The sequence below is a fragment of the Chromatocurvus halotolerans genome, assembly GCF_004340525.1.
Taxonomy (GTDB): Bacteria; Pseudomonadota; Gammaproteobacteria; order Pseudomonadales; family Halieaceae; genus Chromatocurvus; species Chromatocurvus halotolerans.
Genome location: NZ_SLWX01000002.1, coordinates 228,323 through 285,414 on the forward strand (window position 1 = coordinate 228,323; position 57,092 = coordinate 285,414).

Genomic DNA, 57,092 nt, shown 5'->3' on the forward strand with positions numbered 1-57,092 from the left:
GTGATAGAGCTTGGCCAACTGCTGGCTGGTCCTTTCACGACAACCATTCTCGGCTATTTCGGCGCCGAGGTGATCAAGGTGGAGCCACCGGGGGGCGATCCGATTCGCGGCTGGCGAGAGGTTCGCGACGGCACCTCGCTGTGGTACCGCAGTCTTGGGCGCAACAAGAAAAGTGTGACCCTGGATCTGAAATCCCCCCGTGGCCGCGAACTCGCCCTGCGTCTGCTCGATGATGCCGATGTGCTGGTCGAGAACTTTCGTCCGGGCGCCATGGAGGCCTGGGGCATGGGACCGGATGTCGTCAGGCAGCGCAACCCGCGGCTTATCTATACCCGGATTTCCGGTTACGGCCAGAACGGCCCCTACTCGGACAAGCCGGGCTATGCATCGGTCACCGAGGGGTTTGGCGGCTTCCGCTATATCAATGGCGAGCCTGGAAAGCCGCCTGTGCGTCCGAATATTTCACTCGGCGACACCCTGTCGGCCATTCATGCAGCGCTCGGCGTTGCACTGGCGGTGATACAGCGCCACCGCGACGACAGTGGCCAGACCATTGACGTGGCGCTGTACGAATCGGTCTTCAACCTGATGGAGGGCATGGTGCCGGAGTTCGACGGTGCCGGCGTGGTACGCGAACCGGCGGGCACGACGATAACCGGTATCGTGCCGACCAATACCTACACCTGTCGCGATGGCAAGCATGTCATCATCGGCGGAAACGGGGACTCTATTTTCCGGCGGCTGATGACCGTCGCCGGCCGGCCGGACATGGCCGAGAACCCGGCCATGGCGCAGAACCCGGGACGCATTGTGCACCAGGCAGAAATCGATGCGGCGCTGTCTGACTGGTGTCAGCGGCATGCCGCCGCCGAAGTGATCGCGCAGCTGGAAGCGGCGAGGGTGCCGGTGGGGCCGATTTACAGCGTGGCGGATATGCTGGCGGACCCCCACTATCAGGCGCGGGGGCTGTTCGAGCGGGTGGAGATAGACGGCAAGCCGCTGAAGATTCCGGCGATTATGCCGCGGCTGGAAAACACCCCCGGGCGCACCGAATGGCCTGGGGGGAGCATCGGCAGTCACAACGAGGAGATCCTGCAGGGCTTGCTGTCACTCTCTGAGGAGGATCTGGCCGGGCTCCGTGCCGAGGGCGTGATCACCTGAATCGCACGAAAGCGCCCCCGGTCGAGGTGCCCGCCCCGCCAGTGGCTCAGCGACCGAGCAGGCTGCGCGCGACCAGTTCGCGCATGATCTCCGATGTCCCCCCGTAGATACGCTGTATGCGCGCATCGGTGTAGAAGCGCGATATCGGGTATTCACTCGTGTAACCGTAGCCGCCGAACAGCTGCAGGCATTCATCGATGGTGCTGCACTGCATCTCACAGGAGGCAAGCTTCAGCATCGCAGCCTTGTCTGCCGTCAGTTCACCGCGGCTGTACTCGGTCGCGCACTGCTCGTAAAGGGCGCGATTGAGGGCGATCTCCGTTTTCACGTCGGCCAGCTTGAAGCGCGTATTCTGGAAGCTGCTGATCGCCTGGCCAAAGGCCTTGCGCTCGCCGACGTAGTCCACCGTCAGGGCCAGCGCGCCCTCGGCCGCGGCGACAGCCTGGGCAGCGATGCCGAGGCGCTCCCGGGGGAGTTCCTGCATCATGATGATAAAGCCGCGGTTGAGCTCGCCGAGCAGCGCATCAGCGGGCAGGCGGACATCCTGGAAAAACAGCTGTGCCGTATCGGAGGCGTGCTGGCCTATCTTGTCGATCTTGCGGCTCTTCTCGAAGCCCGGCAGGTGCGCATCGACCAGGAACAGCGAGGTGCCCTTGGCGCCCTTGCCGGGGTCGGTGATGGCGGCAACGAGCACTAGGTCCGCATGGATGCCGTTGGTGATAAAGATCTTCGAGCCATTGAGCACCCACTCGTCGCCATCCCTGACGGCGTTCGTGCGAATCGCCTGGACGTCGGAGCCGGCGCCGGGCTCGGTCATCGCCAGCGCGCCCACCGCTTCGCCGGTGACCATGCGCGGTAGCCACTGCTGCTTCTGCGCTTCGCTGCCGTGGTGAATAAGGTAGGGGGCGACAATATTGGAATGGATGCCATAACCGCTGGCAAAACCGCCAAAGCCCATGTAGGACAGCTCTTCGATCATCGCCAGCGTTACCTGCGGTGAGGTACCGGCGCCGCCGTAGGCCTCGTCGACGTCCGGGCAGAGAAGTCCCGCCGCCCCCAGCGTGTTCCAGAGGGAACGCGGGACCATGCGGTCCTCTTCCCAGGCGTCGTAGTGCGGTGCAATCTCGTGCTCGAAAGCGCGGCGCGCCATGTCACGAAACAGGGTCATCTCATCGCTGCCGATGTCCATTGTCATAGTGCCCGACTCCCGGATCTGTCATTGCGGTGCTGAAATTGTGTGGCAATCGAGGACCCGGCGCAACCAGCCCCCGACCTGTCCGAAGGTAATGATCGCGTGCAGCCATCGCGCCGCCCGGTCGCGTCGGGGGCAACGGCTGTCCAGCCACGCCTCGGGTGCTACACTCCTGTGCAGCAACCAGCGTCATTACCTCTGGAGATACTCATGCGCGACTACACACAATTCTACATAGACGGTCAGTGGGTCGACCCGGCCACCCCGAACCCATTTGACGTGATCAACCCGGCGACAGAAGCCGTTTGCGCCAGGATTTCCCTCGGCGGCGAGGCCGATGTCAATCGCGCTGTGGCCGCGGCCCGCAAGGCGTTCGATACCTACTCGCAGACCTCACGGCAGGAACGGGTCGAATTACTCGAAGCCTGCGCTGCGGTCTACGAGAAGCGTTACCGGGATATCGCCGCGGCGATCAGCGAAGAGATGGGCGCCCCGATCACCTTCGCCGAGAAAGCACAGGCGCACACCGGGCTCGGCCACCTGCAGGAGGCGGCCCGGGTTCTCAAGGAGTTCTCTTTCGAGGAGAACCTCGGGGCCCACCGCGTATTCAAGGAACCGATCGGTGTCTGCGGGTTGATCACGCCCTGGAACTGGCCGATGAACCAGATCGGCTGCAAGGTCGCTCCGGCATTGGCGGTTGGCTGCACGGTGATTCTGAAGCCCAGCGAAATTGCGCCGCTGTCAGCGCGGCTCTGGGCTGAGGTCATGCACGAGGCCGGTGTCCCTGCCGGTGTGTTCAATCTGGTCAACGGCGATGGCCCCGGTGTCGGCACGCTGCTGTCCCGGCATCCGGATATCGACATGATGTCGTTCACCGGCTCCACCCGGGCGGGTACGCTGGTGGCGCAGAATGCCGCGCCGTCGGTCAAGCGCGTGACGCAGGAACTCGGCGGTAAGTCACCGAATATCATCCTCGAGGACGCGGATCTTGCTTCCGCCGTCAAGCAGGGTGTGCGCAGCATGTTCGCCAACACCGGCCAATCCTGTAACGCACCATCGCGTATGCTGGTGCCGGCGGCCAGGCTTGCCGAGGCCGAGGCGATTGCGCGTGAGGTGGCAGAGAAAGTGGTTCTCGGCGATCCGGCAGACCCCGGCACCCATATGGGTCCCGTGGTATCGCAGCTGCAGTACGATCGCATACAGGCACTGATCGAACAGGGCATCGAAGAGGGTGCGAAGCTCGTGGTCGGCGGTCCCGGCAAGCCCGAAGGCCATGAGACGGGCTACTTTGTCCGGCCGACGGTTTTCTCCGACGTGAACAATGACATGACGATTGCCCGGGAGGAAATTTTCGGGCCGGTGCTGGTCATGATTCCCTACACGGGGGAAGAGGAGGCCATCCGCATCGCCAATGACACGCCCTACGGCCTTGCCGGCTACGTGCAGAGCGGTGATATCGACCATGCGCGCCGGGTGGCGTCACGGATCCGCGCCGGTAATATTCACATCAACGGTGCCTCGGGCGGGTACGACGTTCCTTTCGGTGGCTTCAAGCAGTCCGGTAATGGCCGTGAATGGGGTGCGCACGGTTTCGCGGATTTCCTTGAGATCAAGGCGGTGGAAGGTTACGGGACCTGATATGGCTGGCTATATTCTCGCAATTGACCAGGGCACGACGGGAACAACAGTCGCGCTGATGACAACCGACGGGACTCTGTGCGCCAGCGTCAACAATGAGTTCGAGCAGCTGTACCCTCGACCCGGCTGGGTCAGCCACCGCGTTGACGATATCTGGCGGTCGGTGCTCAAAGGCATTCGCGGCGTGCTGCGCCGTGCCGCTTGCCGGGGTAGCGATATTGTCGCTATTGGCATTACCAATCAGCGCGAGACCTCGCTGCTGTGGGACCGGCAGACCGGCGAGGCGCTGAATGACGCCGTTGTCTGGCAGTGTCGGCGCACCACGGAATTCTGTGAATCCCTGAAAGCGGCTGGCCACGAGAAACTTGTGCAGGGAAAATCCGGACTCGTTCTTGATCCCTATTTTTCGGCCAGCAAGTTCCGCTGGTTGCTGCAGCACACACCGCGTATCGCGGCGAAACTCAAGGCCGGCCGGGTGGCGGCGGGCACGGTGGACAGTTACCTGATCTGGCAGCTCAGTGGTGGCGAGAACCACGTGACCGATGTCTCCAACGCGGCTCGCACATCCCTGATGAATCTCAAGGATCTCTCCTGGGACAGTCGGCTGCTGGACTTGTTCGAGGTGCCCGCCGATATCCTGCCGACGATACGTCCCTGCGCCGGCGATCTGGGTCGCACCCGCAACGTTCCGGGTCTGCCGGACGGTATTCCCATCACCGGTTCGGCCGGAGACCAGCAGGCCGCGCTGTTTGGCCAGGCCTGTTTTGGCGTCGGCGACGCCAAGTGCACCTTCGGTACCGGATCGTTTATCGTCATGAACACCGGATCAGAGCGGCTGCAGTCACACTCGGGCCTGCTCACTACCGTGGCCTGGCAGCTCGGGGAGGGTGGCAAACCCGTGTACGCCCTTGAGGGCGGGGCCTTCATCTGCGGTGCGGCGGTGCAGTTCCTTCGCGACGGTCTGAAGATGATCCGCCATGCCCGGGAGGTTGAGGCGCTGGCGCGTGAGGTGAAGGACCACGGTGGGGTCGAGTTCGTGCCGGCTCTCACGGGTCTGGGTGCACCGCACTGGGCGCCTGACGCGCGCGGCCTGATCTGCGGGCTCACCCGGGGCAGCCAGCGTGGCCATATTGCGCGGGCGACGTTGGACGCCATGGCGCTGCAGAACGCGGATATCCTGCTGGCCATGGAGAAAGACCTGGGCCGCCGCATGCGACCGCTGCGGGTGGATGGCGGGGCCTCCGCTAACAATCTGCTGATGCAGATCCAGGCCGATGTCCTGGGGCGCAAGCTGATTCGTCCGCAGCTGATCGAGACCACGGTGGCGGGAGCCTGCTATCTCGCCGGGGTGGGTGCCGGCATCTGGCGTGGAACGCGGGATATCCGGCGTATCTGGCAGGCAGGGGACGAGTTCCGGGTAACGCTGTCTGCGCAGGCGCGGCGCCGGCGGCAGGATTCCTGGCGGACGGCGCTGGAGCGGACGCTGGCCTGAAGGGGTGGGGGCTTCGTAGTCCGGTCGGCCTCGCGGAATCCCGCTGTCGAGACATGCCGTGAACTCATCCATGAGGGCTCGGCTGCGGCCGTCCTGGCCGCAGACGGTCTCGACAGCGCGGTTCCGCGAGGCCGCCCTTCATCCGGAGTTCGCGGCAGGATATCGGGTTGCGAGGGTCGGCGTGTGGGGCCAGCTTCAGTCCTGAACCGCACCGGGAGTCGCGCTGTCCTTTGTGGGGGCCTGTTCAGGGGTGCCGGGCGGTGGTCTGGTAGCTGGTTCGGTGGAGCCGTCGTCGGCGAGAAGGCCGAGGGCTTTGGCGCGTTTTTCCCAGTTGCGTCTGGCGAGAACCTGCATGTCGGTCACGCTGTCGGATTCGTCGACAATCTCGAGGCCGAGCAGCGTTTCGATCACGTCTTCCATCGTGACGACGCCGGACATGCCACCGTAGCTGTCCATGACCAGGGCAATGTGCTCACGGTTGGTGACAAACCAGTCAAACAGCTCTGGCAGCGCGCTGGTCTCGTCGACGGCTCGCAGGGGGCGTCGTATGTCAATGAGAGGGGTCTCCCCGGCGTCCCGGGTTTTCAGTTCGAGAATCTCATTGCGCAGCACGTAGCCGGTAATGTCCTCGCGGCTGGCGCGCCGGTAGACGGGAATGCGCGAGAATCGCAATTTGTCATCGGCGTTTGCGGCGAGGAATTCATCGACAGTGTCTTCCTGCACGGCGGTTTTCACCACCATGCGCGGGGTCATGACGTCATGCGCGGTAATGTCCCGAAAGCGCAGCAGGTTCTGGATAATGGAGGTCTCACCGGCTTCGAATACCCCATCTTTCTCCCCGATTTCTGCCAGCGTCATGAACTCGGACCGGGTCAGCACGCTGGCGCTGTCGCCGTGATTCATGCGCCGGGTGATGAACTGGCAGGCCCACACCAGAGGATACAGCAGCACGATAATGACGCGCAGCGACATGACCGTGAAGGGCGCCAGTCGCTGCCACTGGTTCGCGCCAATGGTTTTCGGGATGATTTCCGACAGGATCAGGACTGCCAGCGTCATGACCGCCGGGACCACGAGGCCGGTAATCAGCGGGTTGGCGTCGGCCCAGATCAGCGTTGCCTGCTGGCCGACCCCGATGGCACCCACGGTATGCGCGATGGTGTTGAGCGTGAGTATCGCCGCCAGCGGGCGGTCAATGTTTTCCTTGAAGGATTGCAGGTGTCGCCCGGTGGCACGGCCCTCCTCGGCGGCGAGCCGCGCATAGGCGGGAGAAATGCTCAACAGCACGGCCTCCCACAGGGAGCAAAGGAAAGAGGTGACAATCGCGACGAGAAAAAAAAGCAGCAGCAGGCTTGTCATTCGGGGGCTCCGGTGGACGGGTGCTGCCGGGGTCGCGATAACCCCGGCGCCGTGTCCTCAGCGGTCAACGTGACAGGCCGCCCATCAGCATGTACTTGATCTCGACGTAATCATCGATACCGTAGATGGATCCCTCGCGGCCCGAGCCGGATTCCTTGATGCCGCCGAATGGCGCCATGGCATTGGAGATAATGCCTTCGTTGATGCCGACAATGCCGTACTCGAGGGCTTCCCCAACGCGCCAGACGCGACCGATATCCCGGGTGTAGAAATAAGACGCAAGGCCGAACTCGGTATCGTTGGCCAGGGCAATCGCCTCGTCTTCGTCGGCAAACCGCGTGACCGGCGCAACAGGTCCGAAAATTTCGTTGCGGAACACCGGCATGTCGGCGGTGACATCGGTGAGAACCGTGGGTTGATAGAAGTAGCCACCCAGGTCATGCATGCCGCCGCCAAGGGCGACGCTTGCGCCGGCGGCAACGCTGTCATCCACCAGCTTGCTTACGTCAGAGGCCGCCTGCTGGTTGATCAGGGGGCCGATGTTGACGCCGTCCTCCATGCCGTTGCCAACCTTCAGCGCTGCGGTGGCGCGGACCAGTTTTTCCACAAACGCATCGTAAACGCTGTCCTGGACGATCAGTCGGTTGGAGCAGACGCAGGTCTGTCCCGCATTGCGGTATTTCGACACCATTGCGCCTTCTACAGCAGCGTCGAGATCGGCGTCCTCGAAGACGATGAACGGTGCATTGCCGCCGAGCTCCATCGAGGTTTTCTTTACGGTTCCGGCACACTGTTCGATAAGCGTCTTGCCCACGGGCGTGGAGCCGGTAAAGGTCAGCTTACGAACCAGGGGATTGGCGGTGAGTTCGCCGCCGATATCCCGGGCGCTGCCGGCGACCACGTTGATCACGCCGGCGGGTACGCCGGCCCTGGTTGCCAGTTCGCACATGGCGAACGCGGACAGGGGGGTTTCGGTGGCCGGCTTGATAACGATGCTGCAGCCTGCGGCGAGCGCGGGTGCCGCCTTTCGCGCAATCATGGCGTTCGGGAAATTCCACGGTGTGATTGCAGCGACCACGCCCACCGGCTGGCGAATACAGACAATACGCCGGTCTGCCGCCGGTCCCGGAATCACGTCGCCGTTGATGCGTTTCGCCTGCTCTGCAAACCATTCCACATAGGAGGCGCCGTAGGCGATTTCGCCGCGGGACTCCGCCAGGGGCTTGCCCTGCTCGGCGGTCATGATCATGGCCAGGTCTTCCTGATTTGCCATCAGCAGGTCGAACCATGCGCGGAGAATGTCGGACCGCTCCTTGGCCGGCCGTGATCGCCAGGCGCCCATTGCGGCATCTGCGGCCTGTATGGCGCGACGCGTATCCGCGACGCCGCCCTTTGCCACTTCGGCGATCGTGTCACCGTTTACCGGGTTGGTAACGGCAAAGGTCTCGCCGCTGTCGGCATCGGACCAGCTGCCGTCGATGTAGACGCCGGTCTGCAGGAGGGAAGAATCTGTCAGGCTGAGTGCCATGCTGCGTTCCTCGTTGCCAGTGTCGATCAAGCTGTCATCCGCCGTGTGCTCAGGGTCGCCGACGTGGACCCCGGGTCCGCAGGCCGTGCTTGCGGACCAGTCCACGCAGGGCGTCATAGCTGATCCCGAGTGACGCGGCAGCCATCTTCTGATTGTAACTGTTCTCCGCGAGGCTTGCCTCCACCAGGCGACTCTCCTCTTCATGCAGGTAGTGACGCAGGTCAACGGGCAATGTCACAGCGGCGACAGCCCCGGTGTCTTCAGCTGGCGACGACGGCGCGACTCCCAGGGGGTTCGCGGTGGCTGCAGGCGGCGATTCGGCAAAGGGGGAGCGGAAGGGATCGAGCACGACAGCGTCGACCGGTTCGTCCGGTTGTCCCCAGCGATAGACCGACCGCTCCACCGCGTTTTTCAGTTCCCGGATATTGCCCAGCCAGGCGTGCGACAGCAGGGTGGCCAGGGCCCGCTGCGAGAAGCCGGGAAACAGCGGCCAGCCGAGCTCTGCACTCATTTGTACCGCAAAGTGCTGCGCCAGCTCCTCAATGTCCTCCTGGCGCTGGCGCAGCGCGGGAAGATGCAGAACGTCAAAGCTCAGCCGATCCAGCAGGTCGTGACGGAAGCGGTTTTCCGCGGCCAGCCTGGGCAGATCGGCGTGTGTGGCGGCGATGATGCGAACATCCACCTGCAGGGTTTCCTGGCCGCCCAGTCGCTCGAATTCCCCGTACTCCACCAGCCTCAGAAGCTTTTCCTGCAGGCGTGGGGAGGTGGTGGCGAGCTCGTCCAGAAACAGCGTGCCGCCGTCCGCCCGCTCAAAGCGGCCGCGTCGGCGCTGGCTGGCACCGGTGAATGCGCCGGATTCGTGACCAAACAGCTCCGACTCCAGCAGCGACTCTGCCATGGCGGCGCAGTTCACCTTGACGTAGGGGGCCTCCCAGCGCGGTGAAAGAAAGTGCAGTCGTTCTGCGGCGAGCTCCTTGCCCGTGCCGCGCTCGCCAACGATCAGTACCGGCCGGTTGATCGCCGCGAGATCTGAGAGACGATCCAGTGCCGCAGCGAGGGCGGGGGATTGGCCGATGATGCTTTCCTGGGTGCGCATACTGTCAATATAGCGCTAAAAGGTGAAAAATACCTTTAAAGCCGGTAAAAAATACGCTTTTTGATCGTTATACTGAAGAAAGATTCAAGTTATAAGTGGCAAGGTATTGTAAATTAACGATAAACGAGTATTGGCATGTAATCTGCAAAGCTGTGAGAGGAAAGCCAGGGAGCATCGTATGGGCTCCAGCGGCCTAACGCAGCACAGAGAGCCCCACCGCGGGGCAACAGAAGGAGCAGTCTCATGGGTATTTTTTCGCGCATGACCGATATCATCAATTCCAACCTCAACGCCTTGCTCGACAGCGCCGAGGACCCGGAAAAGATGATTCGCCTGATCATTCAGGAAATGGAAGACACGCTGGTCGAGGTGCGCAGTTCCTCGGCCCGGGTGATAGCCGATCGCCGGCAGGCAGCGCGCCGTCTTGAGCAGGTGCGCGAGGAGGCCGCCAACTGGGAGGAGAAAGCACGCCTTGCCATCAGCAAGGGTCGCGACGATCTGGCGCGGGCCGCGCTTCAGGAAAAGCGTGAACTGGAGAGCGATGTCCGGGCCGTGGAGGAGGAGATGGCGGCCACCGACGAGCATGTTGCGCACCTGAATACGGAGATCGCCCAGCTGCAGCAGAAGCTGAGCGACGCCAAGGCCAAGCAGAAAGCTCTGGTAATGCGCACGGCCACCGTCGAGTCGCGCATCAAGGTGAAGAGGCAGGTCAACCGCGAAGCGCTGGATGATGCCTTCGATCGCTTTGCGCAGTTTGAGCGGCGGATGGATAATCTGGAAAGCCAGCTCGAGGTCATGGATATCGGTCGCGATGTATCGCCGGGGCTGGCGGCGGAAATCGACGCGCTGCAGGAAGACGAGCGCATCAACCGCGAACTGGAGCGGCTGCGTGCCGAAGTGACAGGCGGGCAGCCGGAACACGGGAAACAGGATCAGGCCTGATGGCCGAGGGGAGAGGACGCAACCATGGAATTCTGGCAATTCATGAGTATCCCGTCGATCCTGTTCGCCGTTGTCGTGGCGCCGATCTGGATCATCATGCACTACCGTAGCGTGAACCGATCCAGTCGCAGCCTCAACCGGGAGGACCTGGAGCGCATAGAGCAGATGCTGGTGACGGTGGATCGCCTCACCGACCGCATTGAAACGCTGGAATCCATACTCGATGGAGATCACCGGGACTGGCGCGGACAGGCGGGTCGCCAGCGCGGCGAAAAGCCACAGGCCACACAGGAGCCACGCTATGACGCATGACCAATACGATCGAAACCGCCAGGGCGGGCCGCGCGAGACACTGGACACCTTTCGCGCGCGCAAGCGTCGGGGCTGGGATCTGGGGCTATACCGCAACACGCGAAGTGGCAAAATCGCCGGGGTTGCGGCTGGCATCGCCGATTACTGGGATGTCGCGCACTGGGTGGTGCGACTGCTGTGGGTCGCCGCGTTTCTCTTTACCGGCACGCTGTCCCTCTGGGCCTATCTGGCAGGGTGGCTGCTGCTGGCGCCGCGACGCGAACGCATGGCGGAGGCGGAAGATGCTGGTGCAGCATGGGTCGCCGGAGGAGGGGGAAGTGCCGGTGCCGCCATGGAATACGACGAGGATCGGCATGATTTCCGACCGCGCAAGGCGTTCCGCTACAGTGACAGCGCGAGCCAGCGTCTGCGCAAGGCCCAGGAGCGGCTCGATGCGGCCAGCGCGCGGGTGCAGCGTATGGAGACTTACGTCACTTCCCGGCAATATGCGCTTAACAGGGAATTCTCGCGGCTGTAAAGCCGCGCCTGACCGGCGCTGGTCCGCCACTTTCAGCAACTGATGAATCTGCGCTATGCTCCGGTCCGACGATAAGGAAACCGCTGTTCGCAGGAAGCGCAGCGCATTCAGCGCCGGAGGTAAACATTGGATCATTCAGGTCTGGCAGCAGTGGATGAAGGACCGCTGCCGCCGCCGGTGGCCATGTCAGTCGACATGCCGCCACCCCATCCGCTATTGGCTCTGACCGAGGTACACCGGGTCGTGATCGAGGCGGCATCGCTGTCTCTGGCCTCACGCTTTCTCGATCGGGCGCCGCGGGGCGATGGTCATCCGGTGATGGTCCTGCCAGGTTTTCTCGGCTCTGATGGTTACACGGCATCGCTGCGTCGCTACCTCACGCGGCAGGGGTATGCCGTTCATGGCTGGGGCCTGGGCCGTAATCTGGGTCCCCGAGAGGGGGTGCTTGAGGGCTTGCTGGAGCGCATCGAGTTTCTCGGTGACCGCTACCAGTGCGCCGTGTCGCTGATCGGTCACAGTCTCGGCGGTATTTTTGCCAGGGAACTGGCGCGTGAGGCACCGGAGCGGGTCAGACAGGTCATTTCCCTGGGTAGCCCCTTTGGTGAGGGGCGCTGGACAGGGTCCTATCCCTCTAGACTGTTCTCCAGTCTGAACCCTCCCGAGGAGATACCGGTCGCCGAGGATCTCCTCCCAAATGCGCCGCCGGTGCCCACCACCGCGATCTATTCCCGGGGAGATGGCATCGTCAACTGGCGAACCGCACGGCAGCATCCGGAATTCGGCCACGCGCGTGCGCAGAGCATCGAGGTTCGCGGCAGCCACTGCGGCATGACGCTGAACCCGTCGGTGTGGTTCCTGCTCGCCGAGCGGCTGGCGCAGCCTGCCGACGGCTGGCAGCCGTTCGAGCGGCGTCACTGGACTGCGCTAGTTTACCCCGCCGCAGCGGATTGATCCTGCGACTCAGTCTGAACCGCGCAGGTGCGCCGCGTGAAACGCGATGTGTTCGCCAATGAAGGTGGCAATAAAGTAATAGCTGTGGTCATAGCCCGGGTGATAGTGGATTGATGCCTCGTATCCGGTGTCCGCGCAGGCATGTTCGAAAAGCGGGGTTTTCAGCTGCTCTGCGAGAAAGTTGTCGTCCTCACCCTGGTCGATCCGCAGCGGTTTCTGCGCCGCGCCGGCACGCACCAGTTCGGTGGCATCCCAGGCTTTCCAGGCGTCGCGATCGTCGCCGAGATAATGGCCCAGTGCTTTCTCCCCCCAGGGGCACTGACTCGGTGCCACGATCGGCGCAAAGGCGGAAAGGCTCGCCCACTTCTCGGGATTGCGCAGGCCGATGACGAGGGCGCCGTGCCCACCCATGGAGTGCCCCATCAGCCCGGCTCTGAGCGGGTTGATGGGTAGCTCCTCTGCGATCAACGTTGTCAGCTCGTCCTGAATATAGTCGTACATCCGATAATGGGTGGACCAGGGTTCCTGCGTGGCGTTGACATAAAAGCCGGCGCCGAGGCCAAAATCCCAGGCACCGTCCGGATCATCCGGCACGTCCTCACCCCGCGGGCTGGTATCCGGTGCAATCAGTGCGACGCCCTGTTCCGCGGCGTAGCGCTGTGCGCCGGCCTTGGTCATGACGTTTTCATCCGTGCAGGTCAGGCCGGAGAGAAACCATATCGCGGGCACCTTGGCCCGCGATGCCTGCGGCGGCAGGTATACCGAAAACTGCATGTCGCAGCCCAGTGTCCCTGAGCGGTGGCGGAACCTGAGTTGCTGGCCGTCAAAACAGCGGGTTCTGCTGATTTCCTCAAGCGTCATGGAAGCCTCTTTGTGGAGATGTCTCATCGCACAGTATACCTGTCTGTCACTCCCTCGCGAGGGCCAGGCAAGGGGTCGCGGGCATGGGCAGATCGATGCTTTTGCTTTACTCTGCGCAGGGTGTAACCAGAGAAAAAGGACAGCAAATGCAGGAGCGTTGGGAAGCCTTCGGCGGCTCGGGAGATCCGCTGGTTTTCGCACATGCCAACGGTTATCCCCCCGGCAGTTACCGGCAGCTTCTGCAGCCGCTGGGTGAGCGCTACAGTGTTGCTGCCGTTCGGCACCGCCCACTCTGGGGAGAGCCGCATCCCCCGCTTCGCCTGCGCTGGCAGCTCTTTGCCAACGATCTGATTGACACGCTCAAGGCGCATCACGACGCCCCCGTGTGGTTGCTCGGCCACTCTCTCGGTGCTGTGGTGGGAGTGCTGGCGGCGGCTCGTGAGCCGGCGCTTTTCCGGGGGCTGGTCCTGCTGGACCCCGTTTTTCTGCCGACGCGATTCGTCGTCGGCGTGGCGTTGACGCCGCGTTCCCGATTGCAACGGATGCCGATGATCCGCCGCGCGCTGGCCCGCCCCGATCAGTTTCCCGACGCGCAGGCAGCATTCGACTTTTATCGCGGCAAGCGCGCCTTCAGTGGATTCAGTGATGACGCGCTGCGTGATTACGTTGGCGCAAGTACCGCTCCGGCGAATGACGACGGCATCAAGCTGCTATTCCCGCCGGCCTGGGAGGCCGGGATTTATGGCTCTGCGCCATGGATATGGCCGACCCTGAAGCGCGTTTCGCTTCCGGTTCTCGGCCTGCGTGGCAGCGACTCGCAAACGCTGTCGGCGTCTGCATTCCGGCGCTGGGGGCGTGCGCAGCCACAGGCGGAACTGCATACCGTGCCCGGCGGTCATCTGTTTCCGCTGGAGCATCCCCGGTCGACGGCGGCGCATATTCTCGGGTATCTGCAACGGCACGAAGACTGATCTGGGGCCTGCGCAGCCCGCAACAGTGACTGTATGGATACGCCCACGGGGCGTCAGAATGGAGAGAACATGGGCAGGATAATGGTGATTGCGGATCGCAAGGGACCTTGCGTGGCGACGGCGCGCGGTCTTGCGCTGGCAGAGGCTTTGGGTTGCTCGGTAGAAATCGTGGCATTCACGTATGCGTCGCTGCGGCGTCTCGGTATTCCACGCGATGAGCAGGCCGGTGTGAAGCGCGGAATGCTCGACCGCCGCGAGCAGGTGCTGCGCGAGCAGATTGATCGGGAAGCGCCAGCCGGCACACGCGTAGGCCTGCGCGTTGTGTGGATGAAGGATATCGCCCCCTGGGTGATACAGCGAACCGAGTCGAGAGAGTACGACTATGTTGTGAAAACGGCGCACCACAGTGCCTCGGTGTCCTACACGTCCACGGACTGGCAGCTGCTGCGCGAGAGTGCGGCCCCGGTGCTCATCGTGGCGGGAAAGCGCTGGCATCGTCAGCGCCCCTTGCTGGTGGCGCTCGACCTTGCCACGCGGTCAAAGAGCAAGCGGGCGCTCAACAGGGTGGTTCTCGGGCACGCCAACAGGCTGGCCGAAGCACTTGGCGTGTCGCTGTCCTGTATCAGTGCCATGGAAATTCCGCATCTGCTGACGGATCTCGATGTGCTGGACCCGAACGATTTCACCCGTCGGATGAAGCGCGATATGCAGCCTCATATCACTGAGCTCGCCGACGCGTTCTCGCTGCCGACAACGGTGTTTCGTTGCCGGCGGGGGGCGACCGCGGACGTGATTTCCCGTGAAGTGGCAAAGCTGGACGCGCAGCTGGTGGTGATTGGCACAGTCGGTCGCCGCGGTTTACGCGCGAAGCTGCTTGGCAACACGGCGGAATCGGTGCTGCAGAGCCTGTCCACCGATGTGCTTGCCGTGCGTCCACCGGTGGAAAAATGACAGAAATATGACAATTTCCCGCAGGGCTACTCCCCGGCGTCCCGATCACCTAATGTGGTGTGCACACGCAATTGACACATCGCCGGAAAAGGCCCTGCAGCGGATACGACAATGACGACTAACCCCATTCAGCCACGGCTGGCCGATCTTGATGAAAACCTGTTTATGCCGCGGGAGCTGAGCTGGCTGTCCTTCAACGCCCGTGTGCTACAGGAGGCGGCGGACGAAAGCGTGCCGGAAATCCAGCGGCTGCGCTTTCTCGGGATATTCTCCAATAACCTCGATGAGTTTTTCCGGGTGCGCGTGGCCGAGGTGCGCCGTCTTATTTCCGTCTCTTCCGGCAGCACACGGCAGCAGGCGAAGGATCTGCTGGCGGCCATCCAGGCGCGGGTCTTCGAGTCGCAGGAAGAGTTTGAGAAGGTGTACAACGATGTCATGCAGGCGCTCCAGCGACGGCGCATCTACATGATCAATGAGCGTCAGCTGGAGCCCAATCAGGCGGATTATGTGCAGGCCTTTTTCACGGCGACGGTGCTGCCGGAGCTGGATCCGGTGCTGTTCTACGAGGGTCAGCCGATACCGGCGCTCAATGACGAATCCCTGTACCTGGCTGTCGACATGCTGTCCGATGGCAAGCACACCTATGCGCTGGTCGAGGTGCCGACCGACCGCATGAATCGCTTTGTCGAGATCCCGCGGCGCAAGGGCAAGTCCGGACGTGTCTTTATCGCGCTGGACAATGTGATCCGCTTCTGCCTCCCGCAGATGTTCCGCGGCATCCTGCCCATCGAGAAGGCGTCGGCGTTCTGCTTCAAGTTTTCCCGCGATGCCGAGATCGAGCTTGATGCCGGTATTACGGAAAGCCTGATTGAGAAAATGGCGCACAGCCTCAAGCAGCGCCAGCGAGCCGACCCGGTGCGCTTCGTCTACGATGCTGATATGCCAAAGCGACTGCTGGATTTTCTGATCACGCGCTTTGACCTTGGCCGCTACGACAGCCTGATCCCGGGCGGGCGCTATCACAACTCCAAGGATTTCATGGATTTTCCGAGGGTGGGTCCAAAGTACCTCGAGCTACAGCCCATGGAGCCGGTGCGCATTCCCAGTCTGGACGACTCCCGCAGTATTTTCTCGGAGATCCGCGAGCGGGATATCCTGCTCTACTATCCCTATCACCCTTTCGATTACATTATCGACCTGCTGAAAACGGCGGCGCTGGATCCGCAGGTGGAGTCCATCAAGATCTGCCTGTATCGCGTGGCCCGCGAGTCGCGCGTGGTTGACGCCCTGGTGAACGCGGTAGCCAACGGCAAGCGCGTGCGTGCAGTGGTGGAGCTCGCCGCGCGCTTTGATGAATCGGCGAACATCCGCTGGGCGCAAAAGCTGACCGAGGGCGGCATCGAGGTGATTTTCGGCATTCCGGGGCTGAAAGTGCACAGCAAACTGCTGTTGATCGAGCGTCGGGAAACGCAGGGACTGGCTTACTACAGTCACATCGGCACTGGCAACTTCAACGAAAAGACGGCACAGCTGTATACGGATTTCACCTTGCTGACCTACGATCAGGTCATCGGTGAGGACGTTGCCAACGTTTTTGACTTCCTCAAGTTTACCTACAAGCGCCCGGATTACCGGCAACTCCTGGTATCGCCGCACTCCACCCGGCCGGCGCTGATCAGGATGATTGACCGGGAAATAGCGCATGCCCACGCCGGTCGTCGTGCGGCGATGACCCTCAAGTGCAATAATCTGGTCGACAAGCAGCTGTCCCTGAAACTGTATGAGGCCAGCGCCGCCGGGGTGGAAGTCCGTCTTATTGTACGCGGCATGTGCTCCCTGCTGCCGGGGGTGCCCGGAACGTCCGACAACATCAAGGCAATCAGTATTGTTGATCGCTATCTCGAGCATCCGCGTCTGTATGTGTTCTACAACGGTGGCGACCCGAGCTACCTGATCGGTTCCGCCGACCTGATGACCCGCAACCTGGACTACCGGGTTGAAGTCCTGTGTCCGGTACGTGACCCCGACGCAAAAACCCTCCTGCAGGACATACTGGACCAGCAGTGGCATGATAATGAGCGCGCGCGTATTCTGGATCCTGCGCAGCTCAACACCATGGTCAAGCGGCGCAAGAAGGCCGCGAGCATCCGCTCCCAGGAGACGATCCTCCGCTACCTTGAAACCGGCAAACTGCCGCGCTATCCACGCTCGAACATGAAGAAGGCGATTCAGCGTCAGAAGCCGGGCAAGGCCTGATCACAATTAAGTAAGCTCATAGGGGCGCAGGGTATGGCAGGCGGAAGTCTTCTACTGCTGATTGACGACATTGCCGCGTTGCTCGATGACGTCGCGGTAATGTCCAAGGTCGCCGCCAGAAAAACCGCCGGTGTCCTGGGGGATGATCTGGCGGTGAATGCCGAGAAGGTCACTGGCGTCAGGGCGGAGCGTGAGCTGCCGGTAGTCTGGGCGGTAGCGAGGGGGTCGCTGCTGAACAAGTGTATTCTGGTGCCCGTGGCATTGCTGATAGCGGCCTTTGCACCCTGGGTGATCACGCCACTACTGATTCTTGGCGGACTCTACCTGTGTTTCGAGGGCGCCGAGAAAGTCTGGCACGTGCTGTTCCACTCACGGGCGGAACGCGATGCCGAGCGACACAAGAGACTGGCTGCCCTGGCAGAGCCTGATGTAGATCCTCGTGAGCTCGAGAAGGCAAAAATACGCGGCGCCATACGCACCGATTTCATCCTGTCCGGCGAGATTATCGTGATTACGCTGGGAGTTGTGGCGGGTGAGCCTCTCGCCACACGAGCGGGCGTGCTGATCGCGATTGCGCTGCTGATGACGGTCGGTGTTTATGGACTGGTCGCTGCCATCGTCAAGCTGGATGACCTGGGGCTGCACCTGGTGGAGCGGGATGCTGCAGGCATTCTTGCGCGACCCGGGCGCCTTGTCGGTCGTGCGCTGCTGGCATTTGCGCCTTGGCTCATGCATGCGCTTTCCATTGTCGGCACAGCGGCGATGTTTCTGGTGGGTGGCGGCATTCTTGAGCACGGTGTCCCCGTTATTCACAGGGCGTTTCAATGGGTCCTGGGTCCCATGCAGGAGGGCGCGCTTGAAGTCCTGGCGTCTACCGCGCTGGCTGGCGGTGTCGGTCTGGTCAGCGGCCTGCTGGTGCTCGGACTCGTCAATCTGGGTAGCAGGTTGTTCGCTGCCACGAACAAGGCGCGATGACAGCGCTATTTGAGTAGCGACCCCAGAATACCGCGAAACAGTTTGCGACCCAGTGAGCTGCCGGCGGCGCTGCCCAGGCTGCGCGCCATGCTCTTTATGAATACCTCGGTATTTCCCTGTCGCGTGCGACTGCCGGTGCGGGTTGCGCCATTTGCGCGCTCCTCCTGTTTTGCGAGGCGCGCGGCGTCTGCTTCCTTCTGCAGGTTTGCGGTTCGCTCCAGCAATATCTCATGGGCGGAGTGTGGATCGAAGGGCTCCAGGTAACGGCGCTGGTTGGGATCGTTGCGGAGCACTGCCTCTCGCTGCTCCCCGGTGATCGGGCCCATGCGGGACTGCGGCGGACGCACCAGGACGCGCTGTACGGGACTGGGCACGCCCTTGTCCTGCAGCGTGGATACCAGCGCTTCACCGACCCCCAGTTCGCTGATCGCCGTGACCGTATCCAGCGCCGGATTGTCACGGAAAGACTGTGCCGCCACCCGGACCGCCTTCTGCTCTCGCGGCGTATAGGCACGCAGGGCATGCTGTACGCGATTGCCAAGCTGCCCCAGAACGCTGTCCGGAACGTCCGCAGGAGACTGGGTGACAAAGTACACGCCGACACCCTTCGAGCGGATCAGCCGCACTACCTGTTCTACCTTGTCGATCAGCGCCTTTGGCGCGTCCTTGAACAGCAGGTGCGCTTCATCGAAAAAGAACACCAGCTCGGGCTGTGCGGGGTCGCCGAGCTCCGGCAGGTTCTCGAACAGCTCTGACAGCATCCAGAGCAGGAGCGTGGCATAGACCCGCTGACTCCGGATCAGGGTATCTGCGGCGAGGATATTGATCACGCCATGACCCTGGCGGTCACGCTGCATGAAGTCGGCAAGCTGCAGGGCGGGCTCGCCAAAGAAGCGATCACCACCTTCGCGCTCGAGCATCAGCAGGCGCCGCAGAATGGCGTCCACCGACGCGCGTGCGACGCCAATGCCGGCCGGCAGTTCCTTGCTGTGTTCGGCGACGAACAGGAGTGAGGTCCGAAGGTCATTCAGATCCACCAGCAGCATGCCCTCCGCGTCGGCGAACTCGAATACCAGCGTCAGAACCCCCTCCTGGGTGTCGTTGAGGTCTAGCAGTCGCGCGAGTAAGCGAGGTCCCATTTCCGAAATGCTGGTGCGCGCAGGCGTGCCCGACTTCCCGAATACATCCCAGAACGCGACCGGATAGCCGGTCTGTGTATAGTGCGGGATGTTGATCTTCGCAACGCGCTCGTCAATCTTGGGGTGTGGCGCTCCCGGCTGGCTCAGCCCTGCGAGGTCGCCCTTCACGTCGGCCAGGAAGACCGGTACGCCAAGCTCTGAGAAACCCTCTGCGAGGCACTGAAGGGTCACCGTCTTTCCGGTACCGGTAGCGCCGGCCACCAGCCCGTGCCGATTCGCGAAGCGCGGGTGCAGGAACACCTGGCCGCTGTCATTTCCACCGATCAGGATTGGGTCTGACACTGTGTTCTGCTCCCTGTCTGTGCTGCTACCGCTACGGGTTTTCTGTGCCTGCCGCGGACGCCGCGGTTTTTGCCCGGGGTTTCGCCTTGCTCCTGGCTTTGGCTTTGGTTCTGGGGGTGGCACGGGTCTTCGGCGCTGCCTTCGCGCTTCTCTTTGTTCCGGAGGCTCCTGCTGCCTTCGTCGTGGTTTTCGCCGTCGCCGCAGTGCCGGCCCGCCGCGTCGCTCGCTTCTTCGCCGCAGGCTGCGCGAGCCCCGCCACCTCTTCGAGCTCCTGCAGCGATTCCTCCAGGTGATCGATGATGCGCTGAATCTGCGGCAGCGATCGGCGGCAGGCGACAACCCCGAAGTCGAGATGGTCGTGGTAGCTCACCAGCGTAATGTTCATGGCAAAGCCGTCAAAGACAATGGATGCCGGGTAAATGCCGTCCAGGGTGGCGCCGTTCCAGTACAGCTTTTCCCGCGGTCCCGGTACATTCGAGACCACGGTGGAGAAGGCCGGCAGACGCGAGGACAGCCCCAGAAGAAAAGTGACCAGCGCGGGCAGCTGTGTCAGCTGCATGAACAGGTTGGCCTCGGCGGGGCTGAGTTCACTCAACAGGTCCTTGCCGGCCTGCATGGAGCTCTGAATACGGCGCAGGCGCTTCTCCGGGTCGTGCACGTTGGTCGCCATATCCGCAGTGATGAAGCCCACGGCGTTGGTGGACTCGAGGTCGCCCTCTGCACGCAGGGAAACCGGCGCCATGGCTTTCAACGAATGCAGGGGCAGTTCATCCCGGGACAGCAGGTAGCGTCGCAGGGCTCCGGCACACATGGCAAGCACGACGTCATTGACGGTAGCGCCCATCACCTTGCCGACCCCACGCACGCGACTGAACGCGAAGGACTGGGCCACAAAGCGTCGCGCACCGCAGACCTGTGTGTTGATAGAGGTCTTGGGAACATTGTGCCAGGGCACGGCCAGGTTGCCGCTGCGACCGAAAAAGGCGCCGCCAAAGCGTCGCATCGCGGTTACCAGGTTCACACCGGAATCGTACTGATGCTTCAGCGCTTCCAGTACATTTCTCAGCTCTCTCTGACGAGGTGGCGTTTTCGGGCGCTGGCTCTGCCCGAAGCGCAGCTGCTTGTAGCGCTCGTAGGCTTCCAGTGAATAGGGGGCGTAGCCCACGCGTGCCTCGGGGTCTGTTGTGCACATGCTGCGGGTGATGTGCATGGCGCCGACACCATCAATGGCGGCATGGTGAATCTTGTTGTAGACAGCGAACTGGCGGTTCTGCAGGCCTTCGATCAAGTGCAGCTCCCAGAGCGGGCGGGTCCGGTCGAGCAGCGTGGTGTGCAGACGCGAGGCCAGGGCAAAGAGTTCCCGGTAGCGACCGGGGGCGGGGAGTGCGCTGTGCCGGACGTGGTAGTCCATGTCCATGTTTTCGTCTTTTTCCCAGAACAGGCCGGTGCGTCCGGTAACGGGGTACTCGGCAAACGGTCGGCGGAATTCTTTCGTCGCCTGCAGCATCTCGCGCAGGTCCTCCAGAAAGCGGCGCTCATTGACCCCCTCGGGGAGAGTGAACAGGTTCACCCCGCCAACGTGCATGGGTGTTTCACGTTTTTCCAGCATCAGAAAGCCGGCGCTGGTCAGGTCGATTCGACGCATTTGCAGTCTCCAAACAGAGCATTGTTATAACGGGCAGTGTAGCGCAGGCCAGTCACGTATGGTGGCTGTCTGGCAATTTTAACCGCCGGATATTCTGGCCGGCTTCTCCTGTCTGCGTGACGGACTTGGCCACAGGCCGCGGGCGCGGTAATGTACGGAGCTCTACAAGACTTGGAACACCGCGTGCGTTGTGTCATTGCAAGCAAAATCCATCCTCGTGGTGACTCCAGTGCGCACCGTGCCCGGTATTCGGCCACGACGCCACGCATCACCGGTTATCTGATCGCGGTGGTTTTTTTCGTGCTTCACCCGCTTCCTCTCGTCGTGGCCCAGACAGAGGCGTCCGCAGTCACGCAGGGCCCCCTTCAGGCGGCGTGGTCGGGTCTGCTGGCAGAGCACACAGCATTGGTCGCCGTCCTGGCTCTCCTGTTGCTGGCGCTAATTGCAGGCGTGGCCTGGTTCATGACCACCAGCCTTCGTCTGGCGGCGGCGAACGCAAGGCTGCAATCCATTATCGACGCCTCTGACATGGGCACATGGGAATGGCATGTGCCCAGTGGCCGCATTCGCGTGGATGAGCGCTGGGCCTCGATGGTGGGCTATGAAAGCGATGATATCGAACGCGATATCGGTGCCTGGAACCGGCTTCTCCACCCCGATGACGTCAAGCGTTTCGACGAGGCCTTCCAGCGGCACATCAACGGCCACGATGATCGTTACCAGGTTGAAGTGCGTCTGTTGCACAGGGACGGTCACTGGGTCTGGATTCATGATGTGGGTCAGGTTGTGGAGTGGGGTCGCGATGGTCAGCCGCTGTTGATGCGCGGCACTCACACCGATATCACGCGTGAAAAAGCCCGCAGTGATCAGATCAACTTTATCGCCCGGCGCGACAGAGTGTTGCTGCTATTGGCCAATTTAAGGGAAAGCCGGTCCGAGCATGATTTTGCACAGGCGGCACTGCAGCGACTTGAGGACCTTACCGGCAGCTGTGTGTCCTTTTTGCATTTCGTCAATGAAGACATCAGGGAAGTCGAACTCATTGCCTGGTCCCGACGGACGAAAGAGCGCTACTGCAACGTCGTTGACTTTGCCTCCCACTACCGGCTGTCCGAAGCCGGCATCTGGGCTGATGGCGTGCGCACCCGAAGTCCGGTGGTCGTGAATGACTATGCGCAGGCAGAGAAGCGCAAGGGGCTCCCCGAGGGACACTCGGACATGCTGCGCTTTGTCTCGGTTCCGCTGACGGATTTTGGTGCCGTGGTCATGCTGATTGGTGTCGGCAACAAGCCGGAGGACTACGTTGATCGGGATGTCGAGACCGTCCAGCTTTTCGCCAACGAAATCTGGCGCCTGATTCAGCGTGGACGCAACCAGGCGAGCCTGAAGCAGGCGAGCATGGTATTCGACTACGCGCGGGAGGGCATTATTGTCACCGATGCCGAGAATCGGATCATGGATGTGAACCCCGCGTTCGAGCGCATATCCGGCTATACGAAGAGCGAAGTGCTCGGCGCCGATCCGCGTCTGTTCCGCTCAGGTCGGCAGGGACCCTCGTTCTATCGCGAGATGTGGGAGAACATACAGCGTGATGGTGTATGGGAGGGCGAGATCTGGAACCGCCGCAAGAACGGGGATGTGTATCCGCAGCATCTCAACCTCACCGTTATTCGCGACAGCGCCGGAAATATCGTCAATCATATTGCCCTTTTTTCCGATATTTCCCTGCAGAAGAAGCAGCAGGATGAGCTGCAGCGACTGGTCCATTACGATCCTCTGACGGGGTTGCCGAATCGGGTTCTGTGTATTGATCGACTGCAGCAGGCCATGGCGCAGGTTACCCGGCACCGTCGAAAGCTGGCCGTCGCCTTCATGGATCTCGACGGTTTCAAGGAGGTGAATGATGCCCATGGTCATGACATGGGAGATGAGGTGCTGATTGAAATCGCCGGACGCCTCAAGGCGGAGTTGCGTGCCGAGGATACAATAGCGCGCCTCGGCGGTGATGAGTTCGTGGCGATTTTTTCTGACTTCGACCACCTCGCCGTGGTTGAGCCACTTTTCGACCGGCTGCTCATTGCCGCTTCCACCCCGCTGGTCATCAGAGGCGTCACGGTTCAGGTCTCAGTGAGTATCGGTGTTTCCCTGTACCCGCGTGACAGCAATCACGAGCTGCAGCCGGAGCAGCTTGTGCGCGAGGCGGACCAGGCGATGTATCGCGCCAAGAATTCGGGCAAGAACCAGCTCGCATTTTTTGGCGATCCCGAATGAGCGACAAGCATCCCGTCACCGCGCTTCTGCAGGCCTGGCGCGTGGGAGAGGAGAGCGCACTTGAGCAGCTCACGCCTCTGGTTTACGAGGAGCTCCGCAAGCGGGCAGGCTATCTGTTCAGCGGTGAGTCGGCTGGCCACACGCTGCAGCCAACGGCGCTGGTAAATGAGCTGTATGGACGCCTCGTGGATGTTGAGGTCGACTGGCAGGATCGCGCGCACTTCTATGCGCTGTGCTCGAGAATCATGCGTCATATTCTCGTCGATCACGCCAAGGCCGGGAGAGCGACAAAGCGGGGCGGCAACATGCTGATAGTTTCCCTCGATGAGACCGGTATTGTCGAAAATGCCAGCGAAGCGCAGCATCGCCAGACCGAGACGGAAGACCTGATCAGCCTTGACCAGGCCTTGCAGCAGTTGGCAACGCTGGACAAACGCAAGGCAGAGCTGGTGGAAATGCAGGTCTTCGGCGGACTGAGCTTTCGTGAGATGGGGGTGGTGACCGGTCTTTCCGAGAGCACGCTCGATCGGGACCTGCGCTTCGCGCGCGCCTGGCTGAGATCCCGGCTTGCGACGCCGTCAGTCTGATCGATGAGTCACGCCTCTGACAGCAGTAGCTGGGGTGAGGTGGAAGCGCTGTTCCATGCGGCGCTGGAGCTGCCGGCGGATGAGCGCACAGCCTTTGTCGAGCAGTCCTGCAGCACATCGCCGGACATCCGTGATCAGGTGCTGTTACTGCTCCGACACGATGCGCAGGCCTCAGGTTTCACGCGGATTGTCGGCGACGCAGCGTGTCACCTCGCCGTGCCGCCCGCAAGGGACGGCAGCGTGGTCGGCGCCTACCGGCTGCTGACCCGCATCGGAGAGGGTGGCATGGGCGTTGTGTACAGCGCCGAGCGTGCCGACAACCTGTATGTCAAGCGCGTCGCGATAAAGCTGGTCAACACCGCGCTGGTGAGCGACGAATTGCGCCAGCGTTTCATGAGCGAGCGACAGATACTCGCGGCCCTGGAGCATGCCAACATCGCCCGACTCCTCGATGGCGGCTCCACCGATGATGGCAGTCCCTACCTGGTCATGGAGTATGTGCAGGGCTTGCCGCTGGATGAGTACTGCGACAGACGGGCGCTGGGGGTTCGCGAGCGGCTCGAGCTGTTTGTGAAAATCTGCGGCGCGGTCCATTACGCTCATCAGCAGCTGGTTATTCACTGCGATCTTAAAATGTCCAATATCCTGGTGGCGGATGACGGCGAACCGCGACTGGTGGATTTCGGGGTATCGAGGCTGCTGAGCAATGCCGGTGGCGAGGAAGCCGCGTCAGAGGGCAGTCGTCCCCGGCGATTGACGCTGCGCTACGCCAGTCCCGAGCAGGTGCGCGGTGATGTGCCGAGAACCGCGACGGATGGCTATGTCCTGGGCGTGATTCTGTACGAACTTCTGACGGGAATGTGGCCGCACGACGTCGCTGCAGACGACCAGGCGGCGGTCATGCAGGCAATTCTCGAGCAGATACCCCGGCTGCCCAGCCGGGTAGCGACGCCTGTCCGCGCGCGGCAGTTGCGCGGGGATCTGGACAGTATTCTCATGAAGTCTCTGCAGAAGGAAACCACAGATCGCTATGAGTCAGTGGCGCGCTTCTCGGAAGATGTCACCGACTATCTTGCGCTGCGCCCGGTCATGGCGAGGGCGGGCAACTGGCACTATCGCCTGCGGAAGCTGGTTCGCCGCAATCGTGTTGCCAGCATGGCGACCACTGTGCTCCTGTTGTCGGCCTTGGCGTTTACCGCGACGCTGGCGGAGCGCAATCGGCAGGTTGCCGCTCAGCGGGATGTCGCGGCCTTCGAGCGCGACAAGGCCCAGGCGGTGACTGGGTTCCTCGCCGACATGTTCGCGCAGGCAACTCCGGATGTGGCTCAGGGCCGCGACATCACGGTGCGCGCCGTTCTCGATTCGGCCGGCGAGTCGCTGACCGACTCTCTGGATAATTCCTTTGCGGACAACCCGCTGGTAGCGGCGACGATCCGCCGCACCATCGCTGATGTCTATCTGTCTCTGGGCCTGCTCGATACCGCCGAACCGCACATTGAGTTTGCCCTGGCCACACTGCGCCGCGAGGGACAGACTGAGACGGAAGATTACGTGCGGGCGTTGGCGGCCAAAGACATCCTGCTCGGGCTGCGTTTCGAGCACGAGCAGGCGAAAGCCGTGTCCGAGGAATCCTTTGCAATCAGTTCCCGTGTGCTGGGTGACAATCACCCGCTAACCATCGCCGCCCTCAACTCCCTTGGCGTCAAGCACCACATGACGGGCAATCTGACGCTGGCCATGACGATATTCGAGGAAATCTATCGTCGACAGGTCGCCAGGCTGGGTGAACGGCATCCGTTAACCATCCGGGCGCTGCGCTCGGTCGGTATCATCCATCACTGGCTGGGTCACTATACAAGGGCGGAGCAACATTATCGGGATTGTGTGGCGCTGGCTAGGGACGTGATGGGCGAGAGGCATTCCCTGACGCTGGGATGCCTGAGCAACCTGGGGTCTGTTCTGGAGACCACGGGTCGGTATGTGGAAGCGGAGCCGATTATCCGACAGCACCTGGCGCAGGCTCGCGATGTGCTGGGGGATGATCACCCCGAGACACTGCGCTCGATGCATAATCTCGCGGATGTGTACCGCGGTCTGGGTCGCATCGCAGAAGCGGGGGATCTGTTCCAGAAGACGCTGGAACGGCGCCGCGAGGCGCTGGGGGATGCCCATGTTGAAACGCTGCAGACACAGATGAAGCTGGCGCGACTGTTCCGCCAGATCGGTGACCATGATCGTGCCTTGCCGCTGATGAAGGACACACTGACCCGGCAGCGCGATACCCTCGGGGAAACGCATCCGACAACCCTGATAGCGGCGCAGGAAATGGCGGATCTGCTGCTGGCACGTGATGAGCACGAGGCCGCGGGTGCACTCTACCTGTCTATCCTGTCAGCCAGAGAGTCGGCTTTGGACTATGAGCATCCAGACTCTATTGCAACGCTGGCTGGCCTTGCCGAGGTCCGCCTGGTGCAGGGGAACCTCGCTGGCTATGAGCAACTCATGCGCCGGGCGATAACGCTTGCCGATAGCCATCCGCGGGTCAGCGTTCCAGACTTTGCTGAAAGCCGGCAGGCATTCCTGCGGTTCAGTGACGCGGTGAGTGCGTCGATGCCCGACATGAGAGCGTCTGCCGAAACGCATTAGGCTGTCGGTAACGAACTATGGCTGTCACTTGACGCGTGGCGGAAGGCAACCCCGTCCTGTTTGGCCCGGTACATGGCTCGGTCAGCCGCTCGTTGCAGGTCCTCGATCGTCTCACCGTCCTCGGGGAAGCGGGCGGCACCGATACTCGCCGAGATTGCCAGTGCGCAGTCCCGGTAGTAGAGAGGCTGGGTGAGTGCTTCCGATAGCCGGCCCAGCAATGTGTCCAGTCGACCTGGATCAGGTCGATCCGCCAGCAATATGATGAATTCATCGCCGCCTGTTCGCGCGATGATGTCCGAGCCCCGAAGGTGCACTTCCAGCCGCCTCGCGGTTTCGACAAGGGCAAGGTCGCCGGCTTCATGTCCATAATCGTCATTGATTGCCTTGAAGCGGTCGAGATCGATCAGCAGCAGCGCACTCTTCTGCGGTGCTTTCAGCAATCGCTCCGCCGCATGCGCGAGACCGTTGCGGTTGGCGACGCCGGTCAGTGGGTCGGTCGAGGCCGCCAGCGCGAGGTGTGTCGCGCGCAGGTCGAGCGCTGCCTTCTCGGACTGCACCCGATTGATGCGGGCGCTGAGCGCCATGGCAAACACGACCATCTCCGCGGATACGCCTAGCTGCAGCGCGTTGGCGAGCAGGAAGGGCGACACGATGATTCCCCAGTTGATGGATACCACCAGTACAGCCGCGAGAAAAAGCGTGCCCTGTGCGCCCAGGTACCATAGGGCTCCGGGTGAACCTTTGCGCCAGAGCAGGAAAGCGATGGCAGACATGAGCAGCGCACCGCTGAATGCCATTATCTCGGTGAGTGTCTGCGCAAGCTCTCTATAGCCCGAGAGTCCGACTGCCAGTACGGCAATGGCGCAGAACACCACGCCCAGCACGATACGATCGGCAATCCGCATTGTCTCCCTGAGCGACAGGAAGGTGCGGGCAAAAAGTGCCGAGAAAAGCACCCATAGGCCGGGAGCGAAGGTGTAACTGTGCCGTATCAGCCAGGGGTTATCGGGCCAGAGATAGTGCGCTGCGTGGCCATTGTAGGTTGAGAGGGTGAGGAGGGCAGACGCACAGGTGAGGACGTAAAGCAGGTAGGCACGGCTGCGGAACGCGCCCGCGAGGACCAGGTTGTACAGCAGAAGAGTGATGAGAATGCCGTAGCAGATACCGTCAAAGATCGTCTTGTGTTTACGCTCTGCCAGATAGTCCGCAGGTCGCCACAGCTCCGGCTCTATGCTGAGACGAATGCTGGAGTCGAGCCGGAGAAAAACCGTATAGATGCCGGGCTTCACCAGGCTTATGGGAAATATCAGTCGTTCATTACCCAGGGGGCGGCTGGCAAAAGGCTGATCCAGACCGGAGCGAACGGGGGCTGCCTGTGGCCGGCCACCGACATCGAACGGACCGAGGAAAAGTGCACTTTCCACGGCGGTTGTGGGCAAGGTGAGCAGCCAGTCACCGCTCTGATTGTCTGCGAGTCTGAGGCGCAGGCGTAGCCAGACGGGCTGCCCCGCGCCGACTTCCAGAGGGGTAACTCCTCGCTGCCAATCGGCACTCCTGGGTGGAAGCTGCGCCGCCGCTGTGCTTTTCGCAGGGTCTTCCCGCCAGCTGTCAAGGTGAGCCGCGAGGCGTATGGGCGAGGCTGATGTCGCCAGATCGACGGGGCTCGACGTTGCGCCATGGGATAAGTCTGAGGTGCAAAGGAAAGTCACCAGCGCGACGCAGCAGAGCAGCTTGCGGGCGATGGCGCCTGCCGTGAAGCGTCCCCGGACCCGCGGAATGCCGGCTGGCGCGGCGGGACGGCTAGTGACATCGGGGCGGTTCAACATCGGACTGCGGCACGGTAGGAAAGGCGCTACAGTACGATGATGCGTCCCGGGTGGCAATGATTACACAGGCCGACGCCGGGGGTGGCGAGCCGTATCAGTCGCCGGGTGGTGATGCCAGCGTAACGGCACCGCGAATGTCGCCAAGACTGAAACCGGTGGCGCTGTCCTCTGGGTAGTACTCGGCAATAATGGACTGCACTGCAGGATCCAGTGCCTCGCCATGGCAGTTCAGGCAAACGCCTTCAACAATCTGCGCCTGCATGTAGCGATAGCGGCCCTCGACCCATTCACCGTGGTTCAGTTCACTGGCATCTGCACCATCATTACGCTTTTTCTCCAGCTGCCGCAGTGTTGCGGTTTCCCAGGCATCGGGCGTTCCCCGGTCGACGTTGCGCGGCTTCAGGCTGACGCGGCCGACCTCCCAGCCCGTGCTTTCGCTGATGCGGTCCGCAATTGCAGGCGCATCCACGGCGCAGCCTTCCACGGCGCCGACAGGACCGCGAGCCTTCATGTAGCCCTGCAGCATCGGCTTCACTTCGCCGACAAAGCTTGCGACGATGCGCTTCGCCTCGGCCTCCGTCGCTTGCCGATCGGGTGCGGCAAAACACGCTGATGCTCCGAGTATGGCCACCAGGGCCGCGGTGCTGTGTGGTCTTTTCATGGCGTGTCATCCATCTGCTGCATCTTCACTGAACCATGACACATCCGGCGGCTGCGCCTATTGATCTGCCTCACGTTCATGCTGATAACTGCTCGCTGCGCGGTGTGTTGCCGGCAAAGACATAGCGTCGGGGCAGGAAGCTCTCGCTGCTTGCTTCGCGGATGTCGTCCGCGTAAGGCCCCTGTGGCGGGCTGGCCTGGAACGAACCCGTGGCGGGGTAGGGATACATCTGGTCATAGCGGGCCACATGTTGCTGGTCCACCCGGCGGTAAACGTGCGAGCGGGTAATCTCGCAGGGACTGTGCAGGCCGGCGGAGGAGACGATGTCGACCAGTGCGTGAATGGTTTCCCGCTGGTAGCGCGCCACGCGGATACCCTTGTCGCTGACATCGAGACCCCGGGTAAGACGTGGGTCCTGCGTGGTAATGCCGGTCGGGCAGCGGTTGGTATTGCATACCAGTGACTGCACGCAGCCCATGGCGAGCATCATGCCGCGAGCGCTGTTGCACAGGTCGGCGCCAAGCGCGAGGGCCCTGGCAATATGAAAGGCGGTGAACAGCTTGCCGGCGGCGATGACGCGAATATCATCACGCAGATCGAAGCCGATCAGGCAGTCGACCACGAAGGCCAGTCCGTCCCGCAATGGCATGCCCACGGAATTGCTGTACTCGAGAGGGGCTGCGCCGGTGCCGCCTTCGCCGCCGTCAACCGTGATGAAGTCCGGCCGGATGCCCGTTTCGACCATCGCCTTGCAGATGGCGATGAACTCGCTCTCCCGCCCGACGCACAGCTTGAAGCCCACCGGTTTGCCGCCTGACAGCTGCCGCAGGTGGTGAATGAAGTCGAGCAGTTCCCGTGGCGATGAAAACGCGCTGTGGGAAGAAGGTGAGACGACTTCCGTGTGTGGCTCCACCCCGCGAATGGCGGCGATGAGATCATCGTTCTTGCTCGCGGGCAGAATGCCGCCATGGCCGGGCTTGGCCCCCTGGGAGAGCTTGATCTCGATCATGCGCACGCATTCCAGAGTCGCCGTGTCGCGGAACTTCTGTGCGGAAAACGTGCCATCGACGTTGCGACAGCCAAAGTAACCCGTGCCTATCTGCCACACCAGGTCACCCCCGTGCTCGCGGTGGAAGGGCGACAGGCCTCCCTCGCCGGTATTGTGGTAGAAACCGCCAATGGCTGCACCGCGGTTCAGCGCCCGTATGGCGTTGGCGCTGAGCGCTCCAAAACTCATCGCCGACACATTCAGCAAAGAGGCATCGTAGGGATGTTGGCAGTCTGCGCCGCCGATGCGCACGCGTGGGTCACTGTCGATGTCCCTCGCGTTCAGTGCGCCGATGGAGTGGCCGATCCACTCGTAACCGTCGCTCCCGGTATCAATGCGCGTGCCGAAGGGCACGCTGGCCAGGTCGCCCTTGGCGCGCTGGTAGACAATTGAGCGGAACATGCGGTTCACGGGTGCGCCATCGGTATCCGATTCCAGCAGGTATTGACGGATAAACGGCCTCAGGTGCTCCATCGCCCAGCGTGCACGGCCCAGGAGCGGAAAATTGCGTCGCAGGGTGTGCCGTGTCTGCAGCATGTCGTAGAGCCCCAGACCGAGCGTGCCAAGTGCCAGCAGAAAGAGCAGCCATGCCCACAGGGATTCAAGGCCTGCAGAATACAGACCGGCAAATATCAGGCCGTGGAAGAAGAAAAATCCCAGGTGCGCCATGCCTACCTCTGTTTTGCAAAAACCTCGAAGAGTCTACACAAAAAACAGCGGCACAGTGCTGTGACCGGTATCGAGCTCGCGATCAGTGGAAAAAAGGGCGCTACCCAAGAGGGGGGGGGGAGGGGTAGCGCCCTGGGGAGGGTCTTACTCACATCCCGCCGCTGGCTGTCACCACCGGCCGGGCTGCTGAGTTCAAAGCATACGGATAAGGCTGATATTCTACGACATAAATAGTGAGGCTTCGCTATAGATAAAAACTATCGCTGGGTGTCTGCCTGCGATCGTACCGCAATGTCCTGCGGGGACGCGTCAGTTGTCCAGGACGTCGACGACGCTGCCCACGCTTGCCCGCAGCAGATCGCGCATGTCTTCCGCGAGATGTCGATAGAAAACCCGTGCTGGTGATGTGGGGCGCCAGGCTAGCGCATGTATGCGGGCGATGCTCTCATCCTCTATCTGGCGGACAGACAGCGCCGTATCGGCGTTGATCTCGGATTCGATGTACAGTGCCGGCAGGAAGGCCAGCCCCATCCCCATGACCACCATGACGCGGAGCGCGTCGAGGCTGGTGCCCTGGTAGTCACGCAGCACTTCTGCTCCCAGACGCGCACATACCTGCTCGACCTGGCGTGAGAACAGCAGACCTTCTTCCGTGGTCAGAATCTGGGTCCCCGCAAGATCGGCGGCCAGAATCTGCGCTTTGACGGCGAGGGGATGATCTCGCGGCACTACCAGTTTTACGCTCTCACGCATGAGATTTTCCGACACCAACTGCGAGGAGTTGATGGGCAGCGCAGTCAGAATGAGATCGTAGTCTCCTCGCTCAAGCCCGTATTCCAGCTGTCGCGGTGAGTCCTCCCGGATATACAGCTTGAGGTCTGCGTAGATGGCGTGCAGGCCGGGGAGAATCTGTGGCAGCACAAAGGGGCCAAGCGTGGCAGCAACGCCGAGACGGTATACGCCTCTGCCGCCGGCGCGCGCGTTGTCAGCGTTTTCAACGAGGTTCTCCAGCGCATCGATAATGTGGCGGATGTTGCCTTCCAGTTTGCGTCCCGCAGGCGTCAGTGCGGCGCCGGAGCGCGTGCGCTCGAACAGCGTGACGTTGAGCGCCTTTTCCGCTCTCGCGATCTGTGCCGTGAGTGTTGGCTGGCTGATGGCGAGCTTGTCCGCCGCGCGGCGGAAACTGCCATACCGCGCCACGGCGAGAATGTACTCCAGCTGTTTGAGTGAGGGGCGGGTCATAAGAGTCCGGCTGTACGCGCCTCAGCGCGGGAACAGCCACTTCGCTACAGTGTCGCGGTGGCAAAGTGCCAGCTGCTGTGATTCCGGTGCCGCCTGGTCACCGTTGACATCGACATTCAGGCGCTGGAGTACATAGGGCACCAGCGTTCCCCGCGTCGGGATGGCGAGAACGCCATGGTGCATGCCGTAGTCCTGCATGACCACGTCCTGCTGGGCTGGCGTGAGACGCGGATCGGGAATCAGCTCAAGGGTCACCTGGGCGTGCCAGTCAGCATCGTCAGCGCCGGTCCTGTCGCTGTGACCCAGTAACTCGGGTTCGCCACGGAAGCGGCTCAGGACAAAGTCGCGATAGCCCTGGTTCTTTTCGCACCAGGCCCGCACATGCCAGCGCAGGCCGGTGAATACCAGGGTATGCGGCACGATGATACGGCCCTCGCGATCGGGGTTGCTGATCGAGACGTAGTCTACCTCGAGGCGCTGGGCCGTGCGCGCCGCCTGCAGCAATGGCCTGAGTACGGCGGGGCGCACATCGCGAACGGGGATTGAAAGTACCTCGATATTGCGAAGTTCAATGGACAGCGAGTCGAAGACGTGACTCAGCTCCGCGTTGCGTGCGGCGAGGTGCAGATACTCGTCGGCGATGCCGCTGGTCAGCCGGGGCTCGAAATCCGGCGTCGGGCGGTAACCCTTGAGATACTTGTCGTATCTCAGGTTGCCCTTGCCCACGCCGCGAAGGTAAGCGTTTATGTCTTTGCTCGCCTGTTGTCGTCCAATGCCGAAGGTATCGCAGAGATGGCGCGTGGTGAGTCGACCTTCCCAGAGACTGATAATCTCGATGAAGCGGTAGCGAAGTAGCAGGTCCCAGCGGAAGGGCCAGGGATCGTTGTTGCGGGTTGGTGGCACGCCTCTCTCTCCATGGCGATAGCCTGTCACAGTGAGCATACGTCGACTGTCGTGTAATGCAAGCCCGGTTCAGGTGATTTCGAAACGGCAGGCACGGTCTCCACAGGCGGAGCAGTGGGTTTCAACGCACGCCATGTCCGGGTCTATCAGCGAGCGAAACAGACGCTCGAACACGGCCGCATGCCAGCTGCAAAGCGGATGTGTCGCGATTTCGCCGCGAACAACGGGATTGTTTTCCAGTTCAAAGACCGGCCGGCTGCGATTGGCTACCCGAAACTCGCCCGAACCGGCAAAGGTCCAGGCATGCTTCTCGATGAGTCCACAAAGAACGGGCGCGGCCAGCCATGCCGGCATGCGCGACAGCGTCATGCTGGCCACTGGTGGCATCCGCGTCGCCAGAATCCAGTCGCCGGTGCGGCCACCGGCATGTCGCGTGATCTGTTCTGCCATGTCGGGAAACGCCTGGCGCAGTGCCTGATGAATCGCCGCGGCGGGTGCTTCGTCGCAGAAGACCTCCGCTTCTGGCAACTGCGTCACTCCGGACCGCGCAAGAACGTGACTGCGTGCGTCCTCCCCCAGCACCTCGCCGATGACCGGCAGCAGGTGCAGAATACTCATCGGTCCGATGGCGTTGGCTCCCGGCGTATTCGGAGCAGGGGCAGGTTTGCGGCGGGGGCTCATGCCGTCGGGCCCGAGGGTTCGCGTTCAGGCCGCCGGGGCCCGCAGTGCAGCAGCGGGCACGTCTGCGGCCAATGCGGCGGCATGCTCCGCCGCACTGTGATCACTCCTCCATTTTCTTGCGCATGGCTTCAGCGGCATCCTCGGCTTTTTCCTGGCCATCCCGGGCCATGCTCTCGGCCTGGTCGGCGGCGTCACTGGCCATGTCCTCTGCACCGCGCATGGCCTCACTGGCGGCATCCTCACCGTCTTCCATCATGCGGCGTGCGCGATCACCCATGTCGTCCATGGCACTGGAGGCGCTGTCGACCGCATCGTCCATGGCGTCGGCTGCATCTTCCGCCGTGTCCTCAGCCCAGTCTGCGGCATCTTTCATTGAGCGCTCCGCCGCGCTGCCCGCGCGTTCGACTGAATCCATGGCGTTCTGACCGGCATCTTCAGCGTCGTCCTTGCTGCAGCCGGCCAGCGCGGTAGCCAGTACAGCTACGAGGGCGGCGCCCAGAATGTGTTTCGCTTCCACGTGAAATTCCTCGTTAGGTCGTCTGAGATTCCATTGTCTGCAACAGTGGCCGCTGTCATCAGCGAGAGCCTTGTTGCTTCTCGTTATCATAGGCTATCGCCGTAGGCGGTGCACGTAAACCTGCGAAACCGCGCCTGCCGGGCTTTTGTCCGCGGCAACCCCGGCTGCTGCTGCCTGTCGGTGACACTGCGCATGATCCACCACCACACTCCAACGTATATAGTGGAGTCTTTTCCCAGTTTACTGCTACGGAGTGCCCTGGCATGCGTATGACGTCTTTCCCTTTTGCGATCGCCCTGGCGATTTCCTTCCTGTTCGCGCTGCCGCTGCAGGCGCAGACCTCGCTGTCCGTGGGCGATACCGCGCCGGATTTCGAAATGGCGGCATCAGATGGCAATACCTATCGCCTGTCCGATTTCCGCGGCAAGCAGGCGGTCGTTCTGGCCTGGTTTCCGCGCGCCTTCACCTCTGGCTGCACAGTAGAGTGCAAGTCACTGGCCCAGAACGGCGATCGAATACGTGAGTTCGACGTGAGTTATTTCATGGCCAGCACGGACTCCGTCGAGAAGAATGTCGAGTTTGCCGCCGATACGGAGGCGGACTTCCCCTTGCTGAGCGACCCTGAGGGCGAGGCGGCCAGGGCCTACGGTGTCTACACCAACGGTTTTGCAAAGCGCCACACTTTTTACATCGACGCCGACGGCATCATCACCCGCATTGACCGGTCGGTCCGCCCGAGCACGTCGGCGGAAGACATGATCGCCAACCTGGGCGAACTGGGCGTGTCGCGCCGCTAGTCCGCGCGCCGCCAGTCCGCGCGACACTGATTCACGCGACATGCCCAAGTGCCACCGCCGCGGGCGGCTCCCGTCGTCCGCGGCGGTGGCCAGGGTTTTGGTCGGGCCCGCAAAAAAACCCCGGCATTGATCGTGGTCTGATAGGCCCGAGAGGGTAGAATACGCGCCTTTCCCGTTGGCGCAACAGACTGTGTTCTCCCTGTTTACACTGAAAGAATTGTTTCGCCTGGCACTGCCAATGGTGGTGTCGCAGGGCGCATTCGCCCTGATGATGTTCGCGGACCGCTTCTTTCTGTCTCGAATCGATTCCGTGCACGTCGCGGCATCCCTCGGCGGAGGCGTCACGTTCTTCGTTTCTATCTGCTTTTTTACCGGCATTGTGTCTTACGGCAACGCACTCGTTGCCCAGTACTATGGCAGGCGCACGCTTGAATTCTGTCCCCGGGTAGTCACTCAGGCGGTATTCATTGCGCTGGCCAGCCAGCCCGTGCTGCTGCTGGTGACCCTCCTGGTGGCGCAGTCGTTCTCAGCTATCGGTCACGATCCGTCGCTGGTGGCGCTCGAAAAGCCCTATTTTCAGGTGCTGATGGCCGGCTCCTTTTTCTTCCTGGTCAAGAACGGGCTGGCGTCCTATTTCACGGGCATCGGCCGTACCCGGGTGGTAATGATCAGCGACGTCATCGGTGTCCTGCTGAACATTCCCCTCAGTTACGCGCTGATTTTCGGCAAGCTGGGATTGCCCGCCCTTGGGATTGTCGGGGCGGCGCTCGGGACGGTTATTGCCGGCATACTGACGATTGGTATCTATGCGCTGTTCTACTTCAACCGGATTCATGTAGAACAGTTCAAGGTGCGGGAGTCTTTCCGCTTCGACCGCAGCATCATGCGACGTTACCTCAGGCTGGGTTTCCCGTCCGGGCTTGAATTTTTCATCAGCATGGCAACTTTCAATATTTTCATGCTGCTGTACCAGTCCTATGGCATCAGCGAGGGTGCGGCCATGGCAATTGTCTTCAATTGGGACATGTTGTCATTCGTCCCCATGATGGGTCTCAGCATTGCCATTATGAGTCTTATCGGTAGGCATGTAGGTGCTGGCGACATGTCCCGTGCGACCCAGGTGATCAGCTCAGGCTGTGTGATCGGACTGACCTATTCGGGCGTGCTGGCTATCTGTTTTTTTCTCTTCCGGGTCGATCTTCTCGAGGTGTTCGCCAGCCCCGGCGAGGATTTTTCCGCCATTCGCGACATCGGCTCTAAAATGATGATTGGTATGGCCTGCTATGTCATGGCGGATGCCGTGATTCTTGTCTGCAGCGGGACATTACGCGGCGCCGGTGATACCCGCTGGCTGATGATCGCCTCCATCGCGATCCATGTTGTCATGCTGCTCGTGCAGCTTGTGGTTATCCTGGTTCTCGAGCAGGGTCCCCTTGTCAGCTGGTCGGTGTTTGTGGCCACCCTGGGTCTGAACGCGGTGATATTCGCCGGCAGAGTGTTTTCGGGCCGCTGGCGACAGCCGGAGCGGCTCGCGCGGGTAATGGCACACTAGAGAGTGAGCAGTCGCCGCAGGATGCCCTGACGTCCGCGCTCGTTTTGCCGTAGCCGCAACAGCTGGTCGAGCTGACTGTCGATTTCCCCGGCAATGCGTTCGCGGATAGCGCTGCGTGTTTTCGCGGCAAGCCGGCGCCCGCGGTGTTGCGAGAGATCGACCGCCTCGCCAAAGCCGAGATAACAGGGTTCGGGCCGCGGTAGCAGCGAGCCGAGCATGCCTCTCGCCAGCGGTGGGATAAGGTCGCGACGCATGTCCGGGTCGAGCAGCCCCACCCGGGTGAATCCGCGACCCAGGAGCGTGTCCGGCAGGTCCTCGCCCTCAATCAGATGCTGGTAGAAATCGTCAGGTCCCACCAGGCCAAAAGGGACGATCGTGTAACCCTGCTCCGCCGCAAGACGGACAAAGCCGTCGCGATCCTTCCACTGCAGCCGATAGTTCTCCCGCGCCGCCTTGACCGCCTCGTGGGCGCCGCCCGGGAAAACCAGCAGATCGTGGCCTCTGGACATGAGCGCGCGGCAGACATCCGGGTGGCCCATGGTCGCGCCGTATTTCAGCAGAGCGGATGCGATATGCGGATCGGTGAACAGGAACTTGTCGCCCATCGGCCTCAGGAATCGTGTGTAGTCGTGCAGCATGACCGGCAGCACGATCAGACCATCAACGGCAAACAGGCCGTGGTTGCCGACGAACAGGCAGGGTCGCTCTGGGATTCTGTCCGCTCCGAATACCTGAGGCTTGAACCAGGCCTGCACCAATCGGTACAGCATTTCCAGTTCCCACCCTCCCATCGGCTTCGCGGCCAGCGCACGGCGAATGTGTCGCCGCCGCGCCTCGGGGTCGTCCAGCGGCGCATTGTCACTGCGGAATATGGGATTGTTTGCCATGGAGGTTCACGGACCGGAAACGTGGGGCGAGTATATCCACTTGCCGCTCTCCCTGCAGCGACGGCCATCTTCTACCCGCCCGGTATTTCCGCTAGAGTGGGCGGCTATTCATTGTCGGGACATCAACGCCATGAGCGAAACGAATCTGCAGATCCAGTCACTGCTGAAAGAAGACAACACGCTGGAAATCGCCCTTGTGGAAGTGCCGGTCCCGAGCCCCGGGGCCGACGACGTGGTGGTGCGCGTCGATGCAGCGCCGATCAACCCGTCGGACCTCGGGCTGCTGTTCGGTGCCGCCGACATGAGTACCGCGACCGTTGGTGGCGATGCCGATCGTCCGGTCATCACGGCGACGGTCCCCGAAAACGGGATGCGCATGATGGCCGGCCGGGTCGGGCAGGCTCTCGCCGTGGGCAACGAGGGTGCTGGCGTGGTCGTTGCCGCTGGTGAGTCCGATGCGGCGCAGGCATTGCTCGGAAGGACCGTCGGCATTTTCGGTGGCGAAATGTACAGCCAGTATCGCCGCGCCAATGTGATGCAGTGCCTGCCGCTGCATGAGGGGACGACAGCGGTGCAGGGGGCGTCCTGCTTTGTCAATCCGATGACGGCGCTCGGCATGGTGGAGACCATGCGCATGGAGGAACATACCGCGCTGGTGCATACAGCCGCCGCCTCGAACCTGGGGCAGATGCTCAACCGCATCTGCCTTGCAGACGGCGTGCCTCTGGTAAATATTGTGCGCAAGCCAGAGCAGGAAAAAATTCTGGCGGACCTGGGGGCGGCACATGTGGTGAATTCGTCAGCGGACGATTTCATGGCCGCACTCACCGCCGCCCTGCAGACGACTGGTGCGACCCTCGCTTTTGATGCGATCGGTGGTGGCAGACTGGTGAGTCATATCCTGTCGGCAATGGAAAGCGTGGCCGTGTCAAACATGAGCGAATACAGCCGCTATGGCTCTGCGGTGCACAAGCAGGTGTATATTTACGGAGCTCTGGATGTCGCGCCGACCACGCTGCAGCGAAGTTTCGGCTTTGCCTGGGGTGTGGGTGGCTGGCTGTTGCCGAATTTCCTGCAGCGGGCCGGCACGGAGCGCATGCTGCGTATGCGTCAGCGCGTGGCCGACGAAATCAGCACGACCTTTGCCAGTCACTACAGCCGCGAAGTGTCACTGGCCGAGGCGCTCACCCTCGAGGCCATGGGGGGCTACGGCCGTCAGGCAACCGGCGAGAAGTACCTGATACGCCCGCAACAGTAACCCCGCCCGATCCTCCTGCGCAGTTGCCGATGCCTCGGCCTGCGCATCGCCGGGTTCGTCTGCTAGAGCAGCAGTCTGCTGACTACAGATTGAAGCGCTCGCGTAAAAAGTGGGCGATACCGTCTGCATCGTGGTGTCCGATCACTGCGGTGGCCGCAGACTTGACGTCGGTCTTGGCGTTGTCCGGCGCATAGGCCTCGTCGGCGAGCTGGAACATGCTCAGGTCATTGTCGCTGTCGCCAAAGCAGATAACCCGTTTCAGGCCAAGCTCTTCTTTCAGCGTGGTGACCGCATCACCCTTGCTGCCACCGCGGTGGTGAATATCTACCCAGAACAGATCACTGCCTTCGATGGCGCTTCCCATATAGGCCACCAGACCCTCCTCGTCTGCGATGCTGTCCACCACGCGCCGTATGGCCGGTTCAGGACCGATCGCGCTGACATTGGTGATATCCGCCGTCGCCGGCAGTTTCGACAGGTGCTCCAGCGGCAGAGGCCCGTCCCTGCCCAGCATCCGCGCGAGTCGGGATTCGGCGGCGTTGAGGGTGGGCGGGTGATAAATGGCGTGGCGATCACCGGGCTCCAGCGTGAACAGGAAGGGCGCGACCCCCTCCCGGATAAAACCCTCAAGCACGTGCTGGATTTCTGCCTGCGTCAGCAGAAAACGGTGGCTGTAACCCTGCTGATCAGGGTTCCAGATCACAACCCCGTTCTTGAAGATCTGGGGCAGCGAAAAGCCGTGGCCCTCCAGCAGGTCGCGCGCGCCGTGCAGCGTACGGCCGGTCGCTACCGTGTAGGCGACATCGCGCTCACGCAGAAGCGCCAGAGTGTCGCGCGTGAATGCGCTTATCTGTGAGGACTTGTCGAGCAGGGTCCCGTCGAGGTCGAAAACAATCAGTTCCATGGTAGTGCGATGTCCAGTCGGTTATGGCGCCACCGCTTGCCGGCGCCTCTTCTTGCCCGGTCATTTTACGTGAGGCAGGCCGCTGCGTCTTTCACGGGTTCGAAAACTATTGGTATTATCTATCGGTATTTTCGATGACATCATCTGAACGGAAGAGCGTCATGAGCCGCCAGCCAACCCTCAAGCAGCTGCGCTACCTGATTTCCCTGGCGGAGCATGGGCACTTCGGACACGCGGCGCGCGCCTGCCACGTGTCGCAGTCCACGCTGAGCGCGGGTATTCTGGAGCTCGAGGATGTCCTCGGCGCGCCGCTGGTAGAGCGCAACAACCGGCGGGTCATTCTCACGTTGCTCGGTGAGGAGGTGGTACAGCGTGGCAAGAACGTGATGCTCTCTGTCGAGGATATCGTGGCCTGCTGCCGGGCCGCCGCCGAGCCCTTCAACGGGGCGATGCGCATCGGCGTGATTCCGACGATAGCGCCGTTCATCCTGCCGGGCCTGTTGAAGCGGCTGCGTGACGAACACCCCGATTTTCGCCTGTTTATCCGCGAGGATCTCAGTGAAAACCTGACTGAGGCACTGAGCCGGGGAGAGCTCGACGTGCTCCTCCTGGCGCTGCCGTACCCGGTGCAGGGCGTGGACGAATTTCCGCTGTTTGAGGATGAGTTCCTGCTTGCCTGTCCCAAGGGGCACCCGCTGGTATCGCTGAAGCGCCTGACGACGGAGGACCTGAAGGGGGCCGATCTTCTGTTGCTCGAGGACGGCCACTGTTTGCGGGAACATGCGCTGGAGGCGTGCAAACTGAGGGACTCTGACGTCAGCGTGCCGTATCAGGCAACCAGTCTGAATACCATTGTGCAGATGGTGGCAAACGGTATCGGCGTGACCCTGCTGCCGAAGATGGCACTGGACGCCAACGTGCTTCTCGGGACGGAGGTTCAGGTCTCGCGGTTTTCGGAGACGGGCATTACCCGCACGGTCGGTCTCATGTGGCGTCGCAACACCCCGAGGCAGATGGAATTCCGGCAGCTGGGCGCATTTATTCGGGAGGCACAGCGCCAGGTTGCCTGAACGCTAGTGGGCCACCAGGGCCGCCGGCCAGTCCCGCGGGCTGCCTATTTCGCCCGGCGTGCAGCCCGCCCCGGTGTTCGTGGCAGGCCATTGTGCTGAGTCGCAAAAGGCCGGGTGCCGGGTGGCACCTTGGGGTGCCGCTTCGCCGGCTGTCGTGCCGGCACCAGATGCATCTTGCCGTTGCCGATCAGCCGGGCCTTTCCCATTTTTTTCAGCGCGGTGCGCAGCGCCGGCCAGTTGTCCGGGTCGTGGTAGCGCAGGAAGGCCTTGTGCAGCCGGCGCTGGCTCAGCCCCGCCACGGCGGAGACGCTCTCACTGTCGCGGGTCACGCGCTTGAGCGGATTCTTCTCACTGTGGTACATCGCGGTGGCGGTGGCCATGGGGGATGGGTAGAAGGTCTGTACCTGGTCAGCGCGGAAGTTGTTGCGTTTCAGCCACAGCGCCAGGTTCAGCATGTCCTCATCCCGTGTTCCGGGGTGTGCGGCGATGAAATAGGGAATGAGATACTGTTTCTTGCCCGCCTTTTTCGAGTACTTTTCGAACATCTCCTTGAAGCGGTCATAGCTGCCGATTCCCGGCTTCATCATTTTTGACAGGGGGCCATCTTCGGTGTGCTCCGGCGCAATTTTCAGGTAGCCGCCCACGTGATGGGTAACGAGCTCCTCGACATACGCCGGCGTTTCCACGGCGATGTCGTAGCGAAGACCGGATGCGATAAGCACTTTCTTGATACCGGGAAGCTCCCGTACCCGGCGGTAAAGCTGTATCAGGGGGGTCTGGTCCGTGTTGAGGTTCTTGCAGATACCCGGATACACGCAGCTCAGTTTGCGACAGGCTGCCTCGACCTCGCTGCTCTTGCAGGCGAGCCGCCACATGTTTGCCGTGGGCCCGCCCAGATCGGAAATCACGCCGGTAAAGCCCGGTGAGCTGTCACGGATGGCCTCCACCTCACGTACGATGGAGTCCTCGGAGCGGTTCTGGATGATACGGCCTTCGTGCTCGGTGATGGAGCAGAAGGTGCAGCCGCCAAAGCAGCCGCGCATGATGTTGACCGAATGCCGGATCATGTCGAAGGCGGGGATCACGGCGTCGCCGTAGGCGCTATGTGGCCTGCGCGTATATGGCAGTTCGAACACGCCGTCGAGTTCATCGGTGCTGAGCGGTATCGGCGGCGCATTCAGCCAGACATCGCGATCGCCATGCCGCTGCACCAGGGGACGGGCGTTATGCGGATTGGTTTCCTTGTGCAGGATGCGCGATGCATGGGCATACAGCGCCCGGTCTTCCTTGACCTGCTCGTAGGCGGGAATGCGGATCACCGCCGGGCGCGAATCGTCCTCCCGGTCGAGCAGGCGCACTGTGCTGATCTCAGTCTGCGCGCTGTCCGGCGCGGCGCCCTCGGTGCTGCAGGCCTCCGTGCGCGTATCGATATAGGGATTGATCGGTTCACTCACCGGGCCGATGATGTCGATGTGGGTGGAGTCGATCACCCGGTAGTCGCCCGGAGGCTGCTTGCAGACAAAGGCCGTACCGCGCAGGTCGCGGATATCGCGGATGTTCTCGCCAGCGGCGAGGCGGTGCGCAACGTCGACGATGGCGCGCTCGGCGTTGCCGTAAAGCAGCAGATCGGCGCGGCTGTCCAGAAGAATGGAGCGGCGTACCTTGTCGCTCCAGTAGTCGTAGTGGGCAATGCGGCGCAGGCTCGCCTCGATGCTGCCGATCACCAGCGGCACGTCCCGGAACGCCTCACGCACCCGCTGACTGTAGACCACGACCGCGCGGTCGGGCCGCTTGCCGCCCTCGTTTCCCGGTGTATAGGCATCATCGTTGCGGCGTTTCCGGTCGGCGGTGTAGCGGTTGATCATGGAATCCATGTTGCCGGCGGCAATGCCGAAAAACAGGTTCGGCCTGCCGAGCACCGTGAACGGCTCGGCGCTGGTCCAGTCCGGTTGGGCGATGATGCCGACGCGGAAGCCCTGTGCCTCGAGCAGGCGGCCGATGACCGCCATGCCGAAGCTCGGGTGATCGACGTAGGCATCACCGGTAACAATGATGATGTCGCAGCTGTCCCATCCCAGGGCGTCCATTTCTTCCCGCGACATGGGAAGTTCGGGAGCGGTACCGAAGCATTCGGCCCAGTAGCGGCGATGGCTGAAGATATTGCGGGGCATGACAATCCAGAGGTCGACTTGATAACACGCCAGTATAGCGTAAAGACTGCGACGAATCAGTCGGGGCGTTGTCTTTCCTCTTCTGCCACCTTTCTGTCCTCGTCATCCGTTTCGTCGTGCAGCGCTGCACCGCAGAACTTGCAGTGCCTGGCGTCCGGCTCATGTCCGGCGCGCGCGCATTGCGGGCAGTTCAGCGTCAGCTTGTGCTGCGTATGGGCCATTAGCTTGGACGTGAAGATACCGGTAGGTACGGCAATGATGGCGTAGCCAATCATCATGCCCACCGCTGCGACTGCCCTGCCTGCCGCAGAGATGGGCACGTAGTCGCCGTAGCCCACCGTCGTGATGGTGACGATGGCCCAGTACACGCTCACCGGGATATTGTCGAATCCGTTCTTCGGTCCTTCGATCACGTACATCAGACAACCGAAGATGACCATGGTCGTCATGACCATCAGGAAGAAGATGAAGATCTGGCGCGCGGACTGTCGCAGGGCGCCCGCGAGCAGGTTCGCCTCGTTGAGAAAACTCAGCATGCGCAGTATGCGGAAGACACGGAGCACCCGCAGTAGGCGAATGATCAGTAGCGGCGCCGCCTCGGGCAGGAAAAAGGCGATGTAGGTGGGCAGTATCGACAGCAGATCGATAACGCCGTAAACGCTGAGAATATAGGCGCGACGGTTCTGCGCGATCCAGATGCGCAGCAGATATTCTATGGTGAAGATCAGCGTGAAGCCCCATTCAATACCCTGGAAGAGATCCCCGTAGCGTTCGTGGTAGGTGTCGATGGAGTCGGCAATGATGACCGTCACGCTGAGCAGGATGGCGCCGATAAGGGTCAGATCAAACCACTTTCCCGACGGCGTGCCGGTGCCGAAAATGACCCGGTAGAGACGCTTTTGCAGCGCAGTCTGCTCCCGCCCGCTCATTCCCGCAGCAGGCCCTGGATGTCCGCCAGCAGCCTGTCGACAATCATTGACTGGGCGTCTGGTGTGGGGTGTATCCCATCGTCCTGCATGAGACGCGATTCCGTCGCAATGCCCTCGAGCAAGAATGGGCCGAGGCGGGCCCCGGTTCTTTCCGCCGCTGCCGGAAAGCTGCTGCGAAATTCGGCTGCGTAGCGGCTTCCGTAGTTGGGGGGTATCTCCATGGGCAGGATCAGTACACGGGCGCCGGCTTCCTGCGCTGCCTTGGCCATGCTGATAAGGTTGCTGCGCATCCGGTCCACCGGGTAGCCGCGCAGGCCGTCATTGCCGCCGAGCTCAATGATCACGGCGTCGGGTTCGTGTTGTTCGAGGAGCGCGGGGAGACGTCTGCGTCCGCCATCCGTGGTTTCGCCGCTGATGCTCGCGTTGATCATTTCCACCGGGGTGCCGTCGCTGGCAAGGCGCTGTTCCAGCAGGGCCACCCAGCCTTCCTGCAGCGACATACCGTAGGCAGCGCTGATACTATCGCCGATCACCAGTAATCTGGGTGATGCCGAAACCGCCGTCGCGAACAGGACGAGGAGGGCGCAGGCCAGGAATCCGCTGCGCAGCAGCGCACGTAACGAATACCGTTGGCGTTTCTGCCGCGAGGGAAAAGAGAACATGATCAAGACGCACAATCTCCGTAAAAGCGTCCCCGTTGCGGGCGACGAGCTGGAGATACTGAAAGGGATCGACCTCGAAATCAAGTCGGGGCAGAGCGTTGCGATCATCGGGGCATCTGGTTCGGGCAAGTCCACGCTTCTGGGTCTGCTGGCGGGACTCGATGACGCCAGCGGTGGCACGATCCACATCGGTGAAACGGAGCTCAGTGCGCTTGACGAAGACGGTCGAGCGCAGCTCAGGGCGCGGGAGGTGGGCTTTGTGTTCCAGTCGTTTCAGCTGTTACCGGCGCTGACTGCTCTCGAAAATGTCATGCTGCCTCTGGAATTGAGAGGGCAGGACGACGCCGGGGAGCAGGCCGCCCGTTTCCTCGATCGCGTGGGGCTCTCCGCCCGCACCGGTCACTACCCCCTGCAGCTGTCGGGGGGTGAACAGCAGCGGGTTGCCATTGCCCGCGCCTTCGCCGCGCAGCCGCGCATATTGTTTGCCGATGAGCCGACGGGCAATCTGGATACGGCGACCGGCGAGCGCGTCATCGATCTGTTGTTCGAGCTCAATCGGGAGGAGGGCACGACGCTGGTGCTTGTGACGCACGATGCGGCCCTGGCGTCACGCTGCGATCGCCGGCTCGAAATGTCCGCCGGCGAGTTGACCGAGGCGTGAGTCGCTGGGCGATAACCGCCTCGCGCATGCTGGCGAGAGACTGGCGCGGCGGCGAACTCGGGGTGCTGCTGTCAGCGCTCGTGCTGGCGGTGGCCGTGGTCGCGGGGATCAGTGCCTTCACAACCCGTCTGCAGGTCGCACTGGAACAGGAAAGCAACCGCTTTCTCGCCGCTGATCTGGTGGTGCGCAGCCGCGAACCCATGCCCGAGGACTGGCAGCGGGAAGCCGGCACCCGCGGGCTTGCCACGGCCAGGGTACTGAGTTTCACCTCAATGGTCTACAGCGATACCGATGCGTCGTCACTCGCCTCGATAAAGGCCGTCAGCCCAGAGTATCCGCTGCGCGGCGAGCTGAAGATGAGCGCTGCACCTTTCGGCGACGCTGTCGTTGCCATCAGTGGACCGCCACAGGGTGAGGTGTGGGTCGACTCGCGCCTGTTTGCCCTCCTGGATGTCGAGCCCGGTGCGATGCTGAACGTCGGTGACGCTACGTTGCAGGTTACCGGTGCCGTGCGCTCCGAGCCGGATCGATCCGTGTCGTTCGTGGATGTCGGCCCGCGCGTCCTGATGCACGTGGACGATATCCCGGCAACCCATGTGCTGCAGCCGGGCAGTCGCGTCAGCTATCGTCAGCTGTTCGCCGGAGACCCGCCATCGGTAGAGGCTTTTGCGCAATGGCTGGAGCCGAGACTGGACGTGGGGCATCGCCTGATCGATGTCAGCGAAGGGCAGCCGGGCGTCGGTGCCGCACTGTCTCGCGCGGAAAGTTTTCTGCTCCTCGCCGGCAGTCTCGGCGTGGTGCTGGCGGGGGTCGCCATCGCGCTGGCGGCGCGGCGATTCAGCGAACGCCATGCAAACTACGTGGCGATACTGAAGAGCCTGGGGGCGACCTCGCGGGACATCAATCGGCTCTACGGATCGAGTCTGGTGGCCCTGGGCGTGTTGGCAACGCTCCTTGGATGCCTGCTCGGCGCCTTCCTGCAGTACCTTGCCTTCCGCCTGTTTGCCGACAGCCTGCCGCTGCAGCCCGGGGCGGCGGGCGTGCGTCCTTTTGCCATGGGTGCCGCAACGGCGCTGGTCTGCCTGCTGTCGTTCGCCTGGCCGCCGCTGCGGCGGCTCGGTCTCGCCAGCCCCCTGCGGGTGCTGCGACGCGACATGCCCGAGGAAGGCCGCCGCAGCCTGTGGGATTACGCCATCGGCCTGACAGCCGTCAGCGGCCTGATGTGGTGGTACAGCGGCGATGCACTGTTGACGCTGGCGGTGCTTGCCGGCCTCGCTGCCAGCGTGACGCTGGGCTTCCTGCTGGCGCTGACGCTGCTGCGCGGCGGACGACTTGCCGGCATGCGGGCGGGCAGCATCTGGCGCCTGGCGCTGGCCAGCCTGCAGCGTCGGGGCAGCGCCAATGCGCTGCAGGTCGTGATCTTCTCCATGGCCATATTGTTGCTCCTGGTGCTCACGATCATCCGCACAACGCTGATCGACAGCTGGGAGACGCAGGTGCCCGAGGACGCACCGGATCACTTCGTGGTCAATATCGCCCCGGATGAAGTGCAGGGGGTGGAACAGAAACTGCGGCAGTCGGGTGTGGAAAGTGCACCGCTGTACCCGATGATCCGCGGACGCATCATGCGCGTGAACGGTGAGGAGCTGCCCTCCCGCGATGCGCAGGAGGATGACCGGCGTCAGCGCGAGGCCAATTTCACCTGGTCGCGGGAGATTCCGGCGGGCAACGACCTCGTTGCCGGTAGCTGGTGGCCTCCGGAAACGGATGCTGCCCTGGTGTCACTTGAAGAAGGCTTCGCCGAACGGCTGCAGCTTGCGGTTGGCGATCAGCTGGGCCTGCTGGTCGGTTCCCGCCCGCTGGATGTCACCGTCGCCAGCATCCGGTCCCTCGACTGGCAGTCCATGCAGCCGAATTTCTTCATGGTATTTCCGCCGGCGCTGCTTGCAGACTTCTCGGCCACCTTCATGACCAGCTTTCACCTGGGGGACAAGAAAAAGGCCTTTCTCAATCCCTTTATCCGCGAGTTCCCGACGGTCTCGGTGTTTGAAATGGATGTGGTGATTGCGCAGCTTCGCGGCATTGTCAACCAGGTGTCGGCCGCGGTGGAGCTGGTGCTGGCGATCATCCTGCTTGCGGGCGCGCTGGTGCTGGTGGCGGGCGTGCAGGCCAGCGTGGACAGTCGCCGTCGGGAAAGCGCCCTGCTGCGGGCGCTCGGCGCCCGCCGCGGTCTGGTGCTGGGTGCTCTGGCGATAGAGTTCTCCAGCCTCGGTTTCTTTGCCGGACTGCTGGCCGTGGCAGGCGCCGAGCTGTCCGCCTTTGCGCTTCAGGTCTGGGTCCTGGAGCTGGCCTACCGTCCCAGCCCGTGGCTGTGGCCCATCGGTATTGGCGGCGCGGTGATACTCATCGGTGCGCTCGGTGTCATAAGCTGCCGCTCGTCGGTGAGTACACCGCCGCTGCAGGTGCTGCGGGAACCGGATTAGCCGCCGGGGCTTTCCGGCTAATGGTCGCAGTCCCGGCTGATGCCGCGGATGAAGGTCTGAACGCCCAGCGTCACCTGACGCTCGCTGTCAATATGACGCTGAAACAGGTAGGGGGCGTCCACCCGCAGCATGGCCATGCCGTGAATACTCGCCCAGGCAACGTTGGTGAGGTAGCGCACGTCCTCCGTCTGCATGAACAGACCTTCGTCAATGCCGCGCTGCAGTATCTGCTGTACGGCGGCAGCGGTTTCCCGGCTCGCCGCCCGCAGCTCCGGGTATTTCTCGGCGGGTTGCACAACAGGGCCGAACATCAGCTTGAACAGTGAGGTATTCTGCTCGGCGTAGGCGACGTAGGTACGCGCCAGTGCCGCAAGCTGGTCATCCGGCGAGCCGCCTGCGTCATGCTGAGCTCTCTGCAGCGCCAGAAGAAGTTGTCGATAGCCCTCGGCGGCCATGGCTGCCAGCAGGGATTCCTTGTCGGCAAAGTGGCGATAAGGAGCTGTCTGTGACACGCCAAGACTGCGCGCCAGTGCCCGTAAGCTGAGATTTTCGGTGTCGCTGCTCGCCAGCTGTGCAATGGCGGATGCCAGCAGTTCGGCGCGCAGATTACCGTGATGGTAATTGCGTGCCTTTGCTGACGAGACGGCCACGTCCGGCGTCCGTCAGGGCAACAGGTGCTTGACGGCGTCGCGCTCTTCGCTGAGCTCCTGTTCCGTGGCGCGCATTCTTTCGCGGCTGAAATCGCCGACGTCCAGTCCCTGAACAATTTCCCAGTCCCCATTGGCGCAGCGGCAGGGGAAGGAGTAGATCAGGCCCTCAGCAATGCCGTAGGAGCCGTCCGAGTAAACGCCCATGGACACCCACTCGTCCGCCGGCGTTCCCAGCGCCCAGCTTCGGATGTGATCGATGGCGGCATTGGCCGCGGAAGCGGCGGACGATGCTCCGCGCGCCTTGATGATGGCCGCACCGCGTTGCTGAACCGTGGGTATGAAGATAGTTTCATACCACTCCTGGTCTACCTGATCCATGGCCGGTTTGCCCCCCACATGCGTGTTGAACAGGTCGGGATATTGCGTGGCCGAGTGGTTGCCCCAGACCGTCATGTGGCTGATATCGTTGATGCTGCTGCCGGTTTTCTGGGCGAGCTGGGTCATCGCGCGATTGTGATCGAGTCGCATCATTGCGGTGAAGTTGCGCGGGTCAATATCCGGTGCATTGCGCTGGGCGATCAGGGCATTGGTATTGGCGGGGTTGCCGACAACCAGCACCTTGACGTTGCGGCTGGCATGGTCGTTGATCGCCTTGCCCTGGACGGAGAATATCTGCGCGTTGGCCTCGAGTAGATCCTTGCGCTCCATTCCGGGTCCGCGAGCCCGTGCGCCGACCAGCAGGGCGTAGTCGGCATCCTTGAATCCCGCGTTCGGGTCATCCGTGCAGGTAACGCCTGCGAGGAGCGGGAAGGCGCAATCGTCGAGTTCCATGCGCACTCCCTCGAGCGCCTCCATGGCTGGCGTGATGTCCAGCAGCTGAAGAATCACCGGCTGGTCGTTGCCCAGCATATCCCCCGAGGCGATGCGAAAGAGCAGGGAATACCCGATCTGACCGGCGGCGCCGGTAACGGTGACTCTGACAGGTGATTTCATGGTGCTTCCTTTTTCCATTGCCAAGAATACAGTGTTTTAACCCGCCATTTTCCGGTGAATGCGGGGAAAACACAAGACGCCGCCACAGTGCCCTGCCATCGCCACGGCAGACTCGTGGAGTCGCACGCCGGTGGACGCCCTGCGCCTGCCGGCGGTAGAATCCTGCGCTCAACGCTTACAGGAAACGATGACCGCCGTGCAGGAATTGACCCGCAAGCAGCGCCTCGAATACAACAAGTTGCAGAAGCGGCTGCGTCGCCAGGTGTCACATGCCATTCTCGATTACCGTATGATCGGCGAGGGCGATCGCGTCATGGTGTGTGTGTCCGGCGGCAAGGATTCCTACGCCATGCTGGATATCCTGCTGCGACTGCAGAAGAGCGCACCGGTGAACTTCGAACTGGTCGCTGTGAACATGGATCAGAAGCAGCCCGGGTTTCCCGAAGAGGTACTGCCAGCCTGGCTCCAGGCTCAGGGTGTGCCCTACCATATCCTTGAGAAGGACACGTACAGCGTTGTCAAATCGATTATCCCGGAGGGCAAGACCACCTGTGGTCTATGCTCCCGGCTGCGCCGCGGCAGCCTCTACGGTTTCGCCGAATCCATCGGTGCTACGCGCATTGCGCTTGGCCACCACCGCGATGACATCGTGGAGACCCTGTTCCTGAACATGTTTTTTGGCGGCACGCTGAAGGCCATGCCGCCCAAGCTGCTGTCAGACGATGGCCGCAACGTGGTGATACGCCCCATGGCCTATTGCAAGGAAAAGGACCTCACGGCCTACGCGCGCTACCGGGAATTTCCTATCATTCCCTGCAATCTGTGCGGCTCTCAGGAGAATCTTCAGCGCGTCGAGGTCAAGCGGATGCTGGCGGACTGGGAAAAGCGCTATCCCGGTCGCACGGAGACCCTGTTCCGCAGCATCTGCAATGTCGCGCCCTCCCAGCTGGGCGACCGCGAGCTGTTCGACTTTGCCGGGCTGGAACAGGCAGCGCCGCCCCCCGGCGACATCCGTCTGGTTTCGGTATAAGTGAGCATCACCAGCGGGTGCGACGGCCTGTTGTTGCAGTGCAGCGCGCTGACGCTGGTCCGCGGGGAGCGGGAACTGTTCTCGGGTCTCGATGTGTCGCTGCGGCCGGGCGAAGTCCTGCAGGTAGAGGGCGAGAACGGCGCAGGCAAGACAAGCCTGCTGCGCGTGCTTGCAGGCCTGGCGCGCTATGGTTATGAGGGTGAGATAACCAGGCCCGTTCCACTGCTTTACATCGGCCATCTGAGTGCCGTCAAGGAACTGCTGACTCCGCGGGAAAACCTCGCATGGCATGTCGATGGTCACGCCGATTACCGGGATAGCGACGTCTGCGCTGCACTGGCAAAGGTTGGCCTCGCAGGCTACGAGGATGTGCCATCCCACCAGTTGTCGGCAGGTCAGCACCGGCGTGTCAATCTCGCGCGCCTGCACCTGTCCAGACAGCCGCTGTGGTTGCTGGACGAGCCGTTCACCGCGATCGACCGCGATGGTGTTGCCTCGCTGGAACATCTGTTCGTCAGTCACGCGAAGCGTGGCGGTGCTGTCGTGCTGACGTCGCACCAGCCCCTGCGCATGGAGTATCCGCTGACGCGATTGATGCTGCGAGCGGGGGGCGATCTGTGACCGAAACGACCGCGCCGGGCGCGGTTTCCTTCTGCCTGCGCTTGCTGCGCCGACAGCTGACGCTGGCCATCCGGCGACCGGTGGCCGTGGGCAATCCGCTGCTGTTCTTTGCCATGGTGGTCGCGCTCTTTCCACTGGGTATCGGACCAGCACCGGAGACCCTCGCGGGCTTCGCGCCTGGCATTCTCTGGATTGTGGCACTGCTGTCGAATCTGCTGTCCGCGGATGGGATTTTCCGGAGTGACTTTGATGACGGCAGCCTGGAGCAGCTGCTGCTGGCCCCACAGCCGCTGTATCTGTCGGTCCTTGCCTACGTGGCGGCACACTGGCTGGTAACCGGGGTGCTGCTGGCGCTGGTATCCCCGCTGTTTGCGGCCATGCTCGATTTGCCGGTGGTGGCATGGCCGTCACTTGCTGCCGGTCTCTTTCTCGGATCGGGTGTCATGAGTCTGGTGGGCGGTATCGGCGCCGCACTGACGGTGGGTCTGCGGCGCGGTGGCATGCTGATTTCGCTGCTGATTCTGCCTTTCTACATGCCGGTGCTGATCTTCGGTACAGCGACTGTGCAGGCTGCGCTGGACGGTGCCCCGGTGCAGCCGTTTCTGGCGTTGCTGGGGTCGATGCTGTGCCTGTCTATTGCGCTCGCGCCGCTGGCAATCAGTGCGGGGCTCAGGATCAGCGTCGATGCCTGATATTTTGACGATTTTGGCGCGAGGTCAATTTTTTCGCAGGCACCCACGTAGTATAATCCCGGCCTGATGTGGACTCTCTTTCACAAGTTCGGCTCGCCCCCCTGGCTGTACAGGCTCTCCGGGAGCATTCTGCGTTGGCTGTTGCCGATCTCGCTGCTGGCGCTGGCGATGGGTGTTGGCTGGGGGTTGCTGTTCACGGCACCAGATTTTCGCCAGGGCAACAGCTACCGGATTATCTACATACACGTTCCCGCGGCAGTGGTTGCACTGGCAGGCTATTACGTGATGGCGATTGCCGGCGGCATCAGCCTGATCTGGAAAATGAAGATGGCCGATGTCGCCATGCACGCGGCGGCACCGGTGGGCGCGGCACTCACGTTCATTGCCCTGTTGACCGGCGCTGTCTGGGGCAAGCCGACCTGGGGCACCTGGTGGGTGTGGGATGCGCGCATCACCTCCATGCTCATCCTGCTGTTCCTGTATCTCGGGGTGATGGCTCTCTACGAGGCCTTCGACAACAAGGCGGCCGCGGCCAGGGCCTGTGCGATTCTCAGTCTTGTGGGTACGGTCAACATACCCATCATCTACAAGTCCGTGGACTGGTGGTACAGTCTGCACCAGCCGGCGTCCATCAAGTTCACCGGTGAAAGTACAATTGATCCGAGCATGCTCTACCCGTTGCTGCTGAGCATCATCGCCTTCTACGCACTGTTCACCTGCTGCCTGCTGGCGAACATGCGGGCCGAGATTCTCCAGCGTGAACGCAGAACCGGCTGGGTACAGCGACTGGCCAGTGAGAACCACTGATGTATTTTGACAGTCTCCGCGCCCTGCTTGAGATGGACGGTCACGGTTTCTATGTGTGGTCGGCATACGGTATTTCGCTGTTAGTCATCGCTCTTCTGGTGGTGGCGCCGTTCCGTCGGCGCAGGCGACTTCTGTCCGCTATACGGGCGGGTCAGCAACGGGAAGCGGCCGCCGCTGCCCGTCGCACACCACAGCCTGCCGCTGGCAGCCTGTCCAGCGAAAAGGAGTCATTGAATGCACCCCGTGCGTAAACAGCGCCTGATTATCGTCGGCAGCGTCGTTGTGTTTTCCTCCATCGCGATCGGGCTGGCTGCCTACGCCTTGCGTGGCAACATCAACCTGTTCTACCCGCCGGTTGACGTAATGGCGGGGCTCGCACCCGTGGATCGCCCTATCCGGGTTGGTGGAATGGTGGTTGATGGCAGCGTGGAGCGCAGCAGTGAAACTCTCGAAGTGCGTTTTTTGGTGACAGATTACGAGGCGGTCGTACCCGTCGTGTATGTCGGCATTCTTCCCGATCTGTTTGCTGAGGGGGAGGGTGCAGTCGCGGCCGGAACCCTGAACGCGGACGGTGTGCTGCAGGCAACCGAAGTCCTTGCCAAGCATGATGAAAACTACATGCCACCAGAGGTGGCTGACGCACTCGAGGCATCCGCCCGGCGCAAACAGGAGGCATCACTGTGATACCCGAACTCGGTCATATGGCGCTGATTCTGGCAATGTGCCTGGCGGTAATGCTGGGCACCATCCCGCTGTGGGGCGCGCAGCGGGGCCATACGCCGTCGATGGCGCTGGCCCCCTCTCTTGCCATGGGCGTGCTGGTGTTCAGCGCCATCAGTTTTGCCTGCCTCGCCACCGCGTTTTTGCAGGATGACTTCTCGGTGAAGGTCGTCGCCTCCAACAGCAACAGCCTGCTGCCCCCGATCTACAAGTTTTCTGCGGTATGGGGCAACCACGAGGGCTCGCTGCTATTGTGGGTGCTGATTCTCAGTGGCTGGATGGCTGCGGTGGCGGTGTTCAGCGCCCAGTTGCCAACTGTCGTGCTGGCGAGGGTGCTCTCCGTGATGGGGCTTGTTGCGGTGGGCTTCCTGTCTTTCTCCCTGTTCACATCCAATCCTTTCGAGCGTCTGTTGCCCGGAATACCCGCCGATGGCAACGACCTTAATCCGCTGCTGCAGGACCCGGGGCTTATTATTCACCCGCCGCTGCTATACATGGGCTACGTCGGCTTCAGCGTCGCCTTTGCGTTTGCCATCGCCGCTCTCCTGGGCGGACGTCTGGATGCCGCGTGGGCGCGCTGGTCAAGGCCCTGGACCAACGTCGCATGGGCTTTTCTGTCGCTTGGTATCATGCTCGGCAGCTGGTGGGCATACTATGAGCTTGGCTGGGGCGGCTGGTGGTTCTGGGATCCGGTGGAGAATGCCTCGTTTCTGCCCTGGCTGGCCGGCACGGCCCTCATTCACTCGCTGGCGGTGACGGAAAAACGCGGTCTGTTCAAGAGCTGGACGGTATTGCTCGCCATCTTCGCGTTCTCGCTGAGCCTGCTGGGAACCTTTCTGGTGCGCTCGGGCGTTCTTACGTCGGTGCATGCCTTTGCGACCGATCCGGCCCGTGGCCTGTTCATCCTGATCTTCCTGGGACTGGTTGTCGGTGGCTCACTAACGCTGTATGCACTGCGTGCGCCCTCGGTGGGCAGCCGCATCAGCTTTGCCTGGCTGTCGCGGGAGACGCTGCTGCTGGTGAATAACGTGGTGTTCGTGGTTGCCACCGTGTCGGTACTGTTTGGCACGCTGTTTCCCCTGATCATGGATGCCCTGGGCCAGGGCAAGTATTCCGTGGGGCCACCCTACTTCAATGCGATTTTCGTGCCGCTGATGGCGGTCCTGATCCCGTTCATGGGGATTGGTCCGCTGTCGCGCTGGAAAAAAGATAGCGCGGCGCGCTGGCGGGCGGAGCTGCTAGTCCCGGCGCTTGCGGCGCTTGCACTGGGCATCGTGCTGCCGCTGTTCGCCGGCGGCGACTACAACGTCTGGGTGGCGCTGGCGATCGTGCTAGCGGCCTGGATTGTGCTGGGTATGCTGCGTGACCTTTATAACCGCGTGCGCACGGCTGCCAGCGTCGGCCGTGGTTTCCGGCGCCTGACACCCAGCTACTGCGGGATGTTTCTCGCTCATCTTGGCTTTGCGATGACGGTGGTTGGTGTGGTTGCCACTACCCAGTACACCGAGGAGCGCGATATCAGGATGCAGCCGGGAGATGTACAGGTACTGGCGGGCTATACCTTCCGTTTCGAGGATATGGCTCGGGTGCGTGGCCCCAACTACGTGGCCGATGAGGCGCGTTTCACGGTGCTTGAGGGCGAGAAGGTGATCGCCAGCATGGCACCCCAGAAGCGTCGCTACCTTGCGAGCGGATCGGTCATGACCGAAGCCGCGATTGATGACGGATTGTTCCGCGACCTGTTTATCGCGATGGGCGAGCCTGTTGGCGACGGTGGTGGCTGGGCGATTCGTCTCCACTACAAGCCCATGATCCGCTGGATCTGGCTGGGTGCCATTTTCATGGGGGTAGGTGGATTTGCCACGGTGGCGGACCGACGCTATCGCCGCCAGCGTGTAACGGCGACCAGTAACGTGCCGGGAGCGGGATATGCCGCGTAGGCTGAAACTTTTCATCCCGCTGGGGTTGTTTTTCATTCTGTCACTGCTGCTGTTTCGCGGCCTGTCCCTGGACCCCCAGGAGCTGCCATCGGCACTGATCAACCGCCCGCTGCCGACGTTTTCCCTGCCTGCGCTGGGCGAGGAGCGCACCTTGCGCCCGGCCGACGTTACCGGTGAGCCGGCCCTGTTCAATGTCTGGGCAACCTGGTGTGTTGCCTGTCGGGTCGAGCACCCGTATCTGCAGCAGCTGGCAGAGGAGGGCGTGGCCATCTACGGCATCAACTACAAGGACGATTCCGCGGCCGCGCAGCAGTGGTTGCGGGATCTGGGTGATCCCTACCGCGTCAATATCGTCGATCGTGAGGGCACCCTTGGACTGGATCTGGGTGTCTATGGTGCACCGGAGACTTACTTTGTCGATGCCGAGGGTGTGGTTCGCTACCGCCATGTCGGTGTCATTGATGAGCGGTTGTGGAAAGGCCGGCTGGAGCCCATTTACCGTGAAATGCGCGGGGAGACAGCGCCATGATGCTGCGTCGTTGTTATCTGGGTGTATTGCTGCTTCTCGCCTGGCCGGCGCTCGCCGTGATCGAGACCTATGAGTTCAGTGATCCTGAACTGGAGGCGCGTTATCACGAGCTCAGTCAGGAACTGCGCTGTCCCAAGTGCCAGAACCAGAACATTGCGGATTCCAACGCCCCGATTTCCGAAGATCTCCGCAAGCTGCTCTACCGTCAACTCGAAGCGGGCGCCAGCGACCGGGAGATTCTTGACGATATGGTCGGCCGTTACGGGGAATTTGTCCGCTATCGGCCATCCTTCGATGCGAAGACTGCAGTCCTGTGGCTGGGACCTCTGGCGTTCCTGGTGCTGGGTGGACTGTTCGCGTTTCTAGCGTTGCGCGGTCGCAACCAGGGTCGGGATGACCATATGACGGAAAGCGAGCGTGCGCGCCTGGAGAGCATGCTGGCATCGCGAACGGATCAGCAGCAATGACCCTGTTTCTTGTCGGATGCGCCATTCTCCTGGCGCTGGCAGCGCTTTTTGTTCTTCGTCCGGGTCGTCGCGGTCGCGTGCGTGAGGTTTCCGAGGCGAACATGGACTGGTACGCACTTCGCCTGCGCGAACTCGAGACCGACGGCGACGATACCCTGGTGGAGGATGCGCGATTGCGCATGCTTGAGGATATGCCATCGGAGGAACAGCAGCCTCCGTCGCGGGCTGACCATGGCACTGCGCCGGTACGTCGCCTGCCTCTTCTTTTACTGTGGGTCCCCGTTGTCGTCACCGCGACGGTACTTTACTGGCAGCTGGGCTCTGCGGGCGATGTTGCTATCAGCCAGCGCCTCACAGCGCTTGACGAGAACACCGCCGATGTCGATATCGACGCACTGATGGCGTCCATCGAATCCCGACTGGAAGCGCGTCCCGATAATCAGGGTTACCTGGCGCTGCTTGGACGCTACCACATGACCCGTGAGAATTACCCGGCGGCGGAGCAGGCGTACCGCACACTGGCGGAAAAGGCGCCCTCGGATGCGCGCGCTGCGGCGATGGCGGCGCAGGCAAGCTACCTGACTGCGGGACGCAGGCTCACTCCGGACGCTCAGCTCCTGGCCGAGCGCGCCTTGTCCATTGATCCCATGCAGCGCACGGCACTCGGTCTGCTCGGTATGGCGGCATTCGAGCAATCGCAGTTTCGTGCCGCCATCAACTACTGGCAGCGGCTGCGTGAGCTGGAGGATCCCGGATCGCCCGGAGCCGAGATGCTGGACGACGTTATCGCCACGGCGCGAAGCCGCCTCGGCGAGGATGGCGGTCAGCCAGCCGCTCCTTCGGCAGGGCCAGATGGCGTCCCAGGCGCGAACACAGCGGAGCAGGACAGT

The 57,092-nt window shown here is 62.2% G+C and carries 51 protein-coding genes (2 of these 51 running past the window's edge); 30 read left to right on the forward strand and 21 right to left on the reverse strand.

The genetic code is table 11. From position 1 onward, the window contains the following. A protein-coding gene (locus EV688_RS03220; protein WP_117314780.1) for a CaiB/BaiF CoA transferase family protein crosses the window boundary here: on the forward strand, positions 1 to 1,161 show its 3' portion. It extends 42 nt beyond the left edge of the window; 1,161 of the gene's 1,203 nt are visible here — the last part of the coding sequence; the start codon falls outside the window, past its left edge; it ends in the stop codon at positions 1,159 to 1,161. A gap of 46 nt (positions 1,162 to 1,207) precedes the next feature. On the opposite strand, the gene EV688_RS03225 is transcribed toward EV688_RS03220, so the two are convergent. Continuing rightward, positions 1,208 to 2,356: an acyl-CoA dehydrogenase family protein gene (locus EV688_RS03225; protein ID WP_117314626.1), complete on the reverse strand. Its 1,149-nt coding sequence runs from the start codon at positions 2,354 to 2,356 to the stop codon at positions 1,208 to 1,210. Between the two features lie 207 nt (positions 2,357 to 2,563). Here EV688_RS03225 and EV688_RS03230 point away from each other — a divergent pair, with 207 nt between their 5' ends. Both EV688_RS03230 and glpK read left to right on the forward strand, forming a co-directional pair. Next, complete coding sequence (locus tag EV688_RS03230) at positions 2,564 to 3,991, forward strand: aldehyde dehydrogenase family protein (protein WP_117314627.1); 1,428 nt, start codon at positions 2,564 to 2,566, stop codon at positions 3,989 to 3,991. A 1-nt stretch (position 3,992) separates the two neighbouring features. Next, positions 3,993 to 5,483, forward strand: a complete 1,491-nt coding sequence (gene glpK, locus EV688_RS03235; protein ID WP_117314628.1) for a glycerol kinase GlpK — start codon at positions 3,993 to 3,995, stop codon at positions 5,481 to 5,483. 195 nt (positions 5,484 to 5,678) lie between these two features. Here glpK and EV688_RS03240 read toward each other — a convergent pair whose 3' ends face one another. The 3 genes from EV688_RS03240 to pspF all read right to left on the reverse strand — a co-directional run bounded on the left by EV688_RS03240 (position 5,679) and on the right by pspF (position 9,466). Next, positions 5,679 to 6,842 carry a CNNM domain-containing protein gene (locus EV688_RS03240; protein WP_117314629.1) on the reverse strand — a complete coding sequence of 388 codons (1,164 nt, stop codon included), beginning with the start codon at positions 6,840 to 6,842 and terminating at the stop codon, positions 5,679 to 5,681. A gap of 64 nt (positions 6,843 to 6,906) precedes the next feature. Continuing rightward, on the reverse strand, positions 6,907 to 8,370 hold the full coding sequence (locus EV688_RS03245; RefSeq protein WP_117314781.1) for an NAD-dependent succinate-semialdehyde dehydrogenase: 1,464 nt from the start codon (positions 8,368 to 8,370) through the stop codon (positions 6,907 to 6,909). Positions 8,371 to 8,419: 49 nt separating this feature from the next. After that, on the reverse strand, positions 8,420 to 9,466 hold the full coding sequence (gene pspF / locus EV688_RS03250) for a phage shock protein operon transcriptional activator (RefSeq protein ID WP_117314630.1): 1,047 nt from the start codon (positions 9,464 to 9,466) through the stop codon (positions 8,420 to 8,422). Between the two features lie 243 nt (positions 9,467 to 9,709). On the opposite strand from pspF, the gene pspA reads away from it, so the two are divergent. From pspA to EV688_RS03270, 4 genes are all read left to right on the forward strand, one after another. Next, the gene (pspA, locus tag EV688_RS03255) at positions 9,710 to 10,408 is read left to right on the forward strand and encodes a phage shock protein PspA (RefSeq protein WP_117314631.1); all 699 of its coding nucleotides are present in this window, start codon (positions 9,710 to 9,712) and stop codon (positions 10,406 to 10,408) included. Between the two features lie 24 nt (positions 10,409 to 10,432). Next, positions 10,433 to 10,720 (forward strand): envelope stress response membrane protein PspB, encoded by a 288-nt coding sequence (gene pspB / locus EV688_RS03260; protein WP_117314632.1) that lies wholly within the window; start codon positions 10,433 to 10,435, stop codon positions 10,718 to 10,720. Next, positions 10,710 to 11,237, forward strand: a complete 528-nt coding sequence (locus EV688_RS03265; protein WP_117314633.1) for a PspC domain-containing protein — start codon at positions 10,710 to 10,712, stop codon at positions 11,235 to 11,237. Before pspB ends, EV688_RS03265 begins: the two co-directional genes overlap by 11 nt. A gap of 126 nt (positions 11,238 to 11,363) precedes the next feature. Beyond that, the gene (locus tag EV688_RS03270; RefSeq protein WP_240624195.1) at positions 11,364 to 12,188 is read left to right on the forward strand and encodes a lipase family alpha/beta hydrolase; all 825 of its coding nucleotides are present in this window, start codon (positions 11,364 to 11,366) and stop codon (positions 12,186 to 12,188) included. A gap of 9 nt (positions 12,189 to 12,197) precedes the next feature. Here EV688_RS03270 and fghA read toward each other — a convergent pair whose 3' ends face one another. Continuing rightward, positions 12,198 to 13,049 (reverse strand): S-formylglutathione hydrolase, encoded by an 852-nt coding sequence (fghA, locus tag EV688_RS03275; protein ID WP_117314634.1) that lies wholly within the window; start codon positions 13,047 to 13,049, stop codon positions 12,198 to 12,200. A 146-nt stretch (positions 13,050 to 13,195) separates the two neighbouring features. On the opposite strand from fghA, the gene EV688_RS03280 reads away from it, so the two are divergent. The 4 genes from EV688_RS03280 (at position 13,196) to EV688_RS03295 (ending at position 18,202) form a co-directional block, all read left to right on the forward strand. Beyond that, a complete protein-coding gene (locus EV688_RS03280) occupies positions 13,196 to 14,020 on the forward strand; it encodes an alpha/beta fold hydrolase (protein WP_117314635.1) in 825 nt (274 codons plus the stop codon). Positions 14,021 to 14,089: 69 nt separating this feature from the next. Next, positions 14,090 to 14,971, forward strand: coding sequence for a universal stress protein (locus EV688_RS03285; protein ID WP_117314636.1), 882 nt, complete (start codon positions 14,090 to 14,092; stop codon positions 14,969 to 14,971). A 111-nt stretch (positions 14,972 to 15,082) separates the two neighbouring features. Next, positions 15,083 to 17,227, forward strand: a complete 2,145-nt coding sequence (ppk1, locus tag EV688_RS03290) for a polyphosphate kinase 1 (RefSeq protein ID WP_117314637.1) — start codon at positions 15,083 to 15,085, stop codon at positions 17,225 to 17,227. 33 nt (positions 17,228 to 17,260) lie between these two features. Beyond that, a complete protein-coding gene (locus tag EV688_RS03295; RefSeq protein ID WP_117314638.1) occupies positions 17,261 to 18,202 on the forward strand; it encodes a DUF808 domain-containing protein in 942 nt (313 codons plus the stop codon). 5 nt (positions 18,203 to 18,207) lie between these two features. Here EV688_RS03295 and EV688_RS03300 read toward each other — a convergent pair whose 3' ends face one another. Together EV688_RS03300 and EV688_RS03305 are read right to left on the reverse strand one after the other, a co-directional pair. Beyond that, complete coding sequence (locus EV688_RS03300; protein WP_117314639.1) at positions 18,208 to 19,683, reverse strand: helicase HerA-like domain-containing protein; 1,476 nt, start codon at positions 19,681 to 19,683, stop codon at positions 18,208 to 18,210. A 31-nt stretch (positions 19,684 to 19,714) separates the two neighbouring features. After that, a complete protein-coding gene (locus EV688_RS03305) occupies positions 19,715 to 21,328 on the reverse strand; it encodes a WS/DGAT/MGAT family O-acyltransferase (protein WP_117314640.1) in 1,614 nt (537 codons plus the stop codon). A 300-nt stretch (positions 21,329 to 21,628) separates the two neighbouring features. Here EV688_RS03305 and EV688_RS03310 point away from each other — a divergent pair, with 300 nt between their 5' ends. The 3 genes from EV688_RS03310 to EV688_RS03320 are packed head-to-tail and all read left to right on the forward strand — an operon-like array spanning position 21,629 to position 26,832. Beyond that, entirely contained in the window at positions 21,629 to 23,599 is a 1,971-nt protein-coding gene (locus EV688_RS03310; RefSeq protein ID WP_162883767.1) for a GGDEF domain-containing protein, read from the forward strand. Next, on the forward strand, positions 23,596 to 24,186 hold the full coding sequence (locus EV688_RS03315; RefSeq protein ID WP_117314642.1) for an ECF-type sigma factor: 591 nt from the start codon (positions 23,596 to 23,598) through the stop codon (positions 24,184 to 24,186). Before EV688_RS03310 ends, EV688_RS03315 begins: the two co-directional genes overlap by 4 nt. Before the next feature lie 3 nt (positions 24,187 to 24,189). Continuing rightward, entirely contained in the window at positions 24,190 to 26,832 is a 2,643-nt protein-coding gene (locus EV688_RS03320; RefSeq protein ID WP_117314643.1) for a serine/threonine-protein kinase, read from the forward strand. Here the strand turns inward: EV688_RS03320 and EV688_RS03325 are convergent. From EV688_RS03325 to EV688_RS03355, 7 genes are all read right to left on the reverse strand, one after another. Next, positions 26,829 to 28,658 (reverse strand): diguanylate cyclase, encoded by a 1,830-nt coding sequence (locus tag EV688_RS03325; RefSeq protein WP_117314644.1) that lies wholly within the window; start codon positions 28,656 to 28,658, stop codon positions 26,829 to 26,831. The genes EV688_RS03320 and EV688_RS03325 overlap by 4 nt on opposite strands. A 94-nt stretch (positions 28,659 to 28,752) precedes the next feature. Continuing rightward, positions 28,753 to 29,319 carry a Tll0287-like domain-containing protein gene (locus tag EV688_RS03330; protein ID WP_117314645.1) on the reverse strand — a complete coding sequence of 189 codons (567 nt, stop codon included), beginning with the start codon at positions 29,317 to 29,319 and terminating at the stop codon, positions 28,753 to 28,755. 76 nt (positions 29,320 to 29,395) lie between these two features. Continuing rightward, positions 29,396 to 31,036 (reverse strand): FMN-binding glutamate synthase family protein, encoded by a 1,641-nt coding sequence (locus tag EV688_RS03335; RefSeq protein ID WP_117314646.1) that lies wholly within the window; start codon positions 31,034 to 31,036, stop codon positions 29,396 to 29,398. A gap of 309 nt (positions 31,037 to 31,345) precedes the next feature. Next, on the reverse strand, positions 31,346 to 32,278 hold the full coding sequence (locus EV688_RS03340) for a hydrogen peroxide-inducible genes activator (RefSeq protein ID WP_117314647.1): 933 nt from the start codon (positions 32,276 to 32,278) through the stop codon (positions 31,346 to 31,348). A gap of 21 nt (positions 32,279 to 32,299) precedes the next feature. Beyond that, the gene (locus EV688_RS03345; RefSeq protein WP_240624196.1) at positions 32,300 to 33,181 is read right to left on the reverse strand and encodes a helix-turn-helix transcriptional regulator; all 882 of its coding nucleotides are present in this window, start codon (positions 33,179 to 33,181) and stop codon (positions 32,300 to 32,302) included. Positions 33,182 to 33,250: 69 nt separating this feature from the next. Continuing rightward, on the reverse strand, positions 33,251 to 33,799 hold the full coding sequence (gene bchJ, locus EV688_RS03350) for a bacteriochlorophyll 4-vinyl reductase (RefSeq protein ID WP_240624197.1): 549 nt from the start codon (positions 33,797 to 33,799) through the stop codon (positions 33,251 to 33,253). A gap of 163 nt (positions 33,800 to 33,962) precedes the next feature. Next, positions 33,963 to 34,379 (reverse strand): hypothetical protein, encoded by a 417-nt coding sequence (locus EV688_RS03355; protein ID WP_117314650.1) that lies wholly within the window; start codon positions 34,377 to 34,379, stop codon positions 33,963 to 33,965. A gap of 263 nt (positions 34,380 to 34,642) precedes the next feature. Between EV688_RS03355 and EV688_RS03360 the strand changes: the two genes are divergently transcribed. Together EV688_RS03360 and EV688_RS03365 are read left to right on the forward strand one after the other, a co-directional pair. Continuing rightward, entirely contained in the window at positions 34,643 to 35,176 is a 534-nt protein-coding gene (locus EV688_RS03360) for a peroxiredoxin (RefSeq protein ID WP_240624198.1), read from the forward strand. A 190-nt stretch (positions 35,177 to 35,366) separates the two neighbouring features. Next, positions 35,367 to 36,728 (forward strand): MATE family efflux transporter, encoded by a 1,362-nt coding sequence (locus EV688_RS03365; RefSeq protein WP_240624199.1) that lies wholly within the window; start codon positions 35,367 to 35,369, stop codon positions 36,726 to 36,728. Here EV688_RS03365 and EV688_RS03370 read toward each other — a convergent pair. Beyond that, on the reverse strand, positions 36,725 to 37,615 hold the full coding sequence (locus tag EV688_RS03370) for a lysophospholipid acyltransferase family protein (protein ID WP_117314651.1): 891 nt from the start codon (positions 37,613 to 37,615) through the stop codon (positions 36,725 to 36,727). The two genes, EV688_RS03365 and EV688_RS03370, sit on opposite strands and share 4 nt — an antisense overlap. A gap of 130 nt (positions 37,616 to 37,745) precedes the next feature. On the opposite strand from EV688_RS03370, the gene EV688_RS03375 reads away from it, so the two are divergent. Further along, a complete protein-coding gene (locus EV688_RS03375) occupies positions 37,746 to 38,873 on the forward strand; it encodes a zinc-binding dehydrogenase (protein ID WP_117314652.1) in 1,128 nt (375 codons plus the stop codon). Between the two features lie 82 nt (positions 38,874 to 38,955). On the opposite strand, the gene EV688_RS03380 is transcribed toward EV688_RS03375, so the two are convergent. Further along, positions 38,956 to 39,777, reverse strand: coding sequence for an HAD family hydrolase (locus tag EV688_RS03380; RefSeq protein ID WP_117314653.1), 822 nt, complete (start codon positions 39,775 to 39,777; stop codon positions 38,956 to 38,958). A gap of 161 nt (positions 39,778 to 39,938) precedes the next feature. On the opposite strand from EV688_RS03380, the gene EV688_RS03385 reads away from it, so the two are divergent. Next, positions 39,939 to 40,847, forward strand: a complete 909-nt coding sequence (locus EV688_RS03385) for a hydrogen peroxide-inducible genes activator (protein ID WP_117314654.1) — start codon at positions 39,939 to 39,941, stop codon at positions 40,845 to 40,847. Positions 40,848 to 40,891: 44 nt separating this feature from the next. Here EV688_RS03385 and EV688_RS03390 read toward each other — a convergent pair whose 3' ends face one another. Genes EV688_RS03390 through EV688_RS03400 form a run of 3 tightly spaced genes read right to left on the reverse strand, consistent with a single transcriptional unit; the run spans position 40,892 to position 44,609 of the window. Then, positions 40,892 to 43,018, reverse strand: coding sequence for a YgiQ family radical SAM protein (locus EV688_RS03390; protein ID WP_117314655.1), 2,127 nt, complete (start codon positions 43,016 to 43,018; stop codon positions 40,892 to 40,894). Between the two features lie 56 nt (positions 43,019 to 43,074). Further along, positions 43,075 to 43,947, reverse strand: a complete 873-nt coding sequence (locus tag EV688_RS03395) for an ion transporter (RefSeq protein ID WP_117314656.1) — start codon at positions 43,945 to 43,947, stop codon at positions 43,075 to 43,077. Beyond that, positions 43,944 to 44,609 carry an arylesterase gene (locus EV688_RS03400; RefSeq protein WP_117314657.1) on the reverse strand — a complete coding sequence of 222 codons (666 nt, stop codon included), beginning with the start codon at positions 44,607 to 44,609 and terminating at the stop codon, positions 43,944 to 43,946. The genes EV688_RS03395 and EV688_RS03400 overlap by 4 nt, the downstream gene beginning before the upstream one ends. Between EV688_RS03400 and EV688_RS03405 the strand changes: the two genes are divergently transcribed. Beyond that, complete coding sequence (locus EV688_RS03405) at positions 44,608 to 45,270, forward strand: ABC transporter ATP-binding protein (RefSeq protein WP_117314658.1); 663 nt, start codon at positions 44,608 to 44,610, stop codon at positions 45,268 to 45,270. The genes EV688_RS03400 and EV688_RS03405 overlap by 2 nt on opposite strands. After that, positions 45,267 to 47,753 carry an ABC transporter permease gene (locus EV688_RS03410; protein ID WP_338065914.1) on the forward strand — a complete coding sequence of 829 codons (2,487 nt, stop codon included), beginning with the start codon at positions 45,267 to 45,269 and terminating at the stop codon, positions 47,751 to 47,753. The genes EV688_RS03405 and EV688_RS03410 overlap by 4 nt, the downstream gene beginning before the upstream one ends. Positions 47,754 to 47,770: 17 nt before the next feature. Here the strand turns inward: EV688_RS03410 and EV688_RS03415 are convergent, their stop codons facing one another. Both EV688_RS03415 and EV688_RS03420 read right to left on the reverse strand, forming a co-directional pair. Continuing rightward, positions 47,771 to 48,403: a TetR/AcrR family transcriptional regulator gene (locus EV688_RS03415; protein WP_117314659.1), complete on the reverse strand. Its 633-nt coding sequence runs from the start codon at positions 48,401 to 48,403 to the stop codon at positions 47,771 to 47,773. 12 nt (positions 48,404 to 48,415) lie between these two features. Next, positions 48,416 to 49,396 carry a malate dehydrogenase gene (locus EV688_RS03420; protein WP_117314786.1) on the reverse strand — a complete coding sequence of 327 codons (981 nt, stop codon included), beginning with the start codon at positions 49,394 to 49,396 and terminating at the stop codon, positions 48,416 to 48,418. Between the two features lie 187 nt (positions 49,397 to 49,583). Here EV688_RS03420 and ttcA point away from each other — a divergent pair, with 187 nt between their 5' ends. From ttcA to ccmI, 10 genes are all read left to right on the forward strand, one after another. Next, on the forward strand, positions 49,584 to 50,426 hold the full coding sequence (gene ttcA / locus EV688_RS03425) for a tRNA 2-thiocytidine(32) synthetase TtcA (protein WP_117314660.1): 843 nt from the start codon (positions 49,584 to 49,586) through the stop codon (positions 50,424 to 50,426). After that, positions 50,427 to 51,047: a cytochrome c biogenesis heme-transporting ATPase CcmA gene (gene ccmA / locus EV688_RS03430; protein ID WP_240624200.1), complete on the forward strand. Its 621-nt coding sequence runs from the start codon at positions 50,427 to 50,429 to the stop codon at positions 51,045 to 51,047. It abuts the gene before it with no gap. Continuing rightward, positions 51,044 to 51,739: a heme exporter protein CcmB gene (ccmB, locus tag EV688_RS03435; RefSeq protein WP_117314661.1), complete on the forward strand. Its 696-nt coding sequence runs from the start codon at positions 51,044 to 51,046 to the stop codon at positions 51,737 to 51,739. Before ccmA ends, ccmB begins: the two co-directional genes overlap by 4 nt. Before the next feature lie 66 nt (positions 51,740 to 51,805). Then, entirely contained in the window at positions 51,806 to 52,546 is a 741-nt protein-coding gene (locus EV688_RS03440; protein WP_117314662.1) for a heme ABC transporter permease, read from the forward strand. A gap of 32 nt (positions 52,547 to 52,578) precedes the next feature. Then, positions 52,579 to 52,797, forward strand: coding sequence for a heme exporter protein CcmD (gene ccmD / locus EV688_RS03445; protein WP_240624207.1), 219 nt, complete (start codon positions 52,579 to 52,581; stop codon positions 52,795 to 52,797). Further along, entirely contained in the window at positions 52,781 to 53,230 is a 450-nt protein-coding gene (gene ccmE, locus EV688_RS03450) for a cytochrome c maturation protein CcmE (protein WP_117314664.1), read from the forward strand. The genes ccmD and ccmE overlap by 17 nt, the downstream gene beginning before the upstream one ends. Further along, entirely contained in the window at positions 53,227 to 55,206 is a 1,980-nt protein-coding gene (locus EV688_RS03455; protein WP_117314665.1) for a heme lyase CcmF/NrfE family subunit, read from the forward strand. The genes ccmE and EV688_RS03455 overlap by 4 nt, the downstream gene beginning before the upstream one ends. Further along, positions 55,196 to 55,735 carry a DsbE family thiol:disulfide interchange protein gene (locus tag EV688_RS03460; protein ID WP_117314666.1) on the forward strand — a complete coding sequence of 180 codons (540 nt, stop codon included), beginning with the start codon at positions 55,196 to 55,198 and terminating at the stop codon, positions 55,733 to 55,735. The genes EV688_RS03455 and EV688_RS03460 overlap by 11 nt, the downstream gene beginning before the upstream one ends. Next, the gene (locus EV688_RS03465) at positions 55,732 to 56,202 is read left to right on the forward strand and encodes a cytochrome c-type biogenesis protein (RefSeq protein ID WP_240624201.1); all 471 of its coding nucleotides are present in this window, start codon (positions 55,732 to 55,734) and stop codon (positions 56,200 to 56,202) included. Before EV688_RS03460 ends, EV688_RS03465 begins: the two co-directional genes overlap by 4 nt. Continuing rightward, positions 56,199 to 57,092 carry the 5' portion of a c-type cytochrome biogenesis protein CcmI gene (ccmI, locus tag EV688_RS03470; RefSeq protein WP_117314667.1) on the forward strand. It continues 345 nt past the right edge of the window, so only the first 894 of its 1,239 coding nucleotides appear in the window; it begins with the start codon at positions 56,199 to 56,201; its stop codon lies off the right edge, out of view. The genes EV688_RS03465 and ccmI overlap by 4 nt, the downstream gene beginning before the upstream one ends.

What these genes read in the sequence shown, in the direction of transcription:
- EV688_RS03225 (WP_117314626.1), bottom strand. Translation starts at nt 2,356, where the DNA reads ATGACAATGGACATCGGCAGCGATGAGATGACCCTGTTTCGTGACATG.
- EV688_RS03230 (WP_117314627.1), top strand. Translation starts at nt 2,564, where the DNA reads ATGCGCGACTACACACAATTCTACATAGACGGTCAGTGGGTCGACCCG.
- glpK (WP_117314628.1), top strand. Translation starts at nt 3,993, where the DNA reads ATGGCTGGCTATATTCTCGCAATTGACCAGGGCACGACGGGAACAACA.
- EV688_RS03240 (WP_117314629.1), bottom strand. Translation starts at nt 6,842, where the DNA reads ATGACAAGCCTGCTGCTGCTTTTTTTTCTCGTCGCGATTGTCACCTCT.
- EV688_RS03245 (WP_117314781.1), bottom strand. Translation starts at nt 8,370, where the DNA reads ATGGCACTCAGCCTGACAGATTCTTCCCTCCTGCAGACCGGCGTCTAC.
- pspF (WP_117314630.1), bottom strand. Translation starts at nt 9,466, where the DNA reads ATGCGCACCCAGGAAAGCATCATCGGCCAATCCCCCGCCCTCGCTGCG.
- pspA (WP_117314631.1), top strand. Translation starts at nt 9,710, where the DNA reads ATGGGTATTTTTTCGCGCATGACCGATATCATCAATTCCAACCTCAAC.
- pspB (WP_117314632.1), top strand. Translation starts at nt 10,433, where the DNA reads ATGGAATTCTGGCAATTCATGAGTATCCCGTCGATCCTGTTCGCCGTT.
- EV688_RS03265 (WP_117314633.1), top strand. Translation starts at nt 10,710, where the DNA reads ATGACGCATGACCAATACGATCGAAACCGCCAGGGCGGGCCGCGCGAG.
- fghA (WP_117314634.1), bottom strand. Translation starts at nt 13,049, where the DNA reads ATGACGCTTGAGGAAATCAGCAGAACCCGCTGTTTTGACGGCCAGCAA.
- EV688_RS03280 (WP_117314635.1), top strand. Translation starts at nt 13,196, where the DNA reads ATGCAGGAGCGTTGGGAAGCCTTCGGCGGCTCGGGAGATCCGCTGGTT.
- EV688_RS03285 (WP_117314636.1), top strand. Translation starts at nt 14,090, where the DNA reads ATGGGCAGGATAATGGTGATTGCGGATCGCAAGGGACCTTGCGTGGCG.
- ppk1 (WP_117314637.1), top strand. Translation starts at nt 15,083, where the DNA reads ATGACGACTAACCCCATTCAGCCACGGCTGGCCGATCTTGATGAAAAC.
- EV688_RS03295 (WP_117314638.1), top strand. Translation starts at nt 17,261, where the DNA reads ATGGCAGGCGGAAGTCTTCTACTGCTGATTGACGACATTGCCGCGTTG.
- EV688_RS03305 (WP_117314640.1), bottom strand. Translation starts at nt 21,328, where the DNA reads ATGCGTCGAATCGACCTGACCAGCGCCGGCTTTCTGATGCTGGAAAAA.
- EV688_RS03315 (WP_117314642.1), top strand. Translation starts at nt 23,596, where the DNA reads ATGAGCGACAAGCATCCCGTCACCGCGCTTCTGCAGGCCTGGCGCGTG.
- EV688_RS03320 (WP_117314643.1), top strand. Translation starts at nt 24,190, where the DNA reads ATGAGTCACGCCTCTGACAGCAGTAGCTGGGGTGAGGTGGAAGCGCTG.
- EV688_RS03325 (WP_117314644.1), bottom strand. Translation starts at nt 28,658, where the DNA reads ATGTTGAACCGCCCCGATGTCACTAGCCGTCCCGCCGCGCCAGCCGGC.
- EV688_RS03330 (WP_117314645.1), bottom strand. Translation starts at nt 29,319, where the DNA reads ATGAAAAGACCACACAGCACCGCGGCCCTGGTGGCCATACTCGGAGCA.
- EV688_RS03335 (WP_117314646.1), bottom strand. Translation starts at nt 31,036, where the DNA reads ATGGCGCACCTGGGATTTTTCTTCTTCCACGGCCTGATATTTGCCGGT.
- EV688_RS03340 (WP_117314647.1), bottom strand. Translation starts at nt 32,278, where the DNA reads ATGACCCGCCCCTCACTCAAACAGCTGGAGTACATTCTCGCCGTGGCG.
- bchJ (WP_240624197.1), bottom strand. Translation starts at nt 33,799, where the DNA reads ATGAGTATTCTGCACCTGCTGCCGGTCATCGGCGAGGTGCTGGGGGAG.
- EV688_RS03360 (WP_240624198.1), top strand. Translation starts at nt 34,643, where the DNA reads ATGCGTATGACGTCTTTCCCTTTTGCGATCGCCCTGGCGATTTCCTTC.
- EV688_RS03370 (WP_117314651.1), bottom strand. Translation starts at nt 37,615, where the DNA reads ATGGCAAACAATCCCATATTCCGCAGTGACAATGCGCCGCTGGACGAC.
- EV688_RS03375 (WP_117314652.1), top strand. Translation starts at nt 37,746, where the DNA reads ATGAGCGAAACGAATCTGCAGATCCAGTCACTGCTGAAAGAAGACAAC.
- EV688_RS03380 (WP_117314653.1), bottom strand. Translation starts at nt 39,777, where the DNA reads ATGGAACTGATTGTTTTCGACCTCGACGGGACCCTGCTCGACAAGTCC.
- EV688_RS03385 (WP_117314654.1), top strand. Translation starts at nt 39,939, where the DNA reads ATGAGCCGCCAGCCAACCCTCAAGCAGCTGCGCTACCTGATTTCCCTG.
- EV688_RS03390 (WP_117314655.1), bottom strand. Translation starts at nt 43,018, where the DNA reads ATGCCCCGCAATATCTTCAGCCATCGCCGCTACTGGGCCGAATGCTTC.
- EV688_RS03395 (WP_117314656.1), bottom strand. Translation starts at nt 43,947, where the DNA reads ATGAGCGGGCGGGAGCAGACTGCGCTGCAAAAGCGTCTCTACCGGGTC.
- EV688_RS03405 (WP_117314658.1), top strand. Translation starts at nt 44,608, where the DNA reads ATGATCAAGACGCACAATCTCCGTAAAAGCGTCCCCGTTGCGGGCGAC.
- EV688_RS03400 (WP_117314657.1), bottom strand. Translation starts at nt 44,609, where the DNA reads ATGTTCTCTTTTCCCTCGCGGCAGAAACGCCAACGGTATTCGTTACGT.
- EV688_RS03420 (WP_117314786.1), bottom strand. Translation starts at nt 49,396, where the DNA reads ATGAAATCACCTGTCAGAGTCACCGTTACCGGCGCCGCCGGTCAGATC.
- ttcA (WP_117314660.1), top strand. Translation starts at nt 49,584, where the DNA reads ATGACCGCCGTGCAGGAATTGACCCGCAAGCAGCGCCTCGAATACAAC.
- EV688_RS03440 (WP_117314662.1), top strand. Translation starts at nt 51,806, where the DNA reads ATGTGGACTCTCTTTCACAAGTTCGGCTCGCCCCCCTGGCTGTACAGG.
- ccmD (WP_240624207.1), top strand. Translation starts at nt 52,579, where the DNA reads ATGGACGGTCACGGTTTCTATGTGTGGTCGGCATACGGTATTTCGCTG.
- ccmE (WP_117314664.1), top strand. Translation starts at nt 52,781, where the DNA reads ATGCACCCCGTGCGTAAACAGCGCCTGATTATCGTCGGCAGCGTCGTT.
- EV688_RS03460 (WP_117314666.1), top strand. Translation starts at nt 55,196, where the DNA reads ATGCCGCGTAGGCTGAAACTTTTCATCCCGCTGGGGTTGTTTTTCATT.
- EV688_RS03465 (WP_240624201.1), top strand. Translation starts at nt 55,732, where the DNA reads ATGATGCTGCGTCGTTGTTATCTGGGTGTATTGCTGCTTCTCGCCTGG.